At 69.9% G+C, this 57,671-nt stretch carries 48 protein-coding genes, 2 tRNA genes and 1 pseudogene (2 of these 51 cut by a window edge); 33 read left to right on the forward strand and 18 right to left on the reverse strand.

The annotated features are described in order from the left end of the window. Together ACIP63_RS29340 and metG are read left to right on the forward strand one after the other, a co-directional pair. On the forward strand, nt 1-75 hold the 3' portion of the coding sequence (locus ACIP63_RS29340; RefSeq protein WP_401521518.1) for a LacI family DNA-binding transcriptional regulator. 1,431 nt of this gene lie to the left of the window's left edge; only the last 75 of its 1,506 coding nucleotides appear in the window; its start codon lies off the left edge, out of view; the stop codon is at nt 73-75. A gap of 350 nt (nt 76-425) precedes the next feature. Further along, entirely contained in the window at nt 426-2,147 is a 1,722-nt protein-coding gene (gene metG / locus ACIP63_RS29345) for a methionine--tRNA ligase (RefSeq protein ID WP_401521521.1), read from the forward strand. A gap of 47 nt (nt 2,148-2,194) precedes the next feature. Here metG and ACIP63_RS29350 read toward each other — a convergent pair whose 3' ends face one another. Then, nucleotides 2,195-3,595, reverse strand: a complete 1,401-nt coding sequence (locus tag ACIP63_RS29350; protein WP_401521524.1) for a DNA-binding protein — start codon at nt 3,593-3,595, stop codon at nt 2,195-2,197. Between the two features lie 128 nt (nt 3,596-3,723). Between ACIP63_RS29350 and ACIP63_RS29355 the strand changes: the two genes are divergently transcribed. Continuing rightward, on the forward strand, nt 3,724-4,038 hold the full coding sequence (locus tag ACIP63_RS29355) for a hypothetical protein (RefSeq protein WP_401521526.1): 315 nt from the start codon (nt 3,724-3,726) through the stop codon (nt 4,036-4,038). Nucleotides 4,039-4,094: 56 nt separating this feature from the next. On the opposite strand, the gene ACIP63_RS29360 is transcribed toward ACIP63_RS29355, so the two are convergent. The 4 genes from ACIP63_RS29360 to ACIP63_RS29375 all read right to left on the reverse strand — a co-directional run bounded on the left by ACIP63_RS29360 (nt 4,095) and on the right by ACIP63_RS29375 (nt 6,575). Next, nucleotides 4,095-4,547, reverse strand: coding sequence for a DUF5615 family PIN-like protein (locus ACIP63_RS29360; protein WP_401521528.1), 453 nt, complete (start codon nt 4,545-4,547; stop codon nt 4,095-4,097). After that, a complete protein-coding gene (locus tag ACIP63_RS29365; protein WP_366820444.1) occupies nt 4,544-5,218 on the reverse strand; it encodes a DUF433 domain-containing protein in 675 nt (224 codons plus the stop codon). Before ACIP63_RS29365 ends, ACIP63_RS29360 begins: the two co-directional genes overlap by 4 nt. 254 nt (nt 5,219-5,472) lie before the next feature. Continuing rightward, nucleotides 5,473-5,546: transfer RNA gene (locus ACIP63_RS29370), tRNA-Pro, on the reverse strand. A gap of 90 nt (nt 5,547-5,636) precedes the next feature. Further along, entirely contained in the window at nt 5,637-6,575 is a 939-nt protein-coding gene (locus ACIP63_RS29375) for a metallophosphoesterase (RefSeq protein WP_401521532.1), read from the reverse strand. 79 nt (nt 6,576-6,654) lie between these two features. Here ACIP63_RS29375 and ACIP63_RS29380 point away from each other — a divergent pair, with 79 nt between their 5' ends. Continuing rightward, a complete protein-coding gene (locus ACIP63_RS29380) occupies nt 6,655-7,119 on the forward strand; it encodes a GatB/YqeY domain-containing protein (protein ID WP_401521535.1) in 465 nt (154 codons plus the stop codon). Nucleotides 7,120-7,200: 81 nt separating this feature from the next. Here the strand turns inward: ACIP63_RS29380 and ACIP63_RS29385 are convergent, their stop codons facing one another. Beyond that, nucleotides 7,201-9,462 carry a transglycosylase domain-containing protein gene (locus ACIP63_RS29385; protein WP_401521537.1) on the reverse strand — a complete coding sequence of 754 codons (2,262 nt, stop codon included), beginning with the start codon at nt 9,460-9,462 and terminating at the stop codon, nt 7,201-7,203. A gap of 398 nt (nt 9,463-9,860) precedes the next feature. Here ACIP63_RS29385 and ACIP63_RS29390 point away from each other — a divergent pair, with 398 nt between their 5' ends. Then, nucleotides 9,861-10,238 carry a WhiB family transcriptional regulator gene (locus ACIP63_RS29390; RefSeq protein ID WP_401521539.1) on the forward strand — a complete coding sequence of 126 codons (378 nt, stop codon included), beginning with the start codon at nt 9,861-9,863 and terminating at the stop codon, nt 10,236-10,238. A 49-nt stretch (nt 10,239-10,287) separates the two neighbouring features. On the opposite strand, the gene ACIP63_RS29395 is transcribed toward ACIP63_RS29390, so the two are convergent. After that, on the reverse strand, nt 10,288-11,769 hold the full coding sequence (locus tag ACIP63_RS29395) for an ArsA-related P-loop ATPase (RefSeq protein ID WP_401521540.1): 1,482 nt from the start codon (nt 11,767-11,769) through the stop codon (nt 10,288-10,290). Next, the gene (locus ACIP63_RS29400; protein WP_401521542.1) at nt 11,766-12,800 is read right to left on the reverse strand and encodes an ArsA family ATPase; all 1,035 of its coding nucleotides are present in this window, start codon (nt 12,798-12,800) and stop codon (nt 11,766-11,768) included. The genes ACIP63_RS29395 and ACIP63_RS29400 overlap by 4 nt, the downstream gene beginning before the upstream one ends. A 71-nt stretch (nt 12,801-12,871) precedes the next feature. Between ACIP63_RS29400 and ACIP63_RS29405 the strand changes: the two genes are divergently transcribed. The 4 genes from ACIP63_RS29405 (at nt 12,872) to ACIP63_RS29420 (ending at nt 15,374) form a co-directional block, all read left to right on the forward strand. Continuing rightward, complete coding sequence (locus ACIP63_RS29405) at nt 12,872-13,030, forward strand: DUF4177 domain-containing protein (RefSeq protein WP_019992579.1); 159 nt, start codon at nt 12,872-12,874, stop codon at nt 13,028-13,030. Then, a complete protein-coding gene (locus tag ACIP63_RS29410; protein ID WP_401521545.1) occupies nt 13,030-13,500 on the forward strand; it encodes a RidA family protein in 471 nt (156 codons plus the stop codon). Before ACIP63_RS29405 ends, ACIP63_RS29410 begins: the two co-directional genes overlap by 1 nt. A 117-nt stretch (nt 13,501-13,617) precedes the next feature. Next, complete coding sequence (locus ACIP63_RS29415) at nt 13,618-14,547, forward strand: NUDIX hydrolase (protein WP_401521548.1); 930 nt, start codon at nt 13,618-13,620, stop codon at nt 14,545-14,547. After that, nucleotides 14,544-15,374: an MBL fold metallo-hydrolase gene (locus ACIP63_RS29420; protein WP_401521551.1), complete on the forward strand. Its 831-nt coding sequence runs from the start codon at nt 14,544-14,546 to the stop codon at nt 15,372-15,374. Before ACIP63_RS29415 ends, ACIP63_RS29420 begins: the two co-directional genes overlap by 4 nt. 77 nt (nt 15,375-15,451) lie before the next feature. Here ACIP63_RS29420 and ACIP63_RS29425 read toward each other — a convergent pair whose 3' ends face one another. Continuing rightward, nucleotides 15,452-16,126, reverse strand: a complete 675-nt coding sequence (locus ACIP63_RS29425; protein WP_031090867.1) for a Crp/Fnr family transcriptional regulator — start codon at nt 16,124-16,126, stop codon at nt 15,452-15,454. Nucleotides 16,127-16,379: 253 nt separating this feature from the next. Between ACIP63_RS29425 and nth the strand changes: the two genes are divergently transcribed. The 3 genes from nth to ACIP63_RS29440 all read left to right on the forward strand — a co-directional run bounded on the left by nth (nt 16,380) and on the right by ACIP63_RS29440 (nt 19,331). Beyond that, entirely contained in the window at nt 16,380-17,222 is an 843-nt protein-coding gene (gene nth, locus ACIP63_RS29430) for an endonuclease III (protein WP_401521554.1), read from the forward strand. A 74-nt stretch (nt 17,223-17,296) separates the two neighbouring features. Next, nucleotides 17,297-18,034 carry an NUDIX hydrolase gene (locus tag ACIP63_RS29435; RefSeq protein ID WP_401521555.1) on the forward strand — a complete coding sequence of 246 codons (738 nt, stop codon included), beginning with the start codon at nt 17,297-17,299 and terminating at the stop codon, nt 18,032-18,034. 91 nt (nt 18,035-18,125) lie between these two features. After that, a complete protein-coding gene (locus ACIP63_RS29440; protein WP_401521558.1) occupies nt 18,126-19,331 on the forward strand; it encodes a MarP family serine protease in 1,206 nt (401 codons plus the stop codon). A 124-nt stretch (nt 19,332-19,455) separates the two neighbouring features. Here the strand turns inward: ACIP63_RS29440 and ACIP63_RS29445 are convergent, their stop codons facing one another. From ACIP63_RS29445 to ACIP63_RS29470, 6 genes are all read right to left on the reverse strand, one after another. After that, complete coding sequence (locus tag ACIP63_RS29445) at nt 19,456-19,659, reverse strand: hypothetical protein (protein ID WP_382096052.1); 204 nt, start codon at nt 19,657-19,659, stop codon at nt 19,456-19,458. Between the two features lie 105 nt (nt 19,660-19,764). Further along, nucleotides 19,765-20,742, reverse strand: a complete 978-nt coding sequence (locus ACIP63_RS29450; protein WP_401521560.1) for an alpha/beta fold hydrolase — start codon at nt 20,740-20,742, stop codon at nt 19,765-19,767. Continuing rightward, complete coding sequence (locus ACIP63_RS29455) at nt 20,739-21,269, reverse strand: phage holin family protein (protein ID WP_401521562.1); 531 nt, start codon at nt 21,267-21,269, stop codon at nt 20,739-20,741. Before ACIP63_RS29455 ends, ACIP63_RS29450 begins: the two co-directional genes overlap by 4 nt. A 39-nt stretch (nt 21,270-21,308) precedes the next feature. Then, on the reverse strand, nt 21,309-22,709 hold the full coding sequence (gene nhaA, locus ACIP63_RS29460; RefSeq protein ID WP_401521564.1) for a Na+/H+ antiporter NhaA: 1,401 nt from the start codon (nt 22,707-22,709) through the stop codon (nt 21,309-21,311). A 392-nt stretch (nt 22,710-23,101) separates the two neighbouring features. After that, nucleotides 23,102-25,069, reverse strand: a complete 1,968-nt coding sequence (gene acs, locus ACIP63_RS29465; RefSeq protein WP_401521566.1) for an acetate--CoA ligase — start codon at nt 25,067-25,069, stop codon at nt 23,102-23,104. 185 nt (nt 25,070-25,254) lie between these two features. Continuing rightward, nucleotides 25,255-27,765: a SulP family inorganic anion transporter gene (locus tag ACIP63_RS29470; RefSeq protein ID WP_401521569.1), complete on the reverse strand. Its 2,511-nt coding sequence runs from the start codon at nt 27,763-27,765 to the stop codon at nt 25,255-25,257. A 298-nt stretch (nt 27,766-28,063) separates the two neighbouring features. Here ACIP63_RS29470 and ACIP63_RS29475 point away from each other — a divergent pair, with 298 nt between their 5' ends. Beyond that, nucleotides 28,064-29,437 carry a hypothetical protein gene (locus ACIP63_RS29475; protein ID WP_401521571.1) on the forward strand — a complete coding sequence of 458 codons (1,374 nt, stop codon included), beginning with the start codon at nt 28,064-28,066 and terminating at the stop codon, nt 29,435-29,437. Here ACIP63_RS29475 and ACIP63_RS29480 read toward each other — a convergent pair. Beyond that, the gene (locus ACIP63_RS29480; RefSeq protein WP_401521573.1) at nt 29,425-30,420 is read right to left on the reverse strand and encodes an ATP-binding protein; all 996 of its coding nucleotides are present in this window, start codon (nt 30,418-30,420) and stop codon (nt 29,425-29,427) included. The two genes, ACIP63_RS29475 and ACIP63_RS29480, sit on opposite strands and share 13 nt — an antisense overlap. A gap of 102 nt (nt 30,421-30,522) precedes the next feature. Between ACIP63_RS29480 and ACIP63_RS29485 the strand changes: the two genes are divergently transcribed. Then, entirely contained in the window at nt 30,523-31,347 is an 825-nt protein-coding gene (locus ACIP63_RS29485; protein WP_401521575.1) for an oxidoreductase, read from the forward strand. Nucleotides 31,348-31,808: 461 nt separating this feature from the next. On the opposite strand, the gene ACIP63_RS29490 is transcribed toward ACIP63_RS29485, so the two are convergent. After that, nucleotides 31,809-32,648: an HAD family hydrolase gene (locus ACIP63_RS29490; protein ID WP_401521577.1), complete on the reverse strand. Its 840-nt coding sequence runs from the start codon at nt 32,646-32,648 to the stop codon at nt 31,809-31,811. A gap of 498 nt (nt 32,649-33,146) precedes the next feature. On the opposite strand from ACIP63_RS29490, the gene ssd reads away from it, so the two are divergent. The 7 genes from ssd to ACIP63_RS29525 all read left to right on the forward strand — a co-directional run bounded on the left by ssd (nt 33,147) and on the right by ACIP63_RS29525 (nt 38,234). Beyond that, entirely contained in the window at nt 33,147-34,286 is a 1,140-nt protein-coding gene (gene ssd, locus ACIP63_RS29495) for a septum site-determining protein Ssd (RefSeq protein ID WP_401521580.1), read from the forward strand. After that, nucleotides 34,283-35,431 carry a TadA family conjugal transfer-associated ATPase gene (locus ACIP63_RS29500; RefSeq protein ID WP_401521582.1) on the forward strand — a complete coding sequence of 383 codons (1,149 nt, stop codon included), beginning with the start codon at nt 34,283-34,285 and terminating at the stop codon, nt 35,429-35,431. Before ssd ends, ACIP63_RS29500 begins: the two co-directional genes overlap by 4 nt. After that, nucleotides 35,428-36,294 carry a type II secretion system F family protein gene (locus ACIP63_RS29505; protein ID WP_401521584.1) on the forward strand — a complete coding sequence of 289 codons (867 nt, stop codon included), beginning with the start codon at nt 35,428-35,430 and terminating at the stop codon, nt 36,292-36,294. Before ACIP63_RS29500 ends, ACIP63_RS29505 begins: the two co-directional genes overlap by 4 nt. 5 nt (nt 36,295-36,299) lie before the next feature. Continuing rightward, nucleotides 36,300-37,103: a type II secretion system F family protein gene (locus ACIP63_RS29510; protein WP_401521659.1), complete on the forward strand. Its 804-nt coding sequence runs from the start codon at nt 36,300-36,302 to the stop codon at nt 37,101-37,103. A gap of 111 nt (nt 37,104-37,214) precedes the next feature. After that, complete coding sequence (locus tag ACIP63_RS29515) at nt 37,215-37,463, forward strand: DUF4244 domain-containing protein (RefSeq protein ID WP_401521587.1); 249 nt, start codon at nt 37,215-37,217, stop codon at nt 37,461-37,463. After that, complete coding sequence (locus ACIP63_RS29520) at nt 37,450-37,830, forward strand: TadE family type IV pilus minor pilin (protein ID WP_401521590.1); 381 nt, start codon at nt 37,450-37,452, stop codon at nt 37,828-37,830. The genes ACIP63_RS29515 and ACIP63_RS29520 overlap by 14 nt, the downstream gene beginning before the upstream one ends. Then, entirely contained in the window at nt 37,827-38,234 is a 408-nt protein-coding gene (locus ACIP63_RS29525; protein ID WP_401521592.1) for an Rv3654c family TadE-like protein, read from the forward strand. Before ACIP63_RS29520 ends, ACIP63_RS29525 begins: the two co-directional genes overlap by 4 nt. A 17-nt stretch (nt 38,235-38,251) precedes the next feature. Here ACIP63_RS29525 and ACIP63_RS29530 read toward each other — a convergent pair whose 3' ends face one another. After that, nucleotides 38,252-40,765 carry a DEAD/DEAH box helicase gene (locus tag ACIP63_RS29530; protein WP_401521594.1) on the reverse strand — a complete coding sequence of 838 codons (2,514 nt, stop codon included), beginning with the start codon at nt 40,763-40,765 and terminating at the stop codon, nt 38,252-38,254. A gap of 79 nt (nt 40,766-40,844) precedes the next feature. Here ACIP63_RS29530 and ACIP63_RS29535 point away from each other — a divergent pair, with 79 nt between their 5' ends. The 12 genes and pseudogenes from ACIP63_RS29535 to ACIP63_RS29590 form a co-directional block, all read left to right on the forward strand. Beyond that, nucleotides 40,845-41,198, forward strand: coding sequence for an STAS domain-containing protein (locus ACIP63_RS29535; protein ID WP_003967428.1), 354 nt, complete (start codon nt 40,845-40,847; stop codon nt 41,196-41,198). Between the two features lie 205 nt (nt 41,199-41,403). Further along, nucleotides 41,404-41,853, forward strand: coding sequence for an ATP-binding protein (locus tag ACIP63_RS29540; protein ID WP_401521597.1), 450 nt, complete (start codon nt 41,404-41,406; stop codon nt 41,851-41,853). A gap of 388 nt (nt 41,854-42,241) precedes the next feature. Beyond that, entirely contained in the window at nt 42,242-44,695 is a 2,454-nt protein-coding gene (locus ACIP63_RS29545; RefSeq protein ID WP_401521599.1) for a sodium-translocating pyrophosphatase, read from the forward strand. A 279-nt stretch (nt 44,696-44,974) separates the two neighbouring features. Further along, a complete protein-coding gene (locus ACIP63_RS29550) occupies nt 44,975-45,661 on the forward strand; it encodes a small secreted protein (RefSeq protein ID WP_401521601.1) in 687 nt (228 codons plus the stop codon). Nucleotides 45,662-45,836: 175 nt separating this feature from the next. Next, nucleotides 45,837-47,342, forward strand: coding sequence for a methyltransferase (locus ACIP63_RS29555; RefSeq protein WP_401521604.1), 1,506 nt, complete (start codon nt 45,837-45,839; stop codon nt 47,340-47,342). 273 nt (nt 47,343-47,615) lie between these two features. Further along, a complete protein-coding gene (locus tag ACIP63_RS29560; protein ID WP_393756006.1) occupies nt 47,616-47,813 on the forward strand; it encodes a hypothetical protein in 198 nt (65 codons plus the stop codon). Nucleotides 47,814-48,094: 281 nt separating this feature from the next. Then, the gene (gene topA / locus ACIP63_RS29565) at nt 48,095-50,959 is read left to right on the forward strand and encodes a type I DNA topoisomerase (protein ID WP_401521607.1); all 2,865 of its coding nucleotides are present in this window, start codon (nt 48,095-48,097) and stop codon (nt 50,957-50,959) included. 210 nt (nt 50,960-51,169) lie between these two features. After that, entirely contained in the window at nt 51,170-54,286 is a 3,117-nt protein-coding gene (gene tmk, locus ACIP63_RS29570) for a dTMP kinase (protein WP_401521609.1), read from the forward strand. A 115-nt stretch (nt 54,287-54,401) separates the two neighbouring features. Then, nucleotides 54,402-55,607 carry a DNA polymerase III subunit delta' gene (locus ACIP63_RS29575; RefSeq protein WP_104786999.1) on the forward strand — a complete coding sequence of 402 codons (1,206 nt, stop codon included), beginning with the start codon at nt 54,402-54,404 and terminating at the stop codon, nt 55,605-55,607. A 108-nt stretch (nt 55,608-55,715) separates the two neighbouring features. Beyond that, a complete protein-coding gene (locus tag ACIP63_RS29580) occupies nt 55,716-57,245 on the forward strand; it encodes an alpha/beta hydrolase (RefSeq protein WP_401521611.1) in 1,530 nt (509 codons plus the stop codon). 99 nt (nt 57,246-57,344) lie between these two features. Beyond that, a tRNA-Thr gene (locus ACIP63_RS29585) sits at nt 57,345-57,418 on the forward strand. A 196-nt stretch (nt 57,419-57,614) separates the two neighbouring features. Then, a pseudogene (locus ACIP63_RS29590) lies at nt 57,615-57,671 on the forward strand (hemolysin III family protein); its annotated part runs 144 nt beyond the window's last position; the annotation flags it as partial.

Below are 57,671 nucleotides of genomic sequence, written 5' to 3' on the forward strand. Positions count from 1 at the left end.
CTCGATGCCCGACTGGCCATGTGCACCACATCTCCCGTGCCTGTACTCGACGCCCTCCTGCGCTTGCGCAGGTAGTACGGGCCGTCGTGACGACCGTGCGGCACCGGGATGCCCTGGTTCGAAGGAGTACGGATCCACCAAGTCGCGGGCCCTAATATGAGGACCGCCTCGGCCGTATGGGACTAGCTTGGCCGCCTGTCCCGTACGGCCGAGTGCGTTTCGACCCTCCGCCCCCGGGCGTCCGAGGGTTAAATGGCTCGCGGTGCTGGCGCCCGGGTGCCATACGATTGCGGCGGTTTGCAGCTCCGTCCCTCAGCCCAGGTGATCCGGCAGACCTGAGCGGTTGCCGTTTGCTGCACCCTCCCGACCTGGGCCCGCCGTGGCACCGCCACTGGCGCCGTACGTACGAAATGGAGCATCCAAGGATGGCTCGACACCTGGTGACCAGCGCGCTTCCCTACATCAACGGGATCAAGCACCTGGGGAACATGGTCGGGTCGATGCTTCCGGCGGACGTGTACTCCCGGTACCTCCGCCAGCGTGGCCACGACGTCCTGTACATCTGCGCGACCGACGAGCACGGGACGCCAGCCGAGCTTGCCGCCAAGGCGGCCGGAGTGTCGGTGGCCGAATTCTGCGCGCAGGCCCACGACGACCAGAGAGCCGTGTACGACGGTTTCCAGCTGGCCTTCGACTACTTCGGCCGCAGTTCCTCGCAGCAGAACGTCGAGATCACCCAGCACTTCGCGCGCCGGCTCCACGAGAACGGCTTCATCGAAGATCGGGCGATCCGCCAGGTCTACTCGCCCGTCGACGGCCGCTTCCTCCCTGACCGGTACGTCGAGGGCACCTGCCCGCACTGCGGCTACGACAAGGCCCGCGGCGACCAGTGCGAGAACTGCACCCGTGTGCTCGACCCGACCGACCTGATCGACCCGCATTCGGCGATCAGTGGCTCCACGGAGCTGGAGGTCCGAGAGACTACGCACCTCTTCCTACTCCAGTCGAAGCTCCAGCAGGAGGTCGAGGCGTGGGTGGCGCTCCACGAGGAACAGTGGCCGCAGCTGTCCTCGTCCATTGCCCGTAAGTGGCTGACCGAGGGCCTGCACGACCGGGCCATCACTCGCGACCTGGACTGGGGCGTTCCGGTCCCGGCCGACACCTGGCCGGAGCTCGCGGCCGAGGGCAAAGTCTTCTACGTCTGGTTCGATGCCCCGATCGAGTACATCGGCGCGACGAAGGAGTGGGCGGACGCCGCCCCGAACGGGGAAACCCGCGACTGGAAGTCGTGGTGGTACGAGGCCGACGACACCGTCCGCTACACCCAGTTCATGGCCAAGGACAACGTCCCGTTCCACACGGTGATGTTCCCGGCCACCGAGCTCGGCGTCCGCGAGCCGTGGAAGAAGGTCGACGTCGTCAAAGGCTTCAACTGGCTGACGTACTACGGCGGCAAGTTCTCCACCTCCCAGAAGCGGGGCATCTTCACCGACGCCGCTCTGGAGATGTTGCCGGCCGACTACTGGCGCTACTTCCTGATCGCCAACGCCCCCGAGTCCGACGACTCCTCCTTCACCTGGGAGCACTTCGCCGCCACGGTCAACAAGGACCTGGCCGACACCCTCGGCAACTTCGTCAACCGCGTGCTGTCCTTCTCCCGCAAGCGCTTCGGCGACGAAGCCCCCGCGGGCACAGTTGCCGGGGAGGCGGAGGCGAAGCTCGGCGAGGAGATCGCGCGCCTGCTGGCCGAGTACGAGGAGCACATGGAGTCCCTCCAGTACCGCAAGGCCGGGGCCGCGCTGCGCGCCCTGTGGTCGGCAGGCAACTCTTACCTGGAGGAGAAGGCCCCCTGGCTGGAGATCAAGACCGACCCGGAAAGTGCGGCTTTGACCTTGCGTACGGCGATGAACCTCATCCACCTCTACGCGATCGTCTCCGAGCCGTTCATTCCGGCCTCGGCCGCCGCGATGCGCGGCGCCTTCGCTCTGGAGGGCGACGCCGCGACCTGGGTGACCGCCGAGCAGGCCAGGTCCCTGGACGTAGTTCCGGCCGGCACGCCCTTCACGGTGCCGCCGGTGCTCTTCGCGAAGATCACGGAGGAGGACCTGGAGTCCTACCGCGAGCGCTTCGGCGGATCCGACGCCTGAGCGCTGGTTTGCTTACGTTGACGATCACGATGGGCCCCAAGGGGCTCTCAGCCGTCGAGAAGTTGCCGGAGAGCGTCCTCACGCAGGCGCTGGTCCGGGTCGGCAGTGTCTCCGTCGAAGCGCACACCTTCGCTGTTCAGGATGTCTGCGGCAGTGTCCGTGCGTGAGGCGTCTGGCCACTGGAAGCCGGAGCTGACCCTCCCGGCGGCCGTGAGGACCCGCCAAGGGCTGGGGCATTGGCCGCAGGTGCCCAGATGCCTGCCGATCGGGACGGCATGGCTGTCGATCACCGTCGCCACGTCGCCGTAGGTGGTCCATCGTCCGGCGGGGACGGCAGCGAGCAGGGTGTGCAGGCCGGTCCAGTCCTTGCGGGTGCCGCTGAGCTGCCTGGCGAGTCCCGTGAGATCGATGCCCGCCAGCGTGGCCCATTCCTCGGGGTCGACGTCGGCGGGCACGTGGTCGGTGTCGACGTCCCACCACGTCGTTCCCTGTATGCCGTCGGCGGTGCGGCCGGTCACGCTCGTGAAGATGTGGTTGGCCAGCCCGGTGGGCGAGTAGGAGGCACCGTCCGTGCCCCAGACCAGGGGCTTGGCGGTGTTGTTGGCCCAGGTGGCGGTCGCCCGGCTGGTGTCATCGGCCACCCATGAGTGGATATCGCTGCGTATGGCTTCCGTCACGCCGTGGCGCGGCGTCATCCGCAGCTTGGTTCCGTCGGGGAGCAGGCCCGCGCCGACGAGTACGTGGACGGCGTTGCGCGAGCGTGAGCGTTCCTGCAGCTTCTTGGCCGCCGCCTCACCTTCGACTCGAGCCGGGGTGAGCGTGAACTCCTCGACCTCCGGGGTCGGATAGACCTTGGTGAACCCGGCGACGAGGTGGCCTTCCACCCGCCATAGACCGACCTGGATGAGATCGATGTCGAGGCCCATCTCCGACAGCCAGACCACGGAGTGGGTGACCTGCTTGGGGAAGTCGGCGGCGATGATCACCTGTCGGGGCCGCTGGAGTAGCTCCGGGCTCCACTCCCCCTCCACGTGGTCGAGCAAGCGCTGCTTGCATGCTCCGGTGGCGAGGTCCTGTCCTCTGCGCGCCAGAAATTCGCGGTGCGCGTGGGCGAGGGTGTCAAGGTCGAACCGGGACACCAGAGCGGCGTAGGTGATTGCCTGGAGGTGCACGTCCCGATCGGCCGTCCCTCGCTTCAGCTCGACCACGACGAGGCGCCCGGTTGCGTCCAGCCCCAGGACATCCAGCCGGTCGCGGGCCGGTACTCCGTCGGTGTCGGCCCACCGGTCATACTCTGCGGTGATCACGAGCACCGACTCCCCGAGCACCTGGGGATGGGCGATCACCCACTCCTGGAGATGCTGCCGTTCCAGCAGGTTTTCCGCAGCCAGCCCGGTGCGCGATATGAGTGTGGCTTTTTGGCCGTCGACAGTGAACAGATGATCCACGGTGCCCCCTCCTACGCCCGGCGCGGTGCGTCGGACGACCAGAGCGTACGTGGAGAAAGCCCACGCGGGCTTCGAAACTGTCATGCTCCGCTGAGCCGAATGAATGTTTCGCCCTCTGGAGGAGTCACGTGGCAATCCGTAAGAGCATGGAGGAGGTCCTCGTGGTCGCCGGGCAGCGCGAGCAGTGGCTTACCCGTTGCGAACAGGGCCTCGTTACCGCAGGGTTCAAGGATGTGCGGACACTCGCAGACCTTGGGCAGGTGACGGGCACGTACAGAAAGTTTCCCACTTGGGGCGAGCTCACGATCACGGTCGTCCCGGGCGCTCAGTCGGGATACACGCGCCTGACGCTTCGCTCGACGGCTGCAGTCGATAACATCTACGCCATTTTCTCCAGCCCGAACAAGAAGGTCCTCGAGGCTGCGAAGGCCGGTTTCGCGTGAGCACGGCACCGTCTGAAACTTGGAGGTTGCGGCGCGGTCGGAACAGCCGTTGCGGGTCAGCCCGTGGGCCAGAATTTGGGTGCGTCCATCTGAGGATCGACGGTGCGGACACGGGTGGCGCGAGTTGGGTCGACAGAGGTGAGGGAGACCAGACGTTGGCCGTCTGCGACCGATAGCTCGGCCAGAGCGTGGGGGAGGCCCGCGCACACCGTGGCGATGGCCGAGCCCAGGCCGACCAGCCCGCCGTGCTTGTTGTTCTGTCGGTACTCGATCCGATGGAGCCCGGATGCAGCGATCGCCGCGACTTCAAGGTGCCGGCTCATCTGTTTGGTGTCGTTGGTGAGGACTGCGTCGAAGCCTTCAGCGCGAGCCTTCTCGAACAGCTCGATGTCTTTGGTGCCAGCCCATCCAGGCAGGTCATGCACGTGCAGGACGTCATGAGCCTTGAGAAGGATGCGGACGATGTCGGCCATAGGACGCGGCACGTTCTCGTCGAGCAGCAGCTTCAAGCGGCGCCTCGGCTCGCACCTGCGCCTGCACCGGTTGGCGTTCCGGTGTAGCTGTCGACGTAATCGGTGAAGTCGGTTGCTTCAAGTGCTGCTCCGGCACTGACCCCGGGGAAGAAGTCGGCGATCTGCTCCGGAGGAATTCCATCTCGGATCAGGGCTGCGACCTCGGCTGCGGGGACGCGAGTGCCACGGATTACCGGCTCACCGCCGCGTACGGATGGATCCACGGCGACATCTGGGCGGGGGGACAGCAGGTCGGGAATGTGTCGGCCGTTCCGGTAGAACGGGGCTAGGACATCGACGAGCTGGTGGATGACGAGGTTGCTTTTGCCACCCTTGCGGCCGATCAGGTCGACGGCATGGTCGGGATCGGCCAGATACACCGTGCCCCCGTCGGTGACGAGCTGGTAGGCCGAGAGGTGCTCTCGCTCACCCAGATCGTCCCTGAGGGAGTCCACTGCGCGACGGATCCGCTGCAGCGAGGTCTCCTGCCGGAGGCGCACGCAGGTTCGCAGTGCAACGACATCTCGGAAGGAGTACAGGATGGGCCGTATAGCCGAGATCTCTGGGACGAGGACTGCGCCTCCTGCGCCTGAGGCGTGACGCCAGTGAGAGAGCTGGGCCATCGTCGCGCCGGACAGCGCCGCTGCGAGCTTCGGTTCGTACGACATGGCCCCTCCTCTCTGTGCCTACCCGTATGAGCGCGACCGTACTGCATTCTCTGTCGAGGGCCCGCTCAGTGCGACCCCTTCGAGACAGGGGAGTCTGAACGTCTTGCTGCGCGGTGGCTGCCCCTTCCAGCGCCGGGGCCTGGGGAGCCGCCTTCCCGCACTTGGCTCCCAAACGGCTCCCAAAACGCCCCCGGAAACCACTCAGGGGCCTGATCCACTTAGTGGATCAGGCCCCTGACCTGGCGTTTCAGCTGTCGGGGTGGCGGGATTTGAACCCACGACCTCTTCGTCCCGAACGAAGCGCGCTGCCAAGCTGCGCTACACCCCGATGTCCACCGATTGTCCCGGCGACATCGATTACTTTAGCCCACCCGCGCCCGGAGGCGAAATCCGGTTTTTGTGCCCCGGGCCGGGAGCCTCAGTCGCGGGGCGTCAGCGTCAGCAGGGTCGCCTCGGGCGGGCACGCGAAGCGGACCGGGGTGTAGCGGTTCGTGCCGCAGCCCGCGGAGACGTGGAGGTAGGAGCGCCGCTCGCCGACCGTGTGGCCGGAGAGGCCCTTCACCCGGTCCGTGTCCAGGTCGCAGTTGGTGACGAGGGCGCCGTAGAAGGGGATGCAGAGCTGGCCGCCATGGGTGTGACCGGCCAGGATCAGGGGGTAGCCGTCCGCCGTGAAGGCGTCCAGGGAGCGCAGGTACGGGGCGTGGACGACGCCGATCGAGAGGTCCGCGCCCGTCTCGGGGCCGCCGGCGACCTCGGCGTAACGGTCCCGCTTGATGTGGGGGTCGTCCAGGCCGGTGAACGCGATCTCGAGCCCGTCGGCCTTGATCCGGCCCCGGGTGTTGGAGAGGTTCAGCCAGCCCGCCTCGTCGAACGCGTCCCGCATCGGCTCCCACGGGTTGTGGACGGCGCCGACCGCCGGTGCGTTCCCGTTGAGCCCGTGCTTGCCCTGCGTCTTCTCCAGGAGGTAGCGGACGGGGTTACGGAGCTTCGGGCCGTAATAGTCGTTGGAGCCGAAGACGTAGACCCCGGGGAACTCCATCAGCGGGCCGAGCGCGTCGAGCAGCTCCGGTACGGCTTCCGGGTCGGAGAGGTTGTCGCCGGTGTTGACGACGAAGTCCGGGCGGAGGCCCGCCAGCGACTGCAGCCAGGCGCGCTTCTTGCGCTGGCCGCTCACCATGTGGATGTCGGAGACCTGGAGCACGCGCAACGGGCGTGCCCCGTGCGGGAGTACGGGAATCGTGATCCGGCGAAGGCGGAACGAGCGTGCCTCGAATCCGGCCGCGTATACGAGACCGGCGGCACCGACTGCCGCGCCGACTGCCGTTACTTTCAGGGGTACTCCGTAGCGTGCGCGCATGGGGCCATCGTCGCAGAAACGGCGCGGTGCGACGAAAACAGGCGGGCGGCAGGTGCCCCGTACCTGTCACAATCGCCGCATGACCACGCTCAAGTCCAAGCTCAAGGAAGACCTCACCACGGCCATGAAGGCGCGTGACGAGCTCACCTCGTCCACCCTCCGGCTCACCCTGACCGCGATCACCAAGGAAGAGGTCAGCGGCAAGGCGTCGCGCGAGCTCTCCGACGACGAGGTGCAGAAGGTGATCGCCAAGGAGGCGAAGAAGCGCCGTGAGGCGGCCGAGGCCTTCGCGCAGGGCGGCCGGACGGAGCAGGCCGAGCGGGAGAAGGCCGAGGGCGAGCTGCTCGACGCCTACCTGCCGAAGCAGCTCTCCGACGACGAGCTGGACGTGATCGTCGCGCAGGCCGTCCAGGAGGCGAGGAGCGCCGGCGCCGAGGGGCCCCGGGCCATGGGTGCCGTCATGAAGATCGTCAACCCGAAGGTAGCCGGGCTCGCCGACGGCGGCCGGGTCGCCGCAACGGTGAAGAAGCTGCTCGCGGGCTGAGAGGCCGATACGTGGGAGGAGGGGCGCCCCGGCTCGGGGGCGCCCCTCCTCTCTCATCACGTCGTCGTGCGATCCGGACGGTCAGGGACCGTTGCCGCCCCGCCCGCCGCCGTCGTTCCCGCCGATGATGCCGGGCGGCAGGGTGATACCGCCGATGGGGTCGGCGCCGGGCTTGTCGTTGTCGTTCCCGCCGCCGTTGTCCTCGCCGCCGTTCCCGCCGCCGCCGTTGCCGTCGCCGCGGCCGTTGTCCTTCTCCTTCTCCTTCTCCTTGGCGCGGGGCACCGAGACCGGGTTGAAGGAGGGGGTCTCGGACGCGTCCAGCGCGCCGGTCATCGCCGTCTTCCAGATGGGACCGGGAAGGCAGCCGCCGCAGACCTTGTCGTAGTACTGGCCGCCGATGGTGATGTCGTACATCTTGGTCGTCTTCTCACCGATGTCGTCACCGACCCAGACCGCGGTGGAGAGGTTCGGGGTGTAGCCGACGAACCAGGCGTCGAGACGGTCGTTCGTCGTACCGGTCTTGCCGGCGTTGTCACGGTCGGAGAGACCGGCCAGTTGACCGGTTCCGTCCTCGACCACGCCCTTGAGCATCTGGCTGATGGTGTCCGCCGTCTTCTCCTCCATCGCGCGGGAGCACTTCGTCTTCGGTACGCCGATCTTCTTGCCGTTGGCGTCGGTGATCGACTCGATGGCGACGGGGGAGCAGTACGTGCCCCGGTTGGCGAACGTGGCGTACACGGAGGCCATCGACAGCGGGGTGCTCACTTCACCGCCGAGGGTGATCGAGGCGTTCTCCTCGATCTGCTTGCCGTCACCACGCTCGTAGCCGACCTTCTTCGCCATCTGGACCGTCTCGCAGAGCCCGGCCTTCTGTTCCAGCTTGGCGAAGTAGGTGTTGATGGACTTGCCGAGCGCGCTCGTCATGTCCCAGCTGCCCTTTTCGGACTCCATCTCGTTCTGGAGGTCCCAGTTGCTGCTGCCGGTCGGGGCTCCCGCGCAGTTGCGGAAGGAGCTCAGCGGCAGCGAGATCTTCCAGTCGGTGGCGTAGCTCTCCGCCGGGCTGATGCCCTTCTCCAGGGCGGCGGCGGCGGTGATCGGCTTGAAGGTCGAGCCGACCTGGAAGCCGTAGGTGCTGCCGCCCATCTTGTTGCTGACGCCGAGGTTGAGGACCGTCTCGTTCTTCTTCTGGTCCAGGCCGTACGGCCTGGACTGGCCCATCGAGAGGATCTTGCCGGTGCCGGGCTCGACCTGCACCACCGAGGCGGCGACCTTGTCGTCCTTGTAGACCTTCGAGGTCGCGGCCTCGTCGGCCGCCTTCTGCGCGCGCGGCGAGAGTGTGGTCCTGATGGTCAGGCCGCCGAGGTTCCAGAGCTTGGAGCGTTCCTCGTCGGTCTTCCCGAAGGCCGGGTCGGTCAGGATCGTCTTGCGCACGTAGTCGCAGAAGAATCCGGCGCCGCTCACGGCGGTGATGCAGCCGTTGTTCGGCCTGCTGACCTTCAGCGCGAGAGGGGTGGCGATGGCCTTCTCGGCCTCGGCCTTCGAGATGCTGCCGACGGCGGCCATGCGCTGCAACACGATGTTGCGCCGCTTGGTCGCCTCCTCCGTGTCGTTGACCGGGTCGTAGCGGGTCGGCGACTGGACGAGGCCGGCCAGCATCGCGGCCTCCTCCACCTTCAGGTCCTTGGCGTGCTTGGAGAAGTAGCGCTGGGAAGCCGCCTCGACCCCGTAGGCCTGCTGACCGAAGAAGGTGATGTTGAGGTAGTTCTCCAGGATCTTCTTCTTGCCGAGCTCTTCCTCGACCTGGATCGCGTACTTCAGCTCCCGGACCTTGCGGCCCAGGGTCTGCTGCGTGGCCTCGGCGACCTTGTCCGGGTCGTCGCCCGCCTCCTCGACGAAGACGTTCTTCACGTACTGCTGGGTGAGCGTCGAGGCGCCCTGCGCGGCGCCGCCCTCCTGCACGTTGCGGTTCATCGCGCGCAGGATGCCCTTGAGGTCCACCGCGCCGTGCTCGTAGAAGCGCGAGTCCTCAATCGCGATGATCGCGTCCTGCATGTACGGCGAGATGTCCTTGAGCGGGACGACGGTGCGGTCACGCGAGTACACCGTGGCGATCGCGCCGCCCTCGTTGTCCAGGATCGTGGTCCGCTGGCTCAGCGGTGGGGTCTTGAGGTTGGAAGGGATCTCGTCGAATCCCTCGACCGTCCCCTTGGCGGCGAGCCCGAGTGCGCCGGCGGCCGGCAGTGCGATGCCGGCCAGCACAGCTCCGGAGAGCGCGGCGACACCGAGGAACTTGGCGGCCTGCTGGGTCGTCGTCAGACCCCCGCCTGAGCGCTTCTTTGGCATGGGGGCAGCCTACGTTCTCATTCGCCGGACACGCGTATAGGCCTTGGCCTAAGCTGCTCTCAACTGTCACAGCAGTCCGGTTTTGCATCAACCCCCTTGCACGCCCCTCAACGGAATTCAGCCACCTGTCGAGACGTTCCCGAATTCGTCTCATGTGTCTCTCAATGTCCGTTGCGGCTTGGGGTTTCTGTCCCGATTCTGTCGGGAAGGTCGCGCATGTCCTCCCGTCACTCCCCTGGGTGATCTGCCGCGTACGCATAGTCCGTTCGGACCATTCAAGATTGGGCCCGAAGGGGGTGTTGTGCTGTGCCCACCTTCCGTAACGTCCTCAACTGGCAGCGGTGAATATGCCGCTACCGCCGTGGGGGAGCCTCGATTCGGGAGAGGACGGCGCCGGCATGGGCTGGGTAACCGACTGGAGTGCGCAGGCAGCCTGCCGCACTACCGATCCGGATGAATTGTTCGTACAAGGGGCAGCGCAGAACAGGGCCAAGGCGGTGTGCACCGGTTGCCCGGTGCGGACCGAGTGCCTGGCCGACGCGCTGGACAATCGCGTCGAGTTCGGCGTGTGGGGCGGAATGACGGAACGGGAGCGCCGCGCGCTGCTGCGCAGGAGGCCCACCGTCACGTCCTGGCGCCGCCTGCTGGAGACCGCACGCAGTGAGTACGAGCGGTCCACGGGCATGCTGCCGGCAGCGGTGGGTCTGGACGACGACCTGCACGCCGACGCTCTGCACGAGGACGAACTGCACGAGACGTTCGCCGCCGTGGGGTGAGTGCGGGCAGTGCCGCACGGACTGCCCCGGGACACGCCCGGTGGCGGTCCTAGGCAGCTCCGGCCGGCGCGGAAGCGGAACCGGTCGCGAGCAGTTCCCCGATGGCCCTGAGGCCTGAGAGGTCGTGTACGTCCCCGGGCAGCGCGGCCACCTCGGCCACCGGGACCTCGGGGTGAAGCGTGGTGAAGTGGTCCCGGGTGTGCTGCTCGCGTGCGACGACGTTCATCCGCTCCGCGTGCAGCCGCAACAGACCCGCGGTCAGCTGCTCGATGGAGACTTCGACGGATACGGCGTCCGTGGCGGCTGTGCTGTGCCTGTCTGCTTCCGTGTGCGCGGCTTCTGTGTGCGCCGTTTCTGAGTGCGCGGCTGGCCCGGACGGGTCAGGCGACTTCCGGCCACGGGTGCCCGGCTCGGGCTCAGGGGTGTGCTTCGTCCGGTCGTGCTGGGGCGGCTCCTGCTGTGACGGCTCGTGCGGGGCGTGCTCGTTGCTGCGCTCGGGGGAGAGCGGCTCCGGGGCTTCGGGAGAGGCGGCGGACCCAGGGTCCACGTCACCAAGGCCAGCCTTCCCGGCCGTCTGATCCACAATGCCGACGCCTTCAAGATTTTCTGCGGCTGCCAGCGCCTGCTCCGAGGAGAGCCGCGAGGCCTCGCTTCCGTGCACCCGGTTGAGGACCAGACCGGCCAGCGGCATCTCCTCCGCGGCCAGCCGTTCCACGAAGTACGCGGCCTCGCGCAGTGCGTCCCGCTCCGGCGTCGCCACCACGAGGAACGCGGTGCCGGGCGCCTGGAGCAGCTTGTACGTCGCGTCGGCCCGGGTACGGAATCCGCCGAACATGGAGTCCATCGCGGCGACGAAGGTCTGTACGTCGCGGAGGAACTGTCCGCCGAGCAGCTTGCCGAGCGTTCCCGTCATCATCGACATCCCGACGTTGAGGAACTTCATCCCGGCACGCCCGCCGATCTTCGCCGGGGCGATCAGCAGCCGGATGAACTTCCCGTCCAGGAAGGAGCCGAGACGTCTCGGCGCGTCCAGGAAGTCCAGCGCGGAACGGGACGGCGGGGTGTCGACGATGATCAGGTCCCACTCGTCGCGGGCCCGGAGCTGGCCGAGCTTCTCCATCGCCATGTACTCCTGCGTGCCCGCGAACCCGGCCGACAGGGACTGGTAGAAGGGGTTCTCCAGGATCGCGCGCGCCCGCTCGGCATCCGTGTGCGCCTCGACGGTCTCGTCGAAGGTGCGCTTCATGTCGAGCATCATGGCGTGCAGTTCGCCTTCGCCCTCGATGTCCTCGACCCGTCGCGGGATGTTGTCCAGCTGGTCGATGCCCATGGACTGGGCGAGCCGGCGGGCCGGGTCGATGGTGAGGACGACGACCTTGCGCCCGCGCTCGGCCGCCCGTACGCCGAGGGCCGCCGCGGTGGTGGTCTTGCCCACGCCCCCGGAACCGCAGCAGACGACGATGCGGATCTCCGGGTCGTCCAGGAGCGCGTCGGTCTCCAGCCCCGGTGCGATGTCCGTGCCCAGCGTCATGACCCCGCCCCTTCTCCGGATCCGCGTCGCTTCCCGCCCCGGGCCCTCTGTCCCGCCGCGTCCGCGGTGTCGTCGCCCACACCCTGCTTGCGGAACTCCGCCGCCAGCTCGTGCAGTGCGTTCGGGCTCACGCCCTCGCCCATCAGAGGGAGCTCGGCCATGGGCAGCCCCAGCCCGGCCAGCACCGCGCGCTGCTCACGCTCCAGGCCGACGCGCTGGGCGTGCTCGGCGGCCTGCGCGACGAGCGGTCGTACCAGCCCGGCGGAACCTGTCACGCCGGCCCGGGTGAGCGTCTTCGCGATCTCCTTGCGACGGCCTCCCGAGGCCGTGCGCAGCGCGTCCTCGTCCAGCAGGTGGGGCCGCACCATGTTCACGACGACCCGGCCCACGGGCAGTTCGGCGGCGCGCAGCTCGGCGATGCCGTCCGCTGTCTCCTGGACCGGCATCTCCTCCAGGAGCGTCACCAGGTGGACCGCCGTCTCGGGGGACTTCAGGACCCGCATCACGGCCTGCGCCTGATTGTGTATGGGGCCGATCCGCGCCAGCCCGGCCACCTCGTCGTTCACGTTGAGGAAGCGCGTGATGCGGCCGGTGGGGGGCGCGTCCATGATCACGTAGTCGTAGACGAACCTGCCCTGCTTGTCCTTGCGGCGTACGGCCTCGCAGGCCTTGCCCGTCAGCAGGACGTCGCGGACCCCCGGGGCGACGGTGGTGGCGAAGTCGATCGCGCCGAGCTTCTTCAGGGCCCGGCCCGCGCTGCCCAGTTTGTAGAACATCTGGAGGTAGTCCAGGAGTGCGCGCTCGGCGTCGATCGCCAGTGCGTGGACCTCCCCGCCGCCGGGCGCCACGGCGATCCTGCGTTCCTCGTAGGGGAGTGGCTCGGACTCGAAGAGCTGGGCGATGCCCTGCCTGCCCTCTACCTCCACGAGGAGAGTGCGCCTGCCCTCGGTCGCGAGGGCGAGCGCGAGTGCGGCGGCGACCGTGGTCTTACCGGTCCCGCCCTTGCCGCTGACGACCTGGAACCTGCTCACGTCTTCGAGCCTAACCAGTCGGCAGGCAGGCTACGCACGAGGCCGCCTGTGCCAGGCATTACAGTCGGCTCATGACCAAGTGGGAATACGCGACCGTGCCCCTTCTCGTGCACGCGACCAAGCAGATTCTGGACACCTGGGGCGAGGACGGCTGGGAGCTGGTCCAGGTCGTTCCCGGCCCGAACAACCCCGAGCAGCTCGTGGCCTACCTGAAGCGGGAGAAGCCCTAGTGGCGGGCGCCGTCGAGGCGAAGCTCGCCGAACTCGGCCTGGCGCTCCCGGACGTCGTACCGCCGCTGGCCTCCTACCAGCCGGCCGTGCGGTCGGGGGTGTACGTCTACACCTCCGGCCAGCTCCCGATGGTGGACGGCACACTCGCGGTGACCGGCAAGGTCGGCGCCGAGGTGACGCCGGACGAGGCCAAGGAGCTGGCCAGGACCTGCGCGCTGAACGCCCTCGCGGCGGTGAAGTCCGTCGCAGGCGACCTGGACCGGATCGCCCGGGTCGTGAAGGTCGTGGGCTTCGTCGCCTCCGCCACCGACTTCACCGGGCAGCCGGGGGTCGTCAACGGTGCGAGCGAGCTCCTGGGCGCGGTCCTGGGCGACAAGGGCGTGCACGCCCGCAGCGCCGTCGGCGTCGCGGTGCTGCCGCTGGACGCACCGGTCGAGGTCGAGGTCCAGGTCGAGCTCGTCGACGCCTGATCCCGCCCTTCCACGATCCCGTCCGGTCCTGGGACCGGGCGGGATCTGTGTGTAAGGGGCAGACACCGGTGTCCGGGGGCCCTCGAACATCGGCGCGGTTCCGGATAGCCTCCGGCCATGTCCAACGGTCAGTGGTACCCACCGGAATGGCCCGCCCGGATCCGGGCCCTCGCCAGCGGCGAGCTGACAGCCGTGACCCCCAGGCGTGCGGCCACGGTGATGCTGCTCCGGGACGACACGTCGGGGCCGGGCACCACCGGTCCCGCCGTGCACATGCTGCGCCGGCGGACCTCCATGGCCTTTGCCGGCGGTGCGTACGCCTATCCGGGTGGCGGGGTCGACCCGCGCGACGACGACCACCTCGTGCGGTGGGCGGGACCGCCCCTGGACACGTGGGCCGCCCGCCTGGGTGTCGGCACGGCGGCGGAGGCGCAGGCCGTCGTCTGCGCCGCGGTCCGTGAGACGTACGAGGAAGCGGGCGTCCTGCTGGCCGGGCCGACCGCGGACACCGTCGTGAGCGACACCACGGGCGCCGACTGGGAGGCCGACCGTGAGGCCCTCGTCGCCCGGGAGCTGTCCTTCGCGGGGTTCCTGGAGCGCCGGGGCCTGGTGCTGCGCTCCGACCTGCTGGCCGCGTGGGCGCGCTGGATCACCCCGGCCTTCGAGCCGCGACGCTACGACACCTGGTTCTTCGTGGCCGCCCTGCCGGAGGGGCAGCGCACCCGGAACGCCTCCACCGAGGCCGACCGGACGGTGTGGATCCGGCCCGGTGACGCCGCCGACGGCTACGACAAGGGCGAACTGCTGATGATGCCGCCCACCGTGGCCACCCTGCGGGCGCTGAGGCCGTACGGGACGGCCGCGGAGGCGCTGGAGGCAGCGGATTCCCAGAACCTCGCCCCCGTGCTGGCAGAGGCCCGTATGGAGGGCGACGAGCTGGTGCTGAGCTGGCCGGGCCACGACGAGTTCACCAAACACGTCCCGACGGCAGGTGGAGCCGCCTTCCCCTCCGCTGCCGAGGGTGCGGACCCGGGGGCGGCCTCGTGAGCGACGCGGCCGCACTGCCCGGACAGCCCCGCGGCGGGGTCCTGTCCGGTCCCGCCACCACCCGTACGGTCAACGTCCTGGCTCCCAACGCGTCCGCGATGACCCTGGACGGCACGAACACCTGGGTCGTCGCCGAACCGGACTCGGACCTGGCGGTGGTGATCGACCCGGGGCCGCTCGACGACGTACATCTGCGGGCTGTCATCGACACCGTGGAGCGGACGGGCAGGCGCGTCGGTCTCACCCTGCTCACGCACGGACACCCTGACCACGCCGAGGGCGCGACCCGGTTCGCCGAGCTCACCCGTACGAAGGTGCGCGCCCTGGACGCGGCGCTGCGGCTGGGCGACGAGGGGCTCGCGGCAGGCGACGTGATCACCACGGGAGGGCTGGAACTCCGGGTCGTCCCCACGCCGGGACACACCGCGGACTCGCTCTCCTTCCACCTGCCGGCCGACCGGGCCGTGCTGACGGGCGACACGATCCTCGGGCGCGGCACCACCGTCGTCGCCCACCCGGACGGGCGGCTCGGGGACTACCTGGACACCCTGAGGCGGCTGCGCTCGCTGACCGTCGACGACGGGGTGCACACGGTGCTCCCGGGACACGGGCCGGTGCTGGAGGACGCGCAGGGCGCCGTCGAGTTCTATCTCGCCCACCGGGCACACCGCCTGGCCCAGGTGGAGACGGGGGTGGAGGCCGGGCACCGGACGCCCGCCGAGGTCGTGGCGGCGGTGTACGCGGATGTGGACCGTTCCCTCTGGCCGGCGGCGGAGCTGTCGGTGCGGGCCCAGCTGGAGTACCTGACCGAGCACGGCCTGATCTGACCCGGAGCGGCCCCGGGAGGCACGCGAAAGGCCCCACCGCCGGTGGGGCCCTTTCGGTGAGCGTGCGGGGCGGTGCGTCAGCGGGACCGCTTCGCCAGCCGCTCCACGTCCAGCAGGATCACGGCGCGCGCCTCGAGGCGCAGCCAGCCGCGGCCCGCGAAGTCCGCGAGCGCCTTGTTGACCGTCTCGCGGGAGGCGCCGACCAGCTGGGCCAGCTCTTCCTGCGTCAGGTCGTGCACGACGTGGATGCCCTCCTCCGACTGGACGCCGAAGCGGCGCGACAGATCGAGGAGCGCACGGGCGACACGGCCCGGCACATCGGAGAAGACCAGGTCGGACATCTGGTCGTTGGTCTTGCGCAGACGGCGGGCGACGGCGCGCAGCAGCGCGGTGGCCACCTCGGGGCGGGCGTTCAGCCAGGGCTGGAGGTCTCCGTGGCCGAGGCCGAGGAGCTTGACCTCGGTGAGCGCGCTCGCGGTCGCGGTGCGCGGGCCCGGGTCGAAGAGCGACAGCTCCCCGATCAGCTCGCCGGGGCCGAGAACGGCCAGCATGTTCTCCCGCCCGTCGGGAGAGGTGCGGTGGAGCTTCACCTTGCCCTCGGTGACCACGTACAGGCGGTCGCCCGGGTCGCCCTCGTGGAACAGCGCGTCACCGCGCGCGAGGGTCACCTCACTCATCGAGGCGCGGAGCTCCGCGGCCTGCTCGTCATCGAGCGCCGCGAAAAGCGGGGCGCGCCGCAGAACGTCGTCCACGAGTTCTCTCCTTGTCGGCCTGTTCAGGGAAGCGTCGTTTCCATGATGCCGGACGGTAAAACAGTGCGATCGATCACAAACCAGTTTGACGCACGGGCGTGCCGGACCCTACGGCAGGGGGCCGATTGGGCGTGGATACGCGGTGACCGGGGCGGATGTCAGCCCCTGGCTCTAGGCTGGCCGGGTGTCCGGAACGCCGGTGAGAGTGCAGGCCAAGGGGGCTGATGGGGTGTCGGGAGACAGGAATTCCGCTGTGGGCGAACAGGCCGCACGAGGTACGAAAAAAGCCGCAAACCGTCCGACGGGAGCAGTGTCGGGCAAGACCGTGAAGCCCGAGTCGCATCTCGCGATGGTCCGCCGCGCCCGCAGGATCAACCGCGAGCTCGCCGAGGTCTACCCGTATGCCCACCCCGAGCTGGACTTCCGCAATCCGTTCGAACTCCTGGTGGCCACGGTGCTCTCCGCCCAGACCACCGACCTGAGGGTCAACCAGACCACCCCGGCCCTCTTCGCCGCCTATCCGACGCCCGAGGACATGGCCGCCGCCGTTCCCGAGAAGCTGGAGGAGATCATCCGGCCGACCGGTTTCTTCCGGGCCAAGGCGCGCTCCCTCATGGGACTGTCGGCCGCTCTCAGGGACGACTTCGGCGGAGAGGTCCCCGGCCGGCTGGCGGATCTCGTGAAGCTGCCCGGCGTCGGGCGCAAGACGGCCAACGTCGTCCTCGGCAACGCGTTCGGTGTGCCCGGCATCACGGTGGACACCCATTTCGGGCGACTGGTCCGCCGCTGGAAATGGACCGAGCAGGAGGACCCTGAGAAGGTCGAGGCCGAGATCGCCGCGATCTTCCCGAAGAGCGAGTGGACGATGCTCTCGCACCGCGTGGTCTTCCACGGCCGCCGCATCTGCCACTCCCGCAAGCCCGCCTGCGGCGCCTGCCCGATCTCCGCCCTCTGCCCTGCCTACGGGGAGGGCGAGACGGACCCCGAGAAGGCGAAGAAGCTGCTGAAGTACGAGATGGGCGGCTACCCGGGTCAGCGCCTCAGCCCGCCCCCGGACTATCCGGGCAGTCCCGCACCGCCGCTGGGAGCCGGGTGAGCGGCCGACCTGCCCAGGCGGGTCCGTGCGGAACGAAATGGCCGACGACAGGCGTTGGAACGACGGGGGTGCTCATGACGCACGCACAGAGGACACGGGCCGCAGCCGACGCGGCCACCACCGGGACGAGCACGCCCCAGGACAGCGCGCTCACCGTCACCACGGACGGCCTGCCCGACTGGCTGGAGCCCGTGGCCCGGGCGGCGCGTACGGTGCGCGCACACCAGCTCAGCCGCTTCCTGCCGCCAGAGAGCGGCGCCGGGCGCCAGTCCGCCGTCCTGGTCCTCTTCGGCGAGGGCGAGCGCGGTCCGGAGCTGCTCCTGATGGAGCGTTCCGGTTCCCTGCGCTCCCATGCCGGCCAGCCGTCCTTCCCCGGGGGCTCCCTCGACCCCGAGGACGGTGACCACACCACCACCGGGCCGCTCAGGGCCGCGCTGAGGGAGGCCGAGGAGGAGACCGGACTCGATCCGAGCGGCGTCCAGCTCTTCGGCGTGCTGCCCCGGCTCTACATCCCGGTGAGCGGCTTCGTCGTCACACCCGTCCTCGGCTGGTGGCGGACGCCGAGCCCGGTCGGTGCCGTCGATCCGGCCGAGACCGCCCGGGTCTTCACCGCCCCCGTGGCGGATCTCACGGATCCCGCCAACCGTGCGACAGCCGTCCACCCCAGCGGCCACGAAGGTCCCGCATTTCTGGTCGAATCCGCCCTGGTGTGGGGATTCACAGCCGGAGTGATCGACAGGATTGTGCACTACGCGGGGTGGGAACGCCCCTGGGACAGGACCAGGCAGGTGCCGCTCGACTGGCGCGCATGACAGGCTGACTCCCGTGCTGCGCTGTTCCGGGCCTGGCCCGGACCCCGTCGAACCGGACGGGCCAGGTGACGAATCTGCGAGGCTATAGACGGTGAACGTGCTGGACATCCTGCTGCTCGTCGGCGCCGTGTGGTTCGCGGTCATCGGCTACCGCCAGGGTTTCGTCGTCGGCATCCTGTCCGTGATCGGCTTTCTGGGCGGCGGTCTTGTGGCCGTCTACCTGCTGCCGGTCATCTGGGACCAGGCGACCGACGGGTCGGAGGTCTCCTCCACCGCCGCCATCGTCGCGGTGGTGATCGTGATCGTGTGCGCCTCGGTGGGCCAGGCTTTCACCACCCACCTCGGCAACCGGCTCCGCCGGTACATCACCTGGTCGCCGGCACGGGCCCTGGACGCCACGGGCGGCTCCCTGGTCAACGTGGTGGCCATGCTCCTGGTGGCCTGGCTGATCGGCTCGGCGCTGGCCGGCACGTCACTGCCGACGCTGGGCAAGGAGGTCCGTAACTCCTCGGTCCTGCTCGGGGTCTCCCGGGTGATGCCCGATCAGGCGTCCAACTGGTTCACGGACTTCTCGTCCGTCCTCGCGCAGAACGGCTTCCCCCAGGTCTTCAGTCCGTTCGCCAACGAGCCCATCACCGCGGTCGAACCGCCGGACCCCGCGCTGGCGGGAAGCCCTGTGGCCGCCCGCGCGAAGAAGTCCATCGTCAAGGTCGTCGGCATGGCCCCGGGCTGCGGCAAGGTCCTCGAAGGGACCGGTTTCGTGTTCTCCGACCGCCGTGTGATGACCAACGCCCACGTGGTCGGCGGCGTCGACGAACCGACTGTCCAGATCGGTGGCGAAGGCCGGCTGTACGACGCCAAGGTCGTCCTCTACGACTGGCAGCGGGACATCGCCGTACTGGACGTCCCGGACCTGGACGCCGAGCCGCTGCGCTTCACCGACACCGACAAGGACGCGGGGAGCGGTGACAGCGCCATCGTCGCCGGCTTCCCGGAGAACGGTGCCTACGACGTGCGCTCGGCGCGCATCCGGGGCCGTATCGACGCCAACGGCCCGGACATCTACCACCGTGGCACCGTGCGGCGCGACGTGTACTCGCTCTTCGCGACCGTCCGCCAGGGCAACTCCGGTGGCCCGCTGCTCACTCCGGACGGGAAGGTGTACGGGGTGGTGTTCGCGAAGTCGCTCGACGACCCGGACACGGGTTACGCGCTGACGGCCGACGAGATCCGCGAGGACATCGAGCTCGGCAGGTCTTCGGCCCAGCAGGTCGACAGTCAGGGCTGCGCGCTCTGAGCCGTCCCTTAGGCGGACACCGGGGACCCCGGGCCACCTGATCCTGCCGTACGGACCCACCTACGGCCCCCGGCCCGTTGAGGACCGGGGGCCGTACGTGGCGTGCTGTCGAACGGCTACGGCATCATCCGCGGGGATGGCGCAGGCGCGCCGAGACCCAGCGGGCCCGGCGGTGGAGAATGCGCGGAATACCCAGCCGGAGATCATGGAAATCGCTCACATCGTGCACCCGGCTCAGCGAGCCGCCCCCCTCGTGAATGCTCGGACCAGCAGGAGCGGTCGAGCGGCGGTTGCGTGCTGCGTCATTGAAGTCGCGCGTCCAGCCCATACCCCGACGTCTGCCCGTGACCCAAGGTCGGTAATCGTGCGCGAGTCAGCCAATTGGCTTATGCGGCAGGCAATTGGCTGTTCGTCGGACAGCTGTGCCCGTCGACTACCGGTCGGGCTCAGGGTCCTTGAGCCAGTTGATGAGTTCGGCCGAGAAGCCCACCGGATCCTCTTCGTGGGGGAAGTGCCCCAGACCGTCGAAAAGTCGCCATCGGTACGGCGCCTCGACGTACTCGCCGGACCCCGCCGAACTACGGGTCCGGATCGCCGGGTCGAGCGAGCCGTGGAGATGCAGGGTGGGTACACGCACCGGGCGCTTCATCCGCCGGTTGAACTGGACGCCGTCCGGACGGGCCAGTGAACGGACCATCCAGCGGTACGGCTCGATCGAGCAGTGGGCCGTCGACGGGATGCACATCGCGCGCCGGTAGACGTCCGTGGTCAGGTCGTCGGGGAAGCCGGGGGTGTGCGGGCCCGACCAGTCGCGGATCAGCCGGGCCACCAACGCCGCGTCGTCCGCGACGAGCTGACGCTCCGGCACCCATGGGCGCTGGAAGCCCCACACATGCGAACCGGCGCGCGACTGGGCGAAGTCCGAGAGCATCGAGGAACGCCAGCGGCGCGGATGCGGCATCGACGACACCACGAGCCGTCGGACCAGCTTCGGCCGCATCACAGCCGCGGTCCAGGCGAGGTAGCCGCCCATGTCGTGTCCCACGAGCGCCGCGTCCGGCTCGCCGAGGGAGCGGATCACGCCGGTGACGTCGAGAGCCAGGTTCGCGGGGTCGTAGCCCCGGGGCGTACGGTCGCTGCCGCCGACCCCGCGGAGGTCCATCGCGACCGCGCGGTATCCGGCGTCGGCCAGGGCGGTCAGCTGGTGGCGCCAGGTCCACCAGAACTGCGGGAAGCCGTGCAGCAGCAGCACCAGCGGCCCGTCGCCGAGCTCGGCGATATGGAAGCGCGCACCGTTGGCGGCCACATCACGGTGGGTCCACGGCCCGTCGAGGCGGACAGGGCTGCCGGAACCGGCAGTCGCCCCCAGCGGCCCCACCGGACCGGATGTGCTGAAATCGGCGTCGGTCATGTGGACGAGCGTGTCACAGAGACCGCCTTCTCCTGGACAGGACGGTTCTCGATGGCCCTGTCCGCGAGTGTGCTGCCCTGTGCCCGCTCGATCGCACGCGCGTCGGCGGCGGGGCGGGGGTGGGGCTTCACGCCCTGGAGGACCGCAGCGGTCTGCTTGGCCGACGCGATGGACTTCTCCGGCGGCTTGACCTTCTTGAACTTGGCGAGCCCGAAGAGGGCGAGCAGGATCCCCAGCAGGATGAACGCACCGCCGACGATCAGGAACGACCAGGCGAGCCCGAGCCCGAGATTGTGGATGCCGTAGGCCGCGGCGAAGCTCAGCACGGGGATCGCGAACAGGATCAGCACACCCGTGACGATGAAAGCCACGCTGCCGATCGCGCCGCGCTTGACGTCCTGACGCATCTCGGCCTTGGCCAGCGCGATCTCGTCGTGCACCAGCGCGGACATCTCAGCGGTCGCCGAAGCGAACAGCTGTCCGAGACTACGGTCGGTGCTGCCCGCGTAGTTGCCGGGGTCGCTCATCCCTGACTCCCTCTCTTCTTCCGTACATCCGATGTCAGATCATGCCGGACTGTCCGGCTTGCTGCTCGCTGCCCCCGCCCGTTCGGCAAGGCGACGGTGCTCGGCAGCCTTCCTCTCGTAGATCGCTGCCATGCGCAGGTGGTACTCGGGGTCGTCCTGCTCGTAGACGTCGGGTATCCCCGATTCGTCCGCGTCGATCTCCTCGGCCTCGTACAGCGCCCTGTATCTGCGTACCCGCAGTTTGAGCAGTACACCGGAGAGTACGGCGGCAATCAGGGAACCGATGAGCACCGCCGCCTTCACGTCGTTGATCATGTCCTCGTCGCCGGTGAAGGCGAGCTCCCCGATGAGCAGCGAAACGGTGAAGCCGATACCGGCCAGCGTGGCTACGGCGAAGACATCTGCCCAGGCGAGGTCCTTGTTCAGCTGGGCCTTCGTGAAGCGGGTGATGAGCCAGGTGCCGCCGAAGATGCCGAGGGTCTTGCCGACGACCAGACCGAGAACGACGCCGAGCGTTTCGGGCCGGGTGAAGACGCCGGCCAGGGCATCGCCCTTGAGAGTGACACCGGCCGAGAAGAGAGCGAACAGCGGAACCGCCACGCCGGCCGACAGAGGGCGCACCAGGTGCTCGATGTGTTCGCCCGGCGAGTGCGTCTCCCCCTCGCGCCTCGTGCAGCGCAGCATGAGACCCATGGCCACGCCGGCGATCGTCGCGTGGACGCCGCTGTTGTACATCAGTCCCCAGATGACCAGGGCGAGCGGCAGATAGACGTACCAGCCCCGCACCCCGGCGCGCAGCAGCACGTAGAAGACCACCAGGCCCACGAAGGCGCCGCCGAGGGCCAGGAAGTCGAGGTTGTCGGTGAAGAAGACCGCGATGATGAGGATGGCGAAGAGGTCGTCGACGACGGCGAGCGTCAGCAGGAAGGCGCGTAGCGCCGACGGCAGCGAGGTGCCGATGACCGCCAGGACGGCGAGCGCGAACGCGATGTCGGTGGCGGTGGGGACGGCCCAGCCGGCGAGGGAGCCACCACCGAGCACGGCGGTCAGCGTGTAGACGATCGCGGGGACGGCCATGCCGCAGAGCGCCGCCGCGACGGGGAGTGCCGCGGCCCGGGGATCGCGGAGCTCCCCGGCGACCAGCTCCCGCTTGAGTTCGACGCCCGCGACGAAGAAGAAGATGGCGAGCAGCCCGTCGGCCGCCCAGTGGGACACGGAGAGATGGAGTCCCAGCGCTTCCGGGCCGAAGTGGAAATGGCTGACGGAGGCGTACGTGGAGCCGAAGGTGTTGGCCCAGATCAGCGCGGCCACGGCCGCGACCAGCAGGATGACGCCACCGACCGTCTCGGTGCGCAGGGCCTCCGCGACGTAATTGCGCTCGGGGAGGGAGAGTCGGCCGAGCAGAGTGCGGCGGCCGGAAGGGGGGACGGGCGGGGCCACGAGGAAGACCTCCGGGTCGGGTTACGGCGTTGGTGGCATGGCGGATACACATGCCGACCAGACTTCCCGGCGCCCCTGTGGAGATTTACTTGTGCTGTTGTCGCTCGCTCGGCGTTCTTGCTTGCGCACCGGCGGGCAGGTGATCGTGCCGACGCGCTTCGCCGACGAAATCACCACTCTACCTGGGCTATCGGAAACGTATCCGGATGTGGTGAGCCCCGCGCGACGGGCGCGCACCGCCATCCGTACGTCTCCGGCCTGTCCCCGGCAGCCGGAAGGGGCACCCGGGTGGTTCCGGGTGCCCCTCGGGGCGTGCGAGCGGATCCCTCTCAGGCTCAGGTCTGTGTACGGACCTGGCCTGCCGCGACCGCCTCCGTCTCCTCCGGCCCGGTCTAGTCCTCGGACGAGGCGGAAGGCAGCTGGGTCTGGATGAGCGCCATGACGGAGGAGTCGGTGAGGGTGGTGACGTCGCCCAGCTCGCGGTTCTCGGCGACGTCGCGCAGGAGGCGGCGCATGATCTTGCCGGACCGGGTCTTCGGCAGCTCCGCCACCGGCAGGACGCGCTTGGGCTTGGCGATCGGCCCGAGCGTGGTGCCGACGTGGTTACGCAGCTCGGCGACCAGCTCCTTTGAGGCGGTGGCCGTCCCGCGCAGGATCACGAAGGCGACGATGGCCTGACCGGTCGTCTCGTCGTTGGCGCCGACCACGGCGGCCTCGGCGACGGAGGGGTGCGAGACGAGGGCGGACTCGACCTCGGTGGTCGAGATGTTGTGCCCGGAGACGAGCATGACGTCGTCGACGCGGCCCAGCAGCCAGATGTCGCCGTCCTCGTCCTTCTTGGCGCCGTCACCCGCGAAGTACTTGCCCTCGAAGCGTGACCAGTAGGTGTCGAGGAAGCGCTGGTCGTCACCCCAGATGGTGCGGAGCATCGACGGCCACGGCTCGGTGAGGACGAGATAGCCGCCCCCGCCGTTCGGCACCTCATGGGCCTCGTCGTCGACCACGGTGGCGGAAATGCCGGGCAGGGCCCGCTGGGCCGAGCCGGGCTTCGTCGCCGTGACCCCGGGAAGCGGCGAGATCATCATGGCGCCGGTCTCGGTCTGCCACCAGGTGTCCACGATCGGGCAGATATCGGCGCCGATGTGCTTGCGGTACCACATCCAGGCCTCGGGGTTGATCGGCTCACCCACCGAACCCAGCACACGCAGCGACGACAGATCGAACTTGGCGGGGATGTCGTCCCCCCACTTCATGAACGTGCGGATCGCCGTCGGCGCGGTGTACAGAATCGTCACCCCGTACTTCTGGACGATCTCCCAGAAACGCCCCTGGTGCGGGGTGTCGGGCGTGCCCTCGTACATGACCTGGGTCGCCCCGTTGGCCAGCGGCCCGTAGACGATGTACGAGTGCCCGGTCACCCAGCCGATGTCGGCGGTGCACCAGTACACATCCGACTCGGGCTTGAGGTCGAAGACCGCGTGATGGGTGTAGGCCGCCTGGGTCAGGTAACCCCCGGACGTGTGCAGGATGCCCTTCGGCTTACCCGTGGTCCCCGAGGTGTAGAGGATGAAGAGCGGCTGCTCCGCGTCGAACGCCTCCGGCGTGTGCTCGGCGGACTGCCGGCCGGTGATCTCGTGCCACCAGACGTCCCGGCCCTCGGACCATGCGGTGTCCTGCCCCGTGCGCCGGACCACCAGGACATGCTCGACGCTGTCGATGCGCGAGACGGCGTCGTCCACCGCGGGCTTGAGCGCCGAGGGCTTGCCGCGGCGGTAACCGCCGTCGGCGGTGATGACGACCTTGGCGTCGGCGTCCTGGATCCGGGCGGCGATCGCGTCCGCGGAGAACCCGCCGAAGACCACCGAATGCGCCGCGCCGATACGGGCGCAGGCCAGCATCGCCACGGCGGCTTCCGGGATCATCGGCAGGTAGACGGCGACCCGGTCGCCCTTGCCGACACCCAGCTCTGTGAGCGCGTTGGCGGCGCGGGAGACCTCGTCCTTCAGCTCCGCGTAGGTGATCGCGCGGCTGTCGCCGGGCTCACCCTCGAAGTGGATCGCGACCCGGTCGCCGTTGCCCGCCTCGACATGACGGTCCACGCAGTTGTACGCGACGTTGAGTCTGCCGTCCGCGAACCACTTCGCGAAGGGCGGATTGCTCCAGTCGAGCGTCTCGGTCGGCTCCGTGGCCCAGGTCAGGCGGCGGGCCTGCTCGGCCCAGAAGCCCAGCCTGTCCGCCTCGGCCTGCTCGTACGCCTCCACTGTCACGTTGGCGTTCGCAGCCAGATCGGCAGGCGGTGTGAACCGCCGCTCCTCCTTGAGCAGATTGGCCAGGCTTTCGTTGCTCACGACATCTCCCATTCCCAGGGTGTCCGTTGTGTCCCGGGGGACAGCTCATCAGGCTGCGGGCCAGGTGACAAGTGTCTGCCGGAAATTGGTTTAGACCTGTGTCTCGTGTAGGGAGTCACACGTCCCGCTTTCGCACGCAGCGCTGTGCGGTGCGAAAGCGGGACCACAAGGTCTCACGGACCGGGCGTGTGAGTGGTTCAGGCGCCGACGGCGGTACCGGGCGCAGGGTGCGGTGAGTCGATGCCGTCCTCGGCGCCCCACACCGCGCCGGGGGCGACCCGGACGAACACCTCGTCGGGCCCGGTTCCGGAACTGGCGCCCTCGGTCAGCAGATAAGCCTGCGCCTCACCGACATGAAAGTACATGCCGTGCAGCTGCAGGGTCCCCGCCGCCAGTCGGCGGGCCACCGAATCGTGCGCACGCAGGTGCTCCAACTGCTGCACCACATTGGTCAGGCAGAGCTGTTCCACCGCATCGGTGGGCAGGCGTCCGGCGATGCGGGCCCAGGAGTGGTGACGGGAGCGCATGCGCTCCAGGCTCGGCAGACCGTGCCGCAGCCAGCGCCACAGCGGTGTCCGGGGCGTCTCCGGCGCGGCGCCCAACAGGGCCTGCATGGCCCCGCATCCGGAGTGGCCGCAGATGGTGATGGACTCGACCTCCAGTACATCCACCGCGTACTCGATGGCGGCGGCGACTGAGTCGTCGTTGCTCTCGGTGTCCCCTGCGTCCGGCGGCGGCACCAGATTGCCGACGTTCCGCACGGTGAAGAGGTCCCCCGGGCCGCTCGCGGTGATCATGCTGGTGACCAGACGGGAGTCGGCACAGGTGAGGAACAGCTGCGAAGGGCGCTGCCCCTCTGCCGCCAGCCGGGCCAGCTCCTCACGGACCAGCGGGGCGGTGGTGCGCTGGAATGAACTGAGGCCGCTGAGAAGCCGATGGGCGCCGTGCCGGCGGCCCGAGGGGGCTTTCGGAGCCGTGGGAGGAGCTGCCTTCGAGACGACCTGCGAGTCAGGGGCCGCGGTGGTCGGTGCGGTGTCCTGCACGCTGTCGTGGCAGTGATGGTTGCGCCACGGCGTCCACGGGCGGCAGCAGGAATGGGCGGCCGACGCAGGCTCGGCGATCCGGCCCCCCGAGCGCCCGGTGAACTCGATCCGGCCGCCCAGCGCGGTCTGCGCCGCATACCAGTCCTGGATCGTCTCGTACGCCGCGTGGTCCATGAAGAAGCCGTCCAACTCGACCACCGCGTCGACCCCTTGCGGGAGCTTGCCGAGCACGCGGCTGAGTCGGGGGACGGCCAGAAAGGTCAGCTGGCCGCGAGCGGCAACCAGATAGCGGCCGTCCTGCTCGGTTACGGTGATCCTCGTGCGTGCCAGCCGGTGCAGGGCGACGGCCACCGCCACGACGATGCCGATCACCACCCCTTCGAGCACCCCGGCCAGAATCACGCCGCTGATCGTGGCGCCGTACACCAGGAACTCCCGGTGCCTGTGGACCTTCCGGATGTGGGCGAAGCTGACCATCTGGATCCCGACGACCATGACCAGCGCGGCGAGGGCGGCCAGCGGGATCCACTCCAGGGCCGTGACCAGCAGCGCGGCCGCCAGCAGCACCCAGACGCCGTGCAGCACGGTGGAGGCGCGGCTCGTCGCACCCGCCCGCACGTTCGCGGAGCTGCGCACAGCGCCGCCTGATACGGCCAGCCCGCCGGCGAGCCCCGATACCGCGTTGGCGACGCCCTGCGCCCGCAACTCCCGGTCGAGGTCCGATCGCTTGACAGGCGCGTGCGGTGTCGACCCGTCCTTTGCCACGGTTGTCGAGCGGTCCGCGGCCAGCTTGTCCACGGAGACGGCGGCCAGCAGGGATTCGAGGCTGGCGACGAGCGCGACGGTGAACACGGCTGTCGCCAGTGCCGCCACCGGGCCCCGCGGCAGTTCGGGCAGTGCGTGCGAGTGCCATGACGGCAGGTCCACCCGGGCGATGCCCGGTGCCGCCGCGGTGGCGACAGCCGTCGCGATGACCACGGCGGCGAGTGCGGCGGGAATTCTGCGGAGCGCCGCTCCGATCTGTCCGGGGACGCGCGGCCACGCGACGAGAAGGACGACCGTCAGGGCTCCGATGAGGGGCCCGGCCGGCTCGGCGTGCGCCAGGTGGGAGGGGAGCGACAGGACGTTGTCGAGGGCGGAGCTCCGGGGCACCTCGCCGAACACGATGTGCAGCTGGGCGAGAGCGATGGCCACGCCGATACCGGCGAGCGTGCCGTGCACGATGGCCGGGCTGACGGCGAGGGCACTGCGGGCCGCCTTCAGCGAACCCAGCAGGATCTGCAGAAGTCCGGCGCCGACAGTGATCGCGCACGTGGTGCGCCAGCCGTAGATCTGGATCAACTCTGCTGTGACTACGGTCAGTCCGGCGGACGGGCCACTGACCTGGAGCGGTGTGCCGCCCAGCAGTCCGGCGACGATTCCGCCGATGGCCGCCGAAACCAGTCCGGCGGCGAGCGGGGCGTCCATGGCGACGGCGAGACCGAGCGACATGGGAACGGCGATCAGGAAGACAGTGATCGATGCGGACAGATCCGCACCCGAGACGCGGATACGTCCGCGGCGGGGCGGGGGCGGCGGACTGTGTGGACGCTTGAATCTCGAGGCCCGGGAAGGGCGCGAACTGCGGGATGAGTGGTCGTTGCGAGTGGGGACGCAGGCAGACATGTTCCCGTCTCCTCCGGGGCAGCGCGGTCGCGGTATGTGAATGACGGCGGCCGTAGGTCACGGCGTGCAGCGGTGGGGTACAACGGCGGGATTTCTCAACTCTCCGTAAATGAATCGTAATGGAGAGTAAAGAAAGGTGTCCATGCTTTCGAGCAAATAGCCCAGTCAGTCACTCTTCTCAGTGAATAAGCAGCTTTTCATCCGGCTTGTCGTACTGATTCCGGCGGAGCTGCGTGTGAGGTTGACCGCGCCGTGTCGGCACTTCAACGCACGAATCTGCAAGGAAGAGGGTGGACGGATGATGGCCGCCACGAAGCGGATTGCCCTGGGTGCCGTGGTCACGGCGCTGATCACCGGCTTGGCCGGTTGCTCGGGCCCAGGTACGGGGGCAGCCGGCTCCACACCCGGGACCGGGAAGCGGTCCGCTCCCGGCGCGGACGAGAACTCTCCGGCAGCGGCGCCGAAGGGCGCGGTCAAGCTCATCGGCGACGGTTCCACCGCCTTTACGGGCGCCCAGCCGAAACTCCCGGTCCCCAAGCGCCTCAAGCCCGGCCAGAAGCCTCCTCAGTTCGTGGTGTTCTCCTGGGACGGCGCGGGTGAGGACAGCCAGAAACTGTTCTCGCATTTCCGCTCGGTCGCGAAGAAGTACGACGCCAAGATGACGTACTTCCTCAGTGGCGTGTACCTCCTGCCGGAGAAGAAGAAGGAGCTGTACGACCCCCCGCAGCATTCGGCGGGCCGTTCCGACATCGGGTTCAACGACGCGGAGGGGATCCGCAACACGCTGACGGAGTTGCGAGCCGCGTGGCTGGAGGGCAACGAGATCGGCACGCACTTCAACGGGCACTTCTGCGGCCCGGACGGAGGTGTCGGCACGTGGTCGGTCGACGAGTGGAAGAGCGAGATCAGCCAGGCCAAGTCGTTTGTGAAGAGCTGGAAGACCAACGCCCCGGACCTCAAGGCCGAAGCGCCGCTGCCCTTCGACTACGACAAGGAGCTGATCGGCGCCCGCACCCCCTGCCTGGAGGGGCAGAAGAACATGGTGGCGGCCGCGCGGACCATGGGATTCCGCTACGACTCCAGCGGCATCGGGAATCAGGTCTGGCCTGCGAAGAAGGACGGGCTCTGGGACCTCCCCCTGCAGCTCGTCCCCGTGCCGGGCCGTGCGTTCGAGACGCTCTCGATGGACTACAACTTCATGTTCAACCAGTCCGGTACGACCCAGGGCGACCCGGACAAGCACGAGTACTGGGGCAACCAGATGCGGGACGGCCTGCTTCAGGCGTTCGACCGCGCCTACAGCGGGAACCGAGCGCCCCTGATCATCGGCAACCACTTCGAATCCTGGAACGGCGGCACCTATATGCGCGCGATCGAGGAGACGATCAAGACGGTGTGCACCAAGCAGGACGTGCAATGCGTTTCCTTCCGCCAGCTCACCGACTGGCTGGACGCGCAGGATCCGGCGACGCTCGCCAGACTCGGGACCCTGAAGGTGGGCCAGGAGCCCAAGCCCGGCTGGACCGCGTTCCTCGCGGGGACGGTTCCGGGTAAGCCCGCGGGCAGCCCCGTGCCTGCCAGGCCGGCGGATCAGCCGGCAGGCAAGGGGGCCGACGGGAGCACGGAAAAGGGATCGCCCTCCGGGGCCGCGCCCTCCGGTCAGGCCGGCTGAGCGGCGCCCGTCTCCGCGCGGTGCTCCTGCAGGACGAAGGCGGGGTCGACCTGGGCAGCCAGGTCGGCGCCCGTCTTCTCGTTGCCCCAGCTCTCCGCGTTCTTCAGATGGAAGTGCACCATCTGCCGCGTGTAGCGCTCCCAGTCGCGCAGTCCGTACGAGTCCTCCGCGGCGTTCTGCAGGGCCTGCAGTGCCATCCGGTTGTCTGCTTCCAGCAGTTCGAACGGGGCCGGCCGGCCCTTTTCCATCGTCCGGACCCAGTCGGACTGGCCGACGCCGACCAGCAGGTCGTCACCGACCTCGGCGCGCAGGAAGTCGAGATCGTCCTCCCCCTGCACCTTGTTGCCCACCACCTTCAGGGCGACACCGAAGTCACGCGCGTACTCCTTGTACTGGCGGTAGACGGAGACGCCCTTCCGGGTCGGTTCGGCGACCAGGAAGGTCATGTCGAAGCGGGTGAACATTCCCGAGGCGAACGAATCCGACCCTGCTGTCATGTCGACCACGACGTATTCGTCGGGGCCGTCGACCAGGTGGTTGAGGCAGAGCTCGACCGCCCCGACCTTGGAGTGGTAGCAGGCGACGCCGAGATCGGACTCGTCGAACGGTCCGGTGGCCATCAGCCGGATTTCCCCGTCGTCGAGACGGACCGTGCGGGCGCAGGCGTCGTAGACGGGGTTGTCCTCGCAGACGCGCAGGAGCCGGGACCCCTCCCCGGGCGGTGTCGTCTTGATCATCGTTGCGGCGGATGCGATGCGCGGGTTGCTCCCGCGGAGGTAGTCCTTGATGAGGGGCAGCTGGGCGCCCATGGCCGGCAGGGCGGCGGATTCCTTCTCGTCCAGGCCGAGGGCGGCCCCGAGATGCTGGTTGATGTCGGCGTCCACCGCGACGACTTGGGCTTCATTGGCAGCGAGGTGGCGGATGAAGAGCGAGGACAGCGTGGTCTTGCCGCTGCCGCCCTTCCCCACGAAAGCGATCTTCATGTTCACCTAGGGTAGCGGTGTCATCGCTCACTGCTGTCATCCTTCGTGAAGAAGGCCACTCCTGGGCGGTATCCGTGGCGGGGGCGCGTAGCCTCGCTACCTATGAGTACGACTTCCTCTGACCCGCTTGCCGCCCTGGGTGACCTGCCGGGGGTCTCCGACGCGGTGGACTCCGTACGCAAGGCCGTGGACCGGGTCTACGGCCACCGGGTCATGCGGCGCCGCAGCAACGAGGTCACCGCGGAGGCTGCGCTGCGCGGAGCTCGCGGTTCGGCGGCGCTGTCGGGAGCCGACTGGAATCTCGAGGAAGTGCGTCGGCGCACGGACTTCAGCGGTGAGGACGAGGCCCGCACGATCGGTGCGGCGTTGAGGCTCACGGCGGAGGCGGGGCAACTGCTCTCGATCTGGCGGCAGTCACCCCTTCGTGTGCTTGCCCGTCTGCATCTGGTGGCCGCGGGTGGCGCGACTCCGGACGAGACGGTCGGCAGGCCACGGCTGGCGGGCGAGCCGGTCGACGAGCCGTTGATCGAAGCGCCCGTGCCGGGCGCGGACGAGGTGTCCGGGCGTCTCGAAGGGCTTTCGCAGCTGATCATCGCCGGCGGCTCGGCGCCCGCACTCGTGACGGCCTCGGTGGTCCACGGCGAACTGCTCGCGCTGCGTCCCTTCGGGTCGCACAACGGCTTGGTCGCCCGGACCGCCGAGCGGATCGTGCTGATCGGCAGCGGGCTCGACCCCAAGTCGATCTGCCCTGCCGAAGGCGGTCATGCGGAGCAGGGGCGCGCGGCTTACGTCGCTGCGTTCGAGGGGTATCTGTCGGGCAGGCCGGAGGGCATGGCGGCCTGGATCGCTCACTGTGGACGCTCGGTGGAACTGGGCGTCAGGGAGTCCACGGCTGTGTGCGAGGCGCTGCAGCGCGGCGCGGCCTGAGCGCGTCGCCCGCGGGGCTGGCCGCACGGTCGGCGCGGCGGGGTTCTGGAGAATGCTCCGCGTGTGCGGGCCTGCTCCGGAAAGGGTTGCGGCGGTACCGGTTCCGGTACCGCCGCTGGCACGTCCGCCCAGTTACCAAGCGTCCTCGTTATATGCCCATCAGGTCGGGTTCTTTGCCCGTCACCTGGTGCGGCTGGCCCGTAATCGACGGGTCGACGTCGCGTGGGTGCTCGGCTTTCGTGCTCGGTCCGTGGGGCCTTCTGCGTAAAAAAGGTGATCCTCTCGGATGTCCTTGGTCTCGCGGGCCGTTGAATCCTTTGTACTCCAGGACGAGGGGGAGCGGAAGTCCTGGCCGCTTTTCTTTACTTTTACCTTCAAATGCAGGCGAGCCGGACATAATGCAGCTGGGCCGGACTTCGGGGGCTGAGGGCCGCTGCCGCCGCCCTCGAGGGCGGCGGCAGTCAGGCGGTGATCGCGGTAGCGCGACGACGATTGGCGTACCAGACGAGCCCTGCGGTCACCGCGGCTGCGCCCAGTGCCGCGGCCGCCACGAGTGCCGGCCGCGGCGGCATCGAGAACGCGGGCAGGCGCTGCTTGAGCCGGACCGGACGGTCGAAGACGAGAATCGGCCACTCCCGGAGCGTGGCCTCTCGCCGAAGGGCCCGGTCCGGGTTGACGGCGTGCGGGTACCCCACGGACTCCAGCATGGGTACGTCGGTGGCGGAGTCGCTGTACGCGTAGCAGCGTGACAGGTCGTACCCCTCCGATTCGGCGAGCGTCCTGATCGCCTCCGCCTTGGTCGGCCCGTAGGCGTAGTACTCGACCTCGCCCGTGAAGCAGCCGTCGTCGCCCACGACCATCCGGGTCGCCACGACCCGGTCGGCACCGAGCAGTTCTCCGATGGGCTCGACGACTTCGGCGCCGGAGGTCGAGACGATGACCACGTCGCGCCCGGCGGTGTGATGCTCCTCGATGAGGGTCGCGGCCTCGTCGTAGATGATCGGGTCGATCAGGTCGTGCAGGGTCTCGGCGACCAGATCTTTGACCTGCTGGACGTTCCACCCCTTGCAGAGCGCTGAGAGGTATTCGCGCATCCGCTCCATCTGGTCGTGATCGGCGCCCCCGGCAAGGAACACGAACTGTGTGTACGCGGTGCGCAGTACGGCACGACGGTTGATCAGCCCACCCTGGTAGAAGGACTTGCTGAAGGTCAGTGTCGATGACTTCGCAATGACCGTCTTGTCCAGGTCAAAGAAGGCTGCTGTGCGCGGCGAGAAGCAGTTTTCCACAAAGGTGAGCATAGGGGCCCGCCATTCGGCGTAAAATCCGGCAGGTGGGTTTGCCTGAGGAGGGGCTCGGGTACACCATGGAAGTCACGGATCGTTCGCGACCGTGCTAACCCGGTCCGACTCCTCCCCCCCCGAGTCGGCCGTGGGGACGACCCCCGCTCTCCCCCCCGGCGGGGGTCGTCGCATGTCCGGACGCGTTTTTGCGGCCAGGAATCCAGGCCCTCCCTCTCTTGCCGCGGTGTCGGCCGCTCTCTCGTGCGAGTCCACTCGATCATGACTCGTCACCGTGCGTAACGGAAGGGCTGCGCTGTGAAAGTCCCCTGTACGAGCTACCGAGATATTCACAACGCTTGAGTTGTCCACAGTTTCTGAGCAAGATCCACATGTTTTTCCGCGCCGTTGCATGTTGATTCCACCCGCGAAGTCCGTGGGTTCCGGAATCGCGCGTCTCGGACCGTTCGAGATCGCCGCGAAACCGCACTGGAGGAGACAGTGAGAGGGGCGGAGATCGTGGCTGGATCTTTCCTGGGCGAAGGCCCGTCGAGTGCCGAAGGGCGGCGGGACGGACCGCTGATCCTCACCGAGGACCCGGATCTGCTGGACGATCTGCTCAGGCTGTGCGCGGCGGCCGGGGCAGTGCCGGAAGTGCAGCACGCCGCTCCGGGGGAGAGAGCCGGCTGGGACCGGGCGCCGATGGTCCTGGTCGGCGATGACGCGGCGCGTGAATGCCGTGGGATGCCTCGCAGGCCCGGCGTGATGCTCGTCGGACGGGACCAGGAGGATCCCGACGTGTGGCGCCACGCGGTGGAGATCGGCGCCGAATACGTGCTGAGACTGCCCGCTTCAGAAGGCTGGCTCGTCGACCAGATCGCCAATGCGGTGGAGGGCGTGGGCAGGCCTGCGATCACCGTGGGAGTGATGGGGGGCCGGGGCGGCTCCGGCGCGTCCACGCTGGCCTGCGCACTTGCCGTGACAGCCGCGAGGTCGGGCCGGCGGACGATGCTGATCGACGGCGACCCGTTGGGCGGCGGGATCGACGTCCTGCTCGGCGGTGAGGAATCCGAGGGCTTGCGATGGCCGGATTTCGCCCGTTCCAAAGGGAGGCTCGGCGGAGGAGCGCTGGAGGAGTCACTGCCGGCGTTGCACGGGCTGCGGGTGCTCAGCTGGGGCCGGGACGAAGAGGTGATCGTTCCGCCACAGGCCATGCGTTCCGTGCTCGCCGCCGCTCGCCGGCTGGGTGGAGTGGTGGTCGTGGATCTGCCCCGCCGGTTCGACGAGAGCGTGACAGAGGCGCTGGCGCAGCTCGACATAGGGCTGCTGGTCGTGCCCGGGGAGTTGAGGGCGGTCGCGGCGGCACAGCGCGTGGCGGCCGTGGCCCGCACGGTCCTTGAAGACCTGCGGGTTGTGGCGCGGGGGCCCTACACGGCAGGCCTGGACGAGCAGTGGATGGCGCGGGCGCTCGGCCTGCCGCTCGTCGGTGGCTTGCCCACGGAGCCGGCGCTGTCTTCGGCTCAGGACAGCGGTGTGCCCCCGGGCGGGAATTCCCGCGGCCCACTGGCCCGCTTCTGCACGGCCTTCTGGGATCTGGCGGATGTCCCGGTCCGTCCGGATGCCGTCCCGGCCAGGTCTCGCGCGGGAGTGGCGTCATGACGGACGCGCTGCTCGAGGCCGTACGCCAACGACTGGCCCGCAGCGGTGCGGCGCCGACGCCGGCGGGGGTGGCTGCCGCGCTGAGGGAGCAGGGCCGCCTGCTCGGTGACGCGGAAGTGCTCGGTGCGGCCGAGGAGCTGCGGGGAGAGCTGGTCGGCACCGGAGTGCTGGAGCGGCTTTTGGCGGACCCGGCGGTGACCGATGTGCTGGTGTCCGCTCCGGATCGGGTGTGGGTGGACCGCGGCGGCGGACTCGAGCTGACCCGGGTCGTCTTTCAGGACGCGGCGGCTGTCCGGAGGCTGGCTCAGAGGCTCGCCGCGGTGGCGGGGCGACGGCTGGACGACGCCCGGCCGTGGGTGGACGCGCGGCTCCCGGACGGGACGCGGATGCACGCTGTACTGCCGCCGGTGTCCGTCGGATCGACGTGCCTCTCGCTGCGTGTGGTGCGCCCCCGTGCTTTCACCCTGGCGGAACTCGTGGCAGCGGGGACGGTCCCGCCCGGCGGCGACCGGCTGCTGAGAGCTCTGGTGGAGGCCCGGGTCTCCTATCTGATCAGCGGAGGGACGGGTGCGGGCAAGACGACTCTGCTGTCGAGTCTGCTGGGTGCGGTCGGTGAGCGTGAGCGCATCGTGCTGGCAGAGGATTCGGCGGAGCTGCGCCCGGATCATCCGCATGTGGTCCGGCTGGAGTCACGGCCCGCCAATCAGGAAGGTGCCGGGCGGGTGACGCTACGGGACCTGGTGCGCCAAGCGCTGCGTATGCGTCCTGACCGGCTCGTGGTGGGAGAGGTCCGGGGTGCCGAGGTGACGGAACTCCTGGCAGCCCTCAACACCGGGCACGAAGGCGGCTGCGGCACGGTGCACGCCAATGCGGCCGAGCACGTTCCGGCGCGTCTGGAGGCTCTCGGGACGGCTGCCGGTCTCGACCGCGCCGCTCTGCACAGCCAATTGGCGGCAGCGCTGTCCGTGGTCGTCCATCTCGTACGCGACAGGGGCGGGCGGCGGCGTGTGGCCGAAGTCCATGTGCTCGAGCGGGATTCCGCAGGTCTGGTCGTGACTGTGCCCGCGCTGGTCTGGGGTGCCGAGGGGTTCGAGCCGGAGCGGGGCTGGGAGAGGCTCGGGGCGCTGATCGGAGACAAGCCATGACGCCGGTGGGATCCGACGTGCTGATGCAGGTGCCGGCGTGGACGATGGCAGGTTGCGCGGGCCTGGCGGCCGCTCTGGCCGTGGCCCGGGACCCAGGGGCGCGGCGCGCCCGGGTGCTGACGGCTCGGCGGGAGGAGCCGTGGGGGCCGGCGGCGTGGGCCACGGCCTGCGCGATCTTCACCGGGCGGAAGGAATGGCTGTGTGCCCCTGTGGCGGCTCTTCTCGCTGCGCTGGGTGAATCGGTGCTTCCCCTGCTCGCGGGCGCTGTGGCGGTACCGCTCGTGCGGCGCTGGCTGCGCCGGCGGGCACGGCGACGTGCGCGTGAGGAGGCGGCCGACGCGGTGACGTCGCTCTGCGGCGCGGTGGTCGGCGAGCTGCGGGCCGGGCACGAGCCCGGGCAGGCGTTGCTCGCCGCCGCGCGGAACGCCGGTGCACTGGGCGCCGCCGAGCCCGCCGTGCTGGCCGCCGCGCGGTTCGGTGGCGATGTGCCGGGCGCGCTGCGGCAGGCGGCGTCGGGGCCCGGTCTTGAAGGGCTCGCGGGTGTGGCCGCCTGCTGGCGGGTGGCGGTGGACGGCGGAGCAGGTCTGGCGGCCGGTCTGGCGCGCCTGGAGAGCGCACTGCGGGGTGAGAGACGGCGGCGGGAGGAGTTGCGGGCCCAGCTGGCGGGCGCCTGGTCGACGGTTGTGGTCCTGGCGTTGCTGCCGGTGGTGGGCCTGGGGCTGGGAGCGGCTCTCGGCGCGGATCCGCTGGAGGTTCTGCTGCACAGCCCGGCCGGACTCGTCTGCCTGGCGACGGGTGGGCTGCTGGAGGCGGCGGGACTGCTCTGGGCATCGCGGATCGTGCGGGCCGGGGAGGCGGCGTGAGCGTGATCTCCGGTGCGGGGGGTGTGTTGGGGGCGGCCGGGGCGGTGGGGGCGGCGCTCGGCACAACCGCGTATCTCGCCTTCGTGTTCGCAGGCCGGCGCCATGAACGGGCGATACGCAGACGGGGGGCGGTGCTGGCCAAGTCCTGCGCGAGCGGCCCGGGGCCGAGGTGGATCGACCTGCGGGCGCCCGGGTGGAGCCGTGTCCGGCGGTGGACGGTGTTCCTGGCCGTCTGGGCAGGCGTCTGGATCCTTGTCGGCGGAGTGGCGGGGAGCGGGGCCGGTCTCGCGGCGGCGTACGGGGTTCGGCGGTGGCGGCGCTCCGTCAGGGTGCGTGGGTCTGCCGCCCGTGACGCGGATGCTGCGCTGGTCTCCCGGCAGCTGCCGATCACTGCGGATCTGCTGGCGTCGTGCCTCTCGGCGGGCGCCGGGCCGCGGGAGGCGGCCGAGGCGGTCGGGGAATCAATCGGGGGCCCGGTCGGTGAGCGGCTGGCCCGCACAGCGGCCGAGATCCTGCTCGGGGGTGAACCTGCGGAGGCATGGGGCCGGTTCGGGGAGCTGCCCGGTGCCGCGCCACTGGCCCGCTGCCTTGAGCGCGCCGCGTCGACGGGGGCCCCGGCTGCGGAGCCGGTTTCCAGGCTCGCCGATGAGATGCGTGCCGAGCGGGCCAGTGCGGCTGTGGCGCGTGCTCAGCGGGCCGGTGTGCTGATCACCGCACCGGTGGGGCTCTGTTTCCTGCCCGCCTTTCTGGCCGTGGGCGTGGCGCCGGTGGTGATCGGGCTGGCGACCGGCCTGTTGCACCGCGGCTGAGTGGGAACAGCCGCTTCTCCCGGATGCCGGCATCCAGGGGAGCGGGGCCTGGTTCCCGCTTGTTCGAAGTGCCGGACCGAAGTTCTGAACGAAACAACGTGGTGTGTGGACATGGGGGTTGAGATGAACAGGAAAGCCGTGGAGTGGTCTTCGAGGACGCTGCGTCGTGCGTGGGAGGCCAGGTTTGGCACGCGTGCCCGCCCCCGAGACCTCGACAGGGGGATGACGACGTCCGAGTACGCGGTGGGGACCATTGCCGCCTGCGCGTTCGCGGCGGTGCTCTACAAGGTGGTTACCAGCGGGGCGGTGCTGTCGGCCTTGCAGTCGCTGATCAAGGGCGCCCTCGATGCGAAGTTCTGAGGAGCTGTGGAGAGGCCGGAGCGACGACCGGGGAGCGGTGACGGCGGAGGCAGCCATGGTCCTTCCCGTGCTGGTGGCCTTCGTCCTCGCCCTCGTCTGGGCGCTGGTCGCAGCCTCGGACCAGATCCGCTGTGTGGACGCCGCGCGTGCCGGAGCGCGGGCCGCGGCCCGGTCGGAGCCGGAGGACTCGGTGCGGTCTGCGGCTCGGGAGGCGGCGCCGGGCCGGGCCCGGGTCGCGGTGGAGCGGACCGGAGGGCTGTGGCGGGTCCGGGTGGAGGCGCCCACGCCGGGACCCGGACCACTGGGCCTGACGCTGAGCGCCGAGGCCGTCGCGCTGGCGGAGGACACCGTGGGGGCGGAGCCGTGAGGAGGACGAAGGCCCCCGCTGGGGCAAGGGACCGGGGGCTGGCGACGGTCTGGACCGCCGTCACGACGGCGACGCTCTGCGTGGTGTTCGCGGCGGTGCTCGCTCTCGGACAGGCCGTCTCCGCCCGTCACAAAGCCGGCGGTGCGGCGGATCTGGCTGCGCTCGCCGCAGCCGACCAGGCGCTGCGGGGTGCGGAGACGGCGTGCGGGGCCGCCGGAGAGGTCGCCCTGGCCCAAGGGGCGGAGATCGTGCGCTGTGCGGTCCAGGGAGAGATCGCCGACGTGACCGCCCGGGCGCGCTTCGGCCCGTACGCACCTGAGGTCAGGTCGAGGGCGGGTCCTCCGGGCCCGTCACTGCCCCCGGAGGCCCTGGAGGCCCTGGAGGCGCCGTCGTCGGACGAGTAGCCGGGGCGCGCGTGGCCTCATCCGGCGGCGCCCTCCGGCCGGTGGGCCTCCGAGCTCTCCGCCGGATCGCCTTCGGCGGGCTCGGACGGTGCGGTCCTGAGCAGTTCGGTCAAAAGGCGTACGGCGCCCCGCTTGTGCAGTGGCTCGTTGCCGTTGCCGCACTTGGGGGACTGGATGCAGGACGGGCAGCCCGCCTCGCACTCGCAGGACGCGATGGCCTGGCGCGTTGCCGTGAGCCACGTGCGGGCCGTGTGGAAGGCGCGCTCCGCGAAGCCGGCACCACCCGGGTGGCCGTCGTAGACGAACACCGTGGGAAGGAGCGTGTCGGGGTGCAGCGGGACGGAGACACCGCCGATGTCCCAGCGGTCGCAGGTGGCGAAGAGCGGCAGCATCCCGATGGAGGCGTGTTCGGCTGCGTGCAGGGCCCCTCCGAGGATCTCCGGGGTGATCCGGGCGGCATCGAGCTGGTCCTCGGTGACCGTCCACCACACGGCGCGGGTGCGCAGGGTGCGGGGCGGCAGGTCGAGTTTGGTCTCGCCCAGGACCTCCCCGGTGATGAGCTTGCGGCGGAGGAAGGAGACGACCTGGTTGGTGACCTCGACGGAGCCGAAGCAGAGACGCCCTTCACCCCAGGGGATCTCGGTGTCCGTCTCCAGCACGGCGATCGCGGTCGTGTCCCGGGCGTTGGTCGAATACGGAGGAACGGCTTCCTCGACCAAGGCCACAGAGTCCTCCAGGTCCAGCGTGCGGACGAGATAGGTCCGGCCCTGGTGGAGATGGACGGCACCTTCGTGGACGGCGGTGTGCGCGGCTGATTCGTCGACGGTGCCCAGCAGCCGGCCGGTGCCCTCCTCGACGATCTGGACCGGACGGCCGCCCCCGCCGCGGATGTCGGTGAGGTCGGCGGCGCGTTCACGGCGGGTCCAGTGCCAGCCGGTCGTCCGTCTGCGCAGCAGCTTCGCTGCCTCGAGCTGGGGCAGGAGTTCGGGCACCGCGGGGCCGAAGAGCTCGATGTCGGACTCGGTGAGGGGGAGTTCCGCGGCCGCGGCGCACAGGTGGGGAGCGAGGACGTACGGGTTGTCCGGGTCCAGGACGGTCGACTCCACGGGCTGCTGGAACAACGCCTCGGGGTGGTGGACGAGGAAGGTGTCCAGCGGGTCGTCACGGGCCACGAGGACGGCGAGGGCACCCTGCCCCGAGCGTCCTGCGCGGCCGGCCTGCTGCCAGAGGGAGGCACGGGTGCCCGGGTAGCCGGCGATGATCACGGCGTCCAGCCCCGAGACGTCGATGCCGAGCTCCAGGGCGGTCGTGGCAGCCAGGCCGAGGAGGTCTCCCGAGTGCAGCGCTCTTTCCAGGGCCCGGCGTTCCTCGGGCAGGTAACCGCCGCGGTAGGCGGCGACTCGCCCGGGCAGCGAGCGGTCCACCTCGGCGAGCCGTTCCTTGGCGATGAGGGAGATGAGCTCGGCGCCGCGGCGGGAGCGTACGAAGGCGACCGAGCGCACGCCCTGGAGGGTCAGGTCGGTCAGGAGGTCGGCGGTCTCGGCCGTGGCGGTACGGCGTACGGGTGCCCCCTTCTCGCCGTGCAGCTCGGTCAGCGGAGGCTCCCAGAGGGCGAAGACCAGTTCCCCCCGGGGCGAGGCGTCGTCGGCGACCTCCTTGACGGGCAGGCCCGTGAGACGGCCGGCGGCGACCGAGGGCTGCGCCGCGGTGGCGGAGGCGAGGAGGAAGGCGGGTTCGGATCCGTAGCGTGCGCAGAGACGGCGGAGACGGCGGAGCACCTGGGCGACGTGGGAGCCGAAGACGCCCCGGTAGGTGTGGCACTCGTCGATGACGACGAAGCGGAGGGAGCGGAGGAAGGAGGCCCAGCGGGGGTGGGACGGAAGAATGCCCCGGTGCAGCATGTCGGGGTTCGTGAGGACGTAATTGGCGTACTGACGCACCCATTCGCGTTCTTCGACCGGCGTGTCCCCGTCGTAGACCGCCGGCCGGATCGCGGAGCCGAGGGGCTCCGCGAGCGCCTTCACCGCGCGGCGCTGGTCGGCGGCCAGTGCCTTGGTGGGGGCGAGGTACAGAGCGGTGGTGCCGCGGCCGTTCGGTGCACGGGAGCCGTCGAGGAGGGTGCTCAGCACCGGAGCGAGGTAGGCGAGCGACTTGCCGGACGCCGTCCCTGTGGCGATCACCACGGACTCGCCGTCCAGGGCGTGCTCAGCCGCGGCGGCCTGGTGCGTCCACGGATGGTCGATTCCGGCCCGTCCGATTGCCGAGACCACTTCCGGCCGGATGCGATCAGGCCAGAGGGCATGGGTTCCCGCACGCGGGGGCAAGTGCTCCGTATGAGTGATGCGCGCTGCCCGGCCCGCCGCTGCGGCGAGCCGGTCGAGAACCACCGTGGGAGAGGGGCGCGAGCCCGCGTTCTCGGGTGGTCGACTGGGGCGGTGATTCTTGGCCATCGGCACCGAGTGTGTCACTGGCGTGACGGACAATGGTCCCAAGGCGTCGTGCATGGCTGCTGGTAAGTGATTGAATGCCATCGCGGCTGGCGATCCGTCCCCTGGCCTCCGTCGGGGAGACCGAGGGGCGACCGCTCGATAGCAAGGTGCTGGAGGATCCGTGGACCTGTCCCTGTCGACTCGCAATGTGTCCGGGCCTGGTGGCGACCGTACGGTCGTCGAGGTCGGTGGCGAGATTGATGTGTATACCGCGCCCAAGCTGCGCGAGCAGTTGGTCGAGTTGGTGAATGACGGCAGCTACCACTTGGTTGTCGACATGGAAGGCGTCGACTTCCTCGACTCCACCGGCCTCGGCGTGCTCGTGGGCGGCTTGAAGCGTGTCCGGGCCCATGAGGGCTCGCTGCGCCTGGTGTGCAACCAGGAGCGCATTCTCAAGATCTTCCGGATCACAGGTCTGACCAAGGTGTTTCCCATCCACACCACGGTCGACGAGGCTGTCGCGGCTACCGACTGACGGTCGGTGCGGGCCGGCAGCTCCAAGGCCGGCAGGCACGCTGTGACAGACCGGCAGGCGGCAGCAGACAGGCCGCCACGAGCAGGCGGTCGACCATGTGGTCGGCTGCCGGCTTCGTCGGTTCCCGGAGGAGAATGAGAGCAGGGGTACCGGGCGCCACGCCCGGGCCCCTGAGATGCACGCCCGTACGTTCGAGGGGGATGGCATGCCAACCGTTGAACTCCGCTTCAGCGCTCAGCCCGAACACGTCAGGACGGCCCGCCTCGTGGCAGCCGCCGTGGCGCGCCGGGCAGGTGTCGACGAGGCGGTGCTCGACGAGGTCAGGCTCGCGGTCGGCGAGGCGTGCAGTCGCGCCGTGGGGCTCCATCGGAGCCATGGCATCGCCTCCCCGGTCACGGTCGTCCTGACCGAGGAGGAGAAGGCGTTCTCCATCGAGGTCGGCGACGGGCTCGTCGCCCAGGGAAGTGACGCCTCGGTGACGGGAGCGCCCGGCGGTGGCGGCCCGGACGATCCGGACACCGACGCCGACAGCGAGGACGAGATGGGCCTCGCGGTCATCAGCGGACTGGTCGACGACGTGGAAGTCCGCACCGGTGCGGACGGCGGAGTGATCCGTATGTCCTGGCCGACGACTCCCGCCGTAGTGCTTCCCTGAGCCTGCCCCGGTCCCGACTTCGGCTCTGCCCCGGCCCCGAACCTGGCCCCCGGCCCACTGTGCCTGGAGCGGCCCCTGCTCTGCCCGGCGCGGCCTTTCGTCCCGGCGACGCCCCGTCGCGCGTCGTCCGCACCCGTCGGGTGGCAGACGTGATCACCTTTTCCGGCCCTGCTGATCAGGGCCTTTTTATTTGTGCTTGATCAATGATCTACGGCAATTCCGTGTGTGCCATGCCTCTGCCCCATTACTGCATTCGGGTTCACGTGCGAGCCAGATCATTTGTCATTGGGTGGACGGAAGTCGATTTCATCGACCACCCACTGTTTTGATCAGCCTCCGCTCCCTACAATCCGTCCACGTCTTGAGCGCTCAGCGTCAAGGAGGACGTATGGCGGAGTTCTTCAACACCCCACTGGCAGAACTGACGCACGTTCCCGTACCTTCCGGCCGGTCCACCTCACTCGCAGCCGCGGTACTCACCGACGGCAACCGGCTGATCGTCGTCGTCATCGCGGTCGTCGCCCTTGCCGCGCTGGTCGTGGCCCAGTTGCTCGCACGCCAGGTCCTGGCGGCGGGTGAAGGCACCGAACGCATGAAAGAGATCGCGGCGGCCGTCCAGGAAGGCGCGAATGCCTATCTGGCCCGGCAGTTGCGTACCGTCGGCATCTTCGCCGTCGTCGTGTTCTTCCTGCTCCTGCTGCTTCCGGCCGACAACTGGTCGCAGCGCGCGGGGCGCTCGCTGTTCTTCCTGGTGGGTGCGCTTTTCTCGGCGGCCACCGGATACATCGGTATGCGGCTCGCGGTACGCAGCAATGTGCGTGTGGCCGCCGCCGCGCGTGAGGCGACTCCAGCGGAAGGAGAACCGGAGAAAGATCTCACCACCGTTTCGCACCGAGCGATGAAGATCGCTTTTCGCACCGGTGGAGTGGTCGGCATGATCACGGTGGGCCTCGGCCTGCTCGGCGCTTCCTGCGTGGTGCTCGTCTACGCCGCCGACGCGCCCAAGGTGCTGGAGGGGTTCGGCCTCGGCGCCGCGCTGATCGCCATGTTCATGAGGGTCGGGGGCGGCATCTTCACCAAGGCCGCCGACGTGGGTGCCGACCTCGTGGGCAAGGTGGAGCAGGGCATCCCCGAGGACGACCCGCGCAACGCCGCCACCATCGCCGACAACGTGGGCGACAACGTCGGTGACTGCGCGGGCATGGCCGCCGACCTCTTCGAGTCGTACGCCGTGACGCTCGTCGCCGCGCTGATCCTGGGCAAGGTCGCCTTCGGCGACGCGGGGCTCGCCTTTCCGCTGATCGTCCCGGCGATCGGGGTGGTCACGGCGATGATCGGGATCTTCGCGGTCGCTCCCCGGCGCGCGGACCGCAGCGGAATGAGCGCCATCAACCGCGGATTCTTCGTCTCCGCCGTGATCTCGCTCGCCCTCGTGGCCGTGGCCGTCTTCGTCTATCTGCCGTCCTCGTACGCCGGGCTGGACGGGGTCACCGACGACGCCATCACCTCGCACGGCGGCGACCCGCGCGTCTTCGCCCTGGTCGCCGTGGCCATCGGGATCGTGCTCGCCGCCCTGATCCAGCAGCTCACCGGCTACTTCACCGAGACCAGCCGGCGTCCCGTCCGGGACATCGGGAAGTCCTCGCTGACCGGCCCGGCCACCGTCGTGCTCGCGGGCATCTCCATCGGCCTGGAGTCGGCCGTCTACACCGCGCTCCTGATCGGTCTCGGCGTCTACGGGGCGTTCCTGCTCGGCGGTACGTCGATCATGCTCGCGCTCTTCGCGGTCGCCCTGGCAGGGACCGGCCTCCTCACCACCGTGGGTGTCATCGTCGCGATGGACACCTTCGGCCCGGTCTCCGACAACGCCCAGGGCATCGCGGAGATGTCCGGAGACGTCACGGGTGCGGGAGCCCAGGTACTCACCGACCTGGACGCCGTCGGCAACACCACCAAGGCCATCACCAAGGGCATCGCGATCGCCACAGCGGTCCTGGCCGCGGCCGCGCTCTTCGGCTCGTACCGGGACGCCATCGCCACCGCGGTCGACGATGTGGGGGCACGGGCGGGGGAGCTCGGTCTGAGCCTGGACATCTCGCAGCCGAACAACCTCGTCGGCCTGATCCTCGGAGCCGCGGTCGTCTTCCTCTTCTCCGGGCTGGCCATCAACGCGGTCTCCCGTTCGGCGGGGGCCGTGGTGTACGAGGTGCGGCGGCAGTTCCGGGAGCATCCCGGGATCATGGACTACACGGAGAAACCTGAGTACGGCCGTGTCGTCGACATCTGCACCAAGGACGCGCTGCGCGAACTGGCCACACCCGGGCTGCTCGCGGTTCTGGCGCCGATCGCGGTGGGATTCACCCTGGGGGTCGGTGCCCTCGGCTCGTATCTCGCGGGCGCGATCGCCACGGGCACCCTGATGGCCGTCTTCCTCGCCAACTCCGGTGGCGCGTGGGACAACGCCAAGAAACTCGTCGAGGACGGCCATCACGGTGGCAAGGGCAGCGAGGCACATGCCGCGACGGTCATCGGCGACACGGTCGGCGACCCGTTCAAGGACACGGCGGGCCCCGCCATCAACCCGCTCCTCAAGGTGATGAATCTCGTGGCGCTGCTCATCGCCCCCGCGGTGGTGCAGTTCAGTTACGGGGACGACGCGAGTGCGGGCGTGCGGGCCCTGGTGGCCGTCATCGCCATCGTCGTCATCATCGGTGCCGTCTACGTGTCCAAACGGCGGGGAATCGCCGTGGGTGACGGCGACAGCGGCGGCCCGGGCGGCGAGGGCGGTGACGACGGCGGAGGCGGCCCCGCCAAGTCCACCGACCCTGCGGCTGTTTCCTGACGCGAGAGGTGACGGGCGGAGCGGGCGCGTATCCGACACCCGCTCAGTACGGCGGCGGACGGCGCGTTCTGACGCGCCGTCCGTCGTCCCACGTCCCGGCGCTTCGCTGCCGGCGGGGCGAGTCGGACATGTGTCCGAGTGGGCGGGTGAGTTGTATCTCCCTCGTTACCCTTGGTGCAAATGGCTGCAAAAGAATATATATCGGATGCCCGCCGCCTGATTGCCGCCCGCTCGGCGTGTAAGTTCCGGGGCCGAGAGCCTTGGAAGGGACCCAATCCGGTGAACAAGAAGCTTGCAGCCGCACTGTCCGGCGGTGCGGTACTCGTACTGACGCTGTCGGGCTGCAGCGACGACAGCGACAACAAGGTGAACGACTGGGCGAAGAAGGTCTGCGACCAGGTCCAGCCGCAGCTGCAGAAGATCGCGAACGCCAATGCCGCGATCCAGCAGCAGACTGCCGACAACAGCAAGCCCGCTGACGTCCAGAAGACCGACTCGGCCGCCTTCCAGCAGATCTCGGGGGCTTACAAGGCGCTGGGCACGGCCGTGCAGTCGGCGGGCGCACCTCCCGTCGACGGCGGGGAGACCACCCAGAAGGAGGCCGTGAAGGAGCTCAACGCCTCCTCGGTGGCCTACGCGAATCTGAAGACGAAGGTCGACGCGCTCGACACGAAGGACCAGGCGAAGTTCGCCGACGGCCTCAAGGACATCGCCGACGAGCTGAACAAGATCAGCACCAACGGTGACCAGGCGCTGAAGAAGCTTCAGTCCGGCGAGGTCGGCTCCGCCATGGCCAAGCAGAAGGGCTGCCAGAAGCCGACTGCCTCGGCCCCGCCCGCCTCCGCTCCGTCCGCCCCGGCGTCGCCCTCGGCGAGCGAGAAGGCGAGCGAGAAGGCGAGCGAGAAGGCGAGCGACGAGAAGGCGAGCGACGAGAAGGCGGACGACAAGGCGAGCGAGGAGTCGTGACGGCGGACAGCGCCGGACGAGGGCGGCGGCGCGCAGCCGTCGTGCCGGACGACCGCCGCCGCGAGCTGCCGTAACAGCGCGAAGCCCCCGTGGAGGAGTCCTCCTCGCAGCGGCCGGCCGTCCCCGTGGGCGCCCGGCCGCTGCCGTTGTCGCCGGGAGCGGACACAATGGGCGGGTGAGTACGTCCAGCCTTCCCGCATCCGACCGTGTCCCCCGGCTCCGCGAAGCCCTGATCGCCGCGGCGTTCACCGCCGACGGCCTCCTGGAACGCCTCGGCGCGCCCGCGTACACGGCGCTCGCCCGTAGCGAGACCGTCCCGGCGCTCCGGGCCACCCGCGGGGGCTCGCCGCTCGACACGCTGGTGCGGCTGTTCCTTCTGCAGCGCCCTGTCCCGGCCCCCGCGGCCGCCGCGGCCCTCCCGTTGGAGGAGTGCGTGGAGGACGGCTGGCTGGTCCATGAGGGCGACCTGGTCAGGGCGACCGTCGATGTGCGGCCCTACGGCGGGCCCGAGGGCCAGGACTGGTTCATCGTGTCCGACCTGGGATGCGCCGTCGGCGGGGCCGGCGGCATCGGCTCGCACGACGAGGGCGTCGTCCTCGGCGTCGGCGGTGCCTCCACCACGCTCGCGGGGATCACCGTGCGCAGGCCCGTGGCCTCCGCCCTCGATGTCGGTACGGGCTCCGGCATCCAGGCCCTGCACGCCGCCCAGCACGCCACCGAGGTGACCGCCACGGACGTCAACCCGCGCGCCCTGGGATTCACCCGCCTCACCCTCGCGCTGTCCGGAGCCGCCCCCGCCGACCTGCGGGAGGGCTCCCTCTTCGAACCGGTCGGTACGGAGACATACGACCTGATCGTGTCCAACCCGCCCTTCGTCATCTCGCCCGGCGCCCGGCTGACCTACCGCGACGGCGGCATGGGCGGCGACGATCTGTGCCGGGCCCTCGTGCAGGAGGCCGGGGACCGGCTCAACGAGGGGGGATACGCGCAGTTCCTCGCCAACTGGCAGCACGTCGAGGGCGAGGAGTGGCAGGACCGGGTGCGCTCCTGGGTGCCCGCCGGCTGCGACGCCTGGATCGTGCAGCGCGAGGTGCAGGACGTCACGCAGTACGCCGAACTGTGGCTGCGCGACAGCGGCGACCACCGCACCGACCCCGCCCTTTACACCGAGCGGTACGAGGCGTGGCTCGACGAGTTCGAGGCCCGCAGAACCAAGGCCGTCGGCTTCGGCTGGATCACACTCCGGAAGTCCGCCGCGGCCGCGGCCGGGAATCCCTCGCTCGTCGCCGAGGAGTGGCCGCACTCGATCGAGCAGCCCCTCGGGCCCGCCGTCGAGGCCCACTTCGTACGGCAGGACTATCTGCGGGAACACGACGACGCGGCGCTGCTCGCCGCGCACTTCACCCTCGCCGAGGAGGTCGTGCAGGAGCAGGTCGGGCTGCCGGGGGCGGAGGATCCCGAGCATGTGGTGCTGCGTCAGCACCGCGGTATGCGCCGGGCGACCAAGGTCGACGCCGTCGGGGCCGGGTTCGCGGGCGTGTGCGACGGATCCCTGCCCGCGGGCCGGATCCTGGACGCCATCGCCCAGCTGATGGCCGAGGATCCGGTGCTGCTGCGCGACCGCACCCCGCAGGCGATCCGGCTGCTGGTGGAGGAAGGCTTCCTGGACCCCGTGCGGTGACGCGGCCGCCGCGTCACCGGCATCGCCGGTCCTCCGCCGCGCTCCGCTCCGCATGTTCGAGCCTCGCGCTCCGGCGCTCAACACCCCTCTGACCTGGGCCTGCACATCCGCTCGCGCGCCGTACCGGTGCGGTGCGCGGATTCCGCTCACGGCAGTTCGCCGGGTGGCCGCACGGAGTTCATCCGGGGTTCGCGCCGAGGCCTCCCCGGCGTGGCAGCCTCCCCTCTGCCGAGGGCCGAGGCGCCCGCAGGCCCGAGCGTGAGGGGTACGGACATGGAGAGTGTCACCGCGGTCTTCGCCGGTGCGGCCTTCGCGTTGTTCGGTTCCGCCCTCCTGGTCTGGACGGGGGCGCGCACGATCCAGCGCGCGCCGGTCGCGCTTGGTGTGAGCCCTGTCGCCTCCACCGCTCTCGCCACCCTCTTCGGCGTACTCTTCCTCGTCCTCGGCGTGTGGTGCTTCACCCGCGTCTGATCCGCTTGTCCGGTGGGGGTGTCGGCTGCCGGCCGGCCGTCCCCGCAGGTTCTCCCGCAGGGCCGCGAAACCCGCAGGCGGCAGCCGTGCGCGGGGCGGACCGGGCGGTCCGGGCGGCAGGAATGGCGGAAGTCGGGTTACCGTTCGAGTGGCCGTTGCGGGCTTTTGCCGTTTGACACGGGGGCGGGTTGTACCGTCACACTCCGCAGCGACAGCACCGCGGGCAGCGTAAGAGCGCTGCCCGGATGCCCCACGAGTGCCGACCGGAGAGAAGAGCGAAGTTGTCCCCGACCAGCGAGACCGCAGGCCGCCGACTCGTCATTGTCGAGTCGCCTGCCAAGGCGAAGACGATCAAGGGCTATCTCGGCCCCGGATACGTCGTCGAGGCGAGCGTCGGGCACATCCGCGACCTGCCGAACGGCGCCGCCGAGGTGCCGGACGAGTACACCGGTGAGGTACGCCGCCTCGGCGTGGACGTCGAGAACGACTTCCAGCCGATCTACGTCGTCAACGCAGACAAGAAAGCCCAGGTCAGGAAGCTCAAGCAGCTCCTCGCCGAATCCGACGAACTCTTCCTCGCCACCGATGAGGACCGCGAGGGCGAAGCCATCGCGTGGCACCTTCAGGAAGTCCTCAAGCCCAAGGTCCCGGTCCACCGGATGGTCTTCCACGAGATCACCAAGGACGCGATCAGGGCCGCCGTCGCCAACCCGCGCGAGCTCAACCAGCGCATGGTCGATGCCCAGGAGACCCGCCGTATCCTCGACCGCCTCTACGGCTACGAGGTCTCGCCGGTCCTGTGGAAGAAGGTCATGCCGCGGCTCTCCGCGGGCCGTGTCCAGTCCGTCGCCACCCGCCTCGTCGTCGAGCGGGAGCGCGAGCGCATCGCCTTCCGGTCCGCCGAGTACTGGGACCTGACCGGCACCTTCGCCACCGGCCGCACCGGTGACGCCTCCGACCCCTCCACGCTCACCGCCCGCCTCAGCGCGGTTGACGGGCGCCGTATCGCCCAGGGCCGCGACTTCGGCCCGGACGGGCAGCTCAAGCAGGGCTCCGCCCAGACGCTGCACCTGGACGAGGCCAACGCCCGCGCACTGGCCGCGGCGCTCGCCGACTCCGCGTTCGCGGTCCGCTCGGTCGAATCGAAGCCGTACCGCCGCTCGCCGTACGCGCCCTTCCGCACGACGACCCTCCAGCAGGAGGCGAGCCGGAAGCTGGGCTTCGGGGCCAAGGCCACGATGCAGGTGGCGCAGAAGCTGTACGAGAACGGCTTCATCACCTATATGCGTACGGACTCCACGACCCTCTCGGACACCGCCGTCTCCGCGGCCCGGGCGCAGGTCACGCAGCTGTACGGGGCGAACTACCTGCCCGAGAAGCCGCGCACCTACGCCGGCAAGGTCAAGAACGCGCAGGAGGCGCACGAGGCGATCCGCCCCTCCGGCGACCGCTTCCGCACTCCGGCCGAGACCGGCCTCACCGGCGACCAGTTCCGGCTCTACGAGCTGATCTGGAAGCGGACCGTCGCCTCCCAGATGAAGGACGCCGTCGGAAACTCCGTCACCGTCAAGATCGGTGGCCGGGCGAGCGACGGCCGGGACGCCGAGTTCTCGGCGTCCGGCAAGACGATCACCTTCCACGGCTTCATGAAGGCGTACGTCGAAGGCGCGGACGACCCGAACGCCGAGCTGGACGACCGCGAGCGCCGTCTGCCGCAGGTCGCCGAGGGCGACGCGCTGACCGCCGACGAGGTCACGGTCGACGGGCACGCCACCAAGCCGCCGGCCCGCTACACCGAGGCCTCGCTGGTCAAGGAGCTCGAAGAGCGCGAGATCGGCCGCCCGTCGACGTACGCCTCGATCATCGGGACGATCCTGGACCGCGGCTACGTGTTCAAGAAGGGCACGGCCCTGGTGCCGTCGTTCCTCTCGTTCGCCGTGGTCAACCTGCTGGAGAAGCACTTCGGCCGTCTCGTCGACTACGACTTCACCGCCCGCATGGAGGACGACCTCGACCGCATCGCGCGGGGCGAGGCCCAGTCCGTGCCGTGGCTGAGGCACTTCTACTTCGGCACGGGTGACGACACGACCGGCGCGGGCGCGGCCTCCGCCGCGGGCAACGGCGACGGGGACCACCTCGGCGGTCTGAAGGAACTCGTGACCGACCTGGGCGCGATCGACGCCCGCGAGATCTCCTCGTTCCCCGTCGGCAACGACATCAAGCTCCGCGTCGGCCGCTACGGCCCGTACATCGAGCGCGGTGAGAAGGACTCCGAGGGCCACCAGCGCGCGGACGTCCCGGAGGACCTGGCGCCCGACGAGCTGACCGTGGAGCTCGCGGAGGAGCTGCTGGCCAAGCCGAGTGGCGACTTCGAGCTCGGTGCGGATCCGGTCAGCGGCAACCAGATCATCGCCAAGGACGGGCGCTACGGCCCGTACGTCACCGAGGTGCTGCCCGAGGGCACGCCCAAGACGGGCAAGAACGCGGTGAAGCCACGGACCGCGTCACTCTTCAAGTCCATGTCGCTCGATACGGTGACGCTGGCCGAGGCGCTCAAGCTGATGTCCCTGCCGAGGGTCGTCGGCGAGGACGCCGAGGGCGTCGAGATCACCGCGCAGAACGGCCGCTACGGCCCGTACCTCAAGAAGGGCACGGACTCGCGTTCCCTGACCTCCGAGGACCAGCTCTTCGACATCACCCTCGAAGAGGCGCTGGCGATCTACGCCCAGCCGAAGCAGCGCGGGCGGGCCGCCGCCAAGCCGCCGCTGAAGGAGCTGGGCACGGACCCGGTGAGCGGGGCACCGGTGGTCGTGAAGGACGGCCGCTTCGGCGCGTACGTCACCGACGGCGAGACGAACGCGACGCTGCGGACCGACGACAGTGTCGAGGACATCACGCCGGAGCGCGGTTACGAGCTGCTCGCCGAGAAGCGGGCCAAGGGGCCGGCGAAGAAGAAGACGGCGAAGAAGGCTCCGGCCAAGAAGGCGACCGCGAAGAAGACGACGGCGGCGAAGAAGACGACCGCCAAGAAGGCCACCGCCACCAAGACGACGGCGGCGAAGAAGACGACCGTCAAGAAGGCACCGGCGAAGAAGGCGACCGCCGCGGCGAAGAAGACCGCTTCGGCCTCGTCCGAGGAGAGCTGACCGCGGGCTGACCGCGGGCTGAGCCGACGGCAGTCGCTGCGGGAGCCGCGAGGAGCCGCGAGGAGCAGGTGGTCTGGCCTGCACGAACGCCGGAAGGGCCGGGGAGACCCGGCCCTTCCGGCGTTGTCGCGAGGTGCGGACGGCGTTCCCGTTGGGCATATGTTCGGACGCGGCCCCCGGGCACCGCACCGCTCCCGATAGGCTGGGCGGATGACGCGAGCCGAGCAGCCACCGGTCGTGAGCCCCACCTCCGACACACTTGCCGCAGACTCACGCGAGCGCGCCGTACGAGCCCTGTTGCGTGTTCCCCCGCTCAGGCGGTTGTGGAGCGCCCAGCTCGTCGGCAGTATCGGCGATTCACTCGCCCTTCTTGTGCTTGTGCTGTTGTCGCTGCAGGCGGCGGTCCTCGAGGGCTCCTTCGGGGCCGGATACCGCGGGGCGGCCTTTGCCGTCGCCGCCGTGTTCGGTGCCCGGATTCTTTCCACCGTGCTCTTCGGAGCCGTACTACTGGGACCTCTGACGGCGCTCACGGCGCCCGGCGGTCCGATCGACCGGCGCTGGCTGATGATCGGGACGGACGCGCTGCGTCTCGCCCTGCTGGTCGTCGCGCCCCTGTGGATCGACTGGATGCCGGACAAGGCACTCATGATGATCCTGATCACCGTCTTCGTGGCAGGCGTCGGCGAACGGCTGTGGGCGGTGGCCAAGGAGAGCGCGGCTCCCGCGCTGCTTCCCGCCCCGCCCCCGGAGGGTGCCGCCGTGCGCCCGCTGCCGGACCACCTCGACGCCCTCCGCAGGCTCTCCCTGCGGACGAACTTCCTGTCGGTCCCCGCGGCCGCGGTCGTGCTGGTGGTCGCCGCGCTGATCGGTGAACTGCTGGGCACCGGATTCGACTGGTTCTCCTTCCACCAGGCCGCCCTCGGTTCCTACATCGCGGCGGGGCTCTTCTCCGCCTCGGTCTCGACGCTGTACTTCCTGAAGCTTCCGGCCACACAGACGCCCCGCCCGCGCTCGCCCCTTGAGGGCCTGCGCCGGCCGGCCACCGGAACGGGGTCCGACAAGGGCCGCACCGGAAGCATCCCGCTCGTCGTCGCCGCGTGCTCCGCGGTCGCCGGGGCCATCGCCGCCGCGGCGGGCGTCTCCGTGCTGCACGCCGCCGACCTCGATGGCGGACCCGCCACCTTCGGCCTGCTGGTGCTGGCCCTGACCGGTGGCACCGCGCTCGGCATCCGTACCGCGCGGAAGGTGCTGCCCGCCCTGTCGCGCCGCCGGCTGCTGGCCCTGGCGGTCGCTGTCACGGGCGTGGCGCTCCTCGCGCTCGGCCTGGTGCCCGACACCGCCACCGGCCTGCTGATCGCGCTGCTCGCCGGTTACGCGGCGGGGGTCGCCGCCAACATCGGGCACGTGGTCATCGACCAGGAGACGGAGGCGTTCCGGCAGGCCAGGGCCACCGAGCACCTCCAGGCCGTGGTCCGGGTGCTGGTCGCGCTCGGCGCGGTGGGCGGACCGCTGCTCGCCGCAGCCATCGGACGGCACCGCCTGGGGTCCGGAGACTTCGTCTTCGCGCACGGCGGCGCGGCCTTCACCCTGATGCTCGTCGGCGCGCTGCTGTTGCCCGTCGCGGTGACCGTCCTCGCCAGGACCGACGACCGTGCCGGTGTCCCGCTCCGCCGCGACCTGCGTGAGGCGCTGCGCGGCGGCGACCCCGCCGTCGCGCCCGCGGCGAACGGTTTCTTCCTCGTCCTGGAGGGCGGCGACGGAGCCGGCAAGTCCACCCAGGTCGAGGCGCTCGCCGAGTGGATCCGCGCCAAGGGCCACGAGGTCGTCGTGACGCGCGAGCCGGGGGCGACCCCGGTCGGCAAGCGGCTGCGTTCGATCCTGCTGGACGTCTCGTCGGCCGGCCTGTCCAACCGGGCCGAGGCCCTGTTGTACGCCGCCGACCGGGCCGAGCACGTGGACTCCGTGGTCCGTCCCGCCCTGGAGCGCGGCGCGATCGTCATCTCGGACCGTTACATCGACTCGTCCGTCGCCTACCAGGGTGCGGGCCGGGACCTCGCCCCGACCGAGATCGCCCGGATCTCGCGCTGGGCGACGAGTGGGCTCGTACCGCACCTGACGGTCCTTCTGGACGTCGACCCGGAGACGGCACGGGAACGCTTCACCGAGGCGCCCGACCGGCTGGAGTCCGAGCCGGCCGAATTCCACACCCGGGTGCGGTCCGGGTTCCTCACCCTCGCGGCGGCCGACCCGACCCGCTACCTGGTGGTGGACGCCGGCCAGGAACCGGAGGCGATCACCACGGTCGTACGCCACCGGCTCGACCGGCTGCTCCCGCTCTCCGAGGCCGAGATCAAGGCCCAGGAAGAGGCACGCAAGGCCGCCGAGGAGGAAGCCCGGCGCAAGGCCGAGGAAGAGGCCGCGCGCAAGGCCGAGGAGGAGCGGCTGGAGCGAGAGCGGCAGGCTCAGCTCGCCAAGCTCCGCGCCGAGGAGGAGGAGCGCAGGCGCCGCGAGGAGGAAGAGGCGCGGCAGCGCGAGGCCGAACGGCAGGCTGAGGAGGCACGGCAGCGTGCCGAGGAGGCCCGCCGCCGCGCGGAGGAGGAGCGGGCCCGTCTCGAGGCCGAGGAGCGGGTGCGCGAGGCCGAGCAGGAGCGGCTGCGCCTGCAGGCCCAGGAGGAGGCGCGGCTGCGCAAGGAGGCGGAGGAACTGCGCCTGGAGAAGCAGCGCAAGGCGGAGGAGGCGCTGGTGCGGGCCGAGGAGGCCCGCCGCCGTGCCGAGGCCGAGGCGGCTGCCCGGGCGGAGGAGGCGGCTGCGGCCGCCGCCGCGGAGCGTTCCCGGGAGTCCGGCTCCGGCTCCGGGGCCGGCGGACCGTCCGTGCCGGACAACGAACTCACCGTCCCGACTCCGGTCGTGAACCCGAACGAGATCACGCAGCCCGTGCCGGTCGCCCGGCCGGACCGCCCGGCGCCCGACGCGGACGAGACGACGGTCCTGCCGCCGGTGCGCGACGCGGACGAGACGGCTGTCCTGCCGCCCGTGCGCGACGGGAACCCGTCGGACCGGGTTCCGCCGGGCGTCTTCCGCGACGAGCGCGGGGCCTCCCGCCCCGAGAGCGAGAACGAGCGCACGCGTGAACTGCCCCAGATCAGCGACGACCCGCAGGCGGGACCGGCGGCGCAGGGCACTTCCGGCCGTCAGAAGCGTCCGCGGCCCGACTGGGCCGAGGAGACGCCGCTCGATGATCTGCCGTCCCTGGCCGACGAACTGCTCGGTGGCAACGACGACGACCAGGGCGGCTCCGGACGGGGCGGGCGCCGGCCCCGCCGCTGACGGACGGACGCCGGATCCGGGCACGGAACGCCGGGACTGTCGGACCCTTCCCGCACAATAGGGAGGCGCCGGCGTTCCGGCGTTCCAGCACCACACCACCGGAAGGGCGGTGACCATGACCGTTTGGGACGACCTGGTCGGACAGGACCGGGTGCAGGAGCAGCTCGGTGCCGCCGCCCGGGACGCCGATGTCCTGGTCACCGCCATCTCGGAGGGTGAGCCGGTGCCTCCCGGCTCGAAGATGACGCATGCCTGGCTGTTCACCGGCCCGCCCGGCTCGGGCCGGTCCACCGCCGCCCGTGCCTTCGCCGCCGCGCTCCAGTGCACCAGCCCCGACCGTGCCCTGGGCGGGGCTCCCGGCTGCGGCTTCTGCGACGGCTGCCACACGGCCCTGATCGGGACCCACGCCGACGTCGAGGTGATCCGGACGGATCTGCTCTCGATCGGTGTGAAGGAGACCCGTGAGCTCGTCCGCCGTGCCCAACTGTCACCCGCCGTGGGCCGCTGGCAGGTCATCGTCATGGAGGACGCCGACCGCCTCACCGAGGGCGCCGGCAACGTCCTGCTGAAGGCGGTGGAGGAGCCCGCGCCTCGCACGGTGTGGCTGCTCTGCGCGCCCTCCCTCGAGGACGTGCTGCCCACGATCCGCTCCCGCTGCCGTCACCTCACGCTGCGTACGCCTCCGGTCGACGCCGTGGCCGATGTGCTGATCAGGCGGGACGGCATCGACCCCGAGCGTGCCGCGTCGGCCGCCCGCGCCACGCAGGGGCACATCGGCCGGGCGCGCCGGCTGGCCACGGACGAGCGGGCGCGTGCACGCCGTGCCGCCGTGCTCAAGCTCCCGCTGCGTGTCCATGACGTCGGCGGATGCCTCAAGGCGGCCCAGGAGCTGATCGACACGGCGACCGACGACGCCAAACAGGTCGCCGAGGAGGTCGACGTCAAGGAGACGGACGACCTGAAGGCGGCACTCGGCGGCGTGGCGGGGGGCCGCATGCCTCGCGGGACGGCGGGTGCGATGAAGGAGCTGGAGGACAGGCAGAAGCGCCGCAGGACGCGTACGCAGCGCGACAGCCTGGACCTCGCGCTCAGCGAACTCACCGGCTTCTACCGTGATGTGCTGGCACTCCAGCTCGGTTCCCGGATCGCCCTCGCCAACACCGACGTCAGGGACTCCCTCGACCGGATCGCCGAGTCGTCCACCCCCGAGCGCACCCTGCGCCGGATAGAGGCCGTGATCGCCTGCCGCCGCGCTCTCGACCGCAACGTCGCGCCGTTGCTGGCCGTGGAGGCCATGGCGGTCGCGCTCCGGGCGGGCTGAGTCCGGAACGCCCCCGCGTGCTCCTCCAGGGGTGCGCACGGGTGGGGTGAATTCACCCGTATGAGCAGGGAATCGGTTGAGTCGTCACGCGGCGGCTACGCTCCGGGGATGGACACCAGGCGCCTGCTCCGCATCTTCGCCACCGCGCTCGGCACTGCCGGCCTCCTCGTCTCCGGCTGCAGCAGCGGAAGTTCGGCGCCGAGCGCGTCGGCGACGGGTTCGGCCGCCACCGAGGAACTCGAGCCGTACTACGGGCAGAAGCTGCGCTGGCGGAACTGCGGCGTGGAGGGCTTCCAGTGCACCACGATGAAGGCCCCGCTGGACTACGCGAAGCCCGACGGCGGGGACGTCGAGCTGGCCGTCTCGCGCAAGAAGGCCACCGGACCGGGCAAGCGGATCGGTTCCCTCCTGGTCAACCCGGGCGGCCCCGGCGGCTCGGCCGTCGGCTACCTCCAGGGATACGCCGCCATCGGCTACCCCGCCCCGGTCCGCGCCCGGTACGACATGGTGGCCATCGACCCGCGCGGAGTGGCCCGCAGTGAACCGGTCGAGTGCCTCACCGGCAAGGAGATGGACGCCTACACGCAGGTCGACCAGACTCCGGACGACAAGGGTGAGATCGCCGAGCTGAACAAGTCCTTCAAGAAGTTCGCCGACGGCTGCGCGAAGCGCTCCGGCAAGATCCTTCCGCATGTGTCCACGGTCGAGACGGCGCGTGACATGGACATCCTGCGGTCCCTGCTCGGCGACGAGAAGCTGAACTACGTCGGCGCCTCGTACGGCACGTTCCTCGGTGCGACCTACGCCGATCTGTTCCCCGCCCGGGCGGGGCGTCTCGTCCTGGACGGGGCGATGGACCCCTCGCTCCCCGCGGTCGACATCAACCGCGATCAGACCGCCGGCTTCGAGACGGCCTTCCAGTCGTTCGCCGCGGACTGTGTGAAGCAGGCCGACTGCCCGCTCGGCACCAGGTCCACCGCGGCGGCTGCGACCGCGCTGAAGAAACTCTTCGCCGATCTGGACTCCGAGCCCGTGCCGACCGGTGAGACCCGGAAGCTGACCGAATCCCTGGCGACCACGGGGGTGATCGCCGCGATGTACGACGAGGGCGCCTGGCCCCAGCTGCGCGAGGCCGTCGCCTCGGCTCAGCGCGGTGACGGCGCCGGCCTCCTCTCGCTGGCCGACAGCTACTACGAGCGCGAGCCGAGCGGTAAGTACGCCAATCTGATGTTCGCCAACGCCGCCGTGAACTGCCTCGACCTGGCACCTGCCTTCGCCGGCCCCGCAGAGGCGGAGAAGGCGGTCCCGGAATTCGAGAAGGCTTCCCCGGTCTTCGGCAGGGGCTTCGCCTGGGCCGCGCTGAACTGCGGATCCTGGCCCGTGGACCCCACCGGCACCCCGCACCGCACCGAGGCGGAGGGCGCCGACCCGATCGTCGTGGTCGGCACCACCCGGGACCCCGCCACCCCGTACAAGTGGGCCGAGTCCCTCGCGGAGCAGCTCTCCTCCGGCACTTTGCTGACCTACGAGGGCGACGGACACACGGCGTACGGCCGGGGCAGCGACTGCGTCGACACGGCGATCAACACCTACCTGCTGGAGGGCACGCCGCCCAAGGACGGTAAGAAGTGCACCTGACCTGCGGATACGGCAGCGGCGCCGGGCGGTACGGAGCACCCCTGGAAACTGTGTAGACTTGGCGTCGCTGCTGACCGCACCATGGTGCGACAGAGCGGTGCCGCCTTAGCTCAGTTGGCCAGAGCAACGCACTCGTAATGCGTAGGTCTCGGGTTCGAATCCCGAAGGCGGCTCTGTGGAAGCCTCAGGACTCACTCGCCGTGACCTGGGGCTTTTGCTTTTGCCGGATGCGGCGGCGCCGGGCGCGGTCCGCGCGAGTCCGGCTTCGTTTTTGCGAGAACGAAGAACTCGCCCACGCGACGCATGGCGTCCTTCGGTAGGTGGGACCGCCCTTCACATACCGCCTCCCGGCCTCCCCCGAGGAGTTCCGACTTCCTGTGCACCGGGGGAGCGGTCGTACTCACCCTGATCGTGGCCGGCGGTCTC

This window comes from Streptomyces sp. NPDC088746, assembly GCF_044751065.1.
GTDB lineage: Bacteria > Actinomycetota > Actinomycetes > Streptomycetales > Streptomycetaceae > Streptomyces.

Coding starts and splice junctions, on each gene's coding strand:
- acs (WP_401521566.1), bottom strand. CDS start 25,069: ATGGGAGATGTCGTGAGCAACGAAAGCCTGGCCAATCTGCTCAAGGAG.
- ACIP63_RS29485 (WP_401521575.1), top strand. CDS start 30,523: ATGAGTACGACTTCCTCTGACCCGCTTGCCGCCCTGGGTGACCTGCCG.
- ACIP63_RS29385 (WP_401521537.1), bottom strand. CDS start 9,462: ATGCCAAAGAAGCGCTCAGGCGGGGGTCTGACGACGACCCAGCAGGCC.
- ACIP63_RS29490 (WP_401521577.1), bottom strand. CDS start 32,648: ATGCTCACCTTTGTGGAAAACTGCTTCTCGCCGCGCACAGCAGCCTTC.
- ACIP63_RS29530 (WP_401521594.1), bottom strand. CDS start 40,765: ATGGCATTCAATCACTTACCAGCAGCCATGCACGACGCCTTGGGACCA.
- ACIP63_RS29380 (WP_401521535.1), top strand. CDS start 6,655: ATGACCACGCTCAAGTCCAAGCTCAAGGAAGACCTCACCACGGCCATG.
- ACIP63_RS29405 (WP_019992579.1), top strand. CDS start 12,872: ATGACCAAGTGGGAATACGCGACCGTGCCCCTTCTCGTGCACGCGACC.
- ACIP63_RS29500 (WP_401521582.1), top strand. CDS start 34,283: ATGACGGACGCGCTGCTCGAGGCCGTACGCCAACGACTGGCCCGCAGC.
- ACIP63_RS29435 (WP_401521555.1), top strand. CDS start 17,297: ATGACGCACGCACAGAGGACACGGGCCGCAGCCGACGCGGCCACCACC.
- ACIP63_RS29395 (WP_401521540.1), bottom strand. CDS start 11,769: ATGACGCTGGGCACGGACATCGCACCGGGGCTGGAGACCGACGCGCTC.
- ACIP63_RS29575 (WP_104786999.1), top strand. CDS start 54,402: ATGACCGTTTGGGACGACCTGGTCGGACAGGACCGGGTGCAGGAGCAG.
- ACIP63_RS29445 (WP_382096052.1), bottom strand. CDS start 19,659: ATGGGCTGGACGCGCGACTTCAATGACGCAGCACGCAACCGCCGCTCG.
- ACIP63_RS29480 (WP_401521573.1), bottom strand. CDS start 30,420: ATGAAGATCGCTTTCGTGGGGAAGGGCGGCAGCGGCAAGACCACGCTG.
- metG (WP_401521521.1), top strand. CDS start 426: ATGGCTCGACACCTGGTGACCAGCGCGCTTCCCTACATCAACGGGATC.
- ACIP63_RS29375 (WP_401521532.1), bottom strand. CDS start 6,575: ATGCGCGCACGCTACGGAGTACCCCTGAAAGTAACGGCAGTCGGCGCG.
- ACIP63_RS29520 (WP_401521590.1), top strand. CDS start 37,450: ATGCGAAGTTCTGAGGAGCTGTGGAGAGGCCGGAGCGACGACCGGGGA.
- tmk (WP_401521609.1), top strand. CDS start 51,170: ATGACGCGAGCCGAGCAGCCACCGGTCGTGAGCCCCACCTCCGACACA.
- ACIP63_RS29560 (WP_393756006.1), top strand. CDS start 47,616: ATGGAGAGTGTCACCGCGGTCTTCGCCGGTGCGGCCTTCGCGTTGTTC.
- ACIP63_RS29475 (WP_401521571.1), top strand. CDS start 28,064: ATGATGGCCGCCACGAAGCGGATTGCCCTGGGTGCCGTGGTCACGGCG.
- ACIP63_RS29505 (WP_401521584.1), top strand. CDS start 35,428: ATGACGCCGGTGGGATCCGACGTGCTGATGCAGGTGCCGGCGTGGACG.
- ACIP63_RS29415 (WP_401521548.1), top strand. CDS start 13,618: ATGTCCAACGGTCAGTGGTACCCACCGGAATGGCCCGCCCGGATCCGG.
- ACIP63_RS29450 (WP_401521560.1), bottom strand. CDS start 20,742: ATGACCGACGCCGATTTCAGCACATCCGGTCCGGTGGGGCCGCTGGGG.
- ACIP63_RS29515 (WP_401521587.1), top strand. CDS start 37,215: ATGGGGGTTGAGATGAACAGGAAAGCCGTGGAGTGGTCTTCGAGGACG.
- ACIP63_RS29390 (WP_401521539.1), top strand. CDS start 9,861: ATGGGCTGGGTAACCGACTGGAGTGCGCAGGCAGCCTGCCGCACTACC.
- ACIP63_RS29470 (WP_401521569.1), bottom strand. CDS start 27,765: ATGTCTGCCTGCGTCCCCACTCGCAACGACCACTCATCCCGCAGTTCG.
- ACIP63_RS29540 (WP_401521597.1), top strand. CDS start 41,404: ATGCCAACCGTTGAACTCCGCTTCAGCGCTCAGCCCGAACACGTCAGG.
- ACIP63_RS29545 (WP_401521599.1), top strand. CDS start 42,242: ATGGCGGAGTTCTTCAACACCCCACTGGCAGAACTGACGCACGTTCCC.
- ACIP63_RS29455 (WP_401521562.1), bottom strand. CDS start 21,269: ATGAGCGACCCCGGCAACTACGCGGGCAGCACCGACCGTAGTCTCGGA.
- ACIP63_RS29365 (WP_366820444.1), bottom strand. CDS start 5,218: ATGTCGTACGAACCGAAGCTCGCAGCGGCGCTGTCCGGCGCGACGATG.
- ACIP63_RS29580 (WP_401521611.1), top strand. CDS start 55,716: ATGGACACCAGGCGCCTGCTCCGCATCTTCGCCACCGCGCTCGGCACT.